Genomic DNA, 44,099 nt, shown 5'->3' with positions numbered 1-44,099 from the left:
AAGGTCCGGCGCGGCGTCGTCTGGCCGTACAGCTTCCTGGAGTCCTGGCGCAAGGGCGGCGAGAAGAGTCCGGTGGCCACGGTCACCTCGTGGGAGAAGACCCACGACTGCAAGGCCTGATCAAGGTCGCCAGGGCTTCATCCAGTCGGTCTCCGGCCAGCCCTCGGCGGCGGCCATCAACGGGTACGCTGTCGCGCCGTCGAGCTGTTCGCGAATGATGTCGGCGTGCCCGGTGTGGCGGGCCGTCTCCTGGATCAGGTGCAGCAGCACCCAGCGCACCGACCAGGCGTCGAGGTCCTTCGGGTTCCACGGCACCGAGTGGTCGATCGGGACCTCCTGGCCCAGGTCGGCGATCTCGGCGACGGTCTTCTCCGTGTACGCCGCCACCCGCTCGTACTCGGCGAGAATCTCCTCGATCGTCTCGCCGTCCGCGAGGCGGAAGTTGTCCACGTACGCCTGATAGTCCACCGGTTGCGGCCGGCGCCGGACCGTGTCGATCCAGCCCCGCTCGGTGGACGCGCAGTGCTTGATGAGCCCGCCGACCGAGAGCGTGCTGGCGGCCGGCGTGGCGCGCAGCTGCTCGGGCGTGAGCCCGTACGCGGTGAGCCGCAACACGTATCGCATCTGGGCGAGGTAGGCGAGCAGTCCGTCTCGTTCGTTGCTGATGGCGCCGACTTGTCCGGGCATGGTCCCTCTCCTGTCTGTCCGGACCAGGCTAGGAACCGATGCGGTCAGCTTCTGGCCGCTTTCCGACAAGGACCGCGCCGATTTCGGTGAGCCAGCCGCCGGCCCGCCCCAGCTCCAGCAACGCGGCCGGATCACGAGCGACCTCCACCGGCGAGTACGCCGCCGGCGGCCACTGGCGGCGCAGCTGCCCGGGACGGTCGAGGAGCGGCGTGAGCGCGGCGATCGGGTCGTCGGCAGTCAACGCGTCACGGTAGGCCGAGAGCGACGCGATGACCGTGGACAGGTTCTCCGCCGTGGGGCCCGCGTTGCCCCCGCACATGGCGGCGATGAGTGCCGCGCGGGTGGCCGCGACGCGCGTACCGTCACGGAAGGAGCCGGCGGCGAGGGTCGCAGCCTGCGCCTGACCGTCGAGCAGGCCGCTCAGGGCCGTGGCGAGCAGATGCGGCACGTGGCTGATCCGCGCGACCGCCTGATCGTGTTCGGCCGCGGTGGCGGGCACCACGCGCGCACCCAGCGACGTGATCAGCGCCGCGAGCGTCAGCCAGTCGCCGAGATCGGTCTCGGGCTCCAGGCACAGCACCCAGGCGCACCCGTCGAACAGGTGCGGGTCGGAGGCGAGGAAGCCCGACGACTCCTTGCCGGCCATCGGGTGGCCGCCCACGAACCGGCGCCCGGCAAGCGCCGTCCGGACCGGCACCTTCACGGACGTGACATCGGTGACCAGGCCCGAGAAGGCGGCGAGCTCGGCTCCCACGCCGGCCAGCGCGGGCAACGGTACGGCCAGGATCGCCAGCGATGCGCCGGCGAGCGCGGAAGGGATGTCGTCGGTCACCGTGAGGCCGGCGGCGGAGACGGCGGCCCGCGTCCCGGCGTCGCTGTCGTAGCCGGTCACGTGGTGTCCGCGGGCGGCGAGGGCCCGCAGCAGAGAGCCGCCGATGAGACCGAGACCGAGCACGGAGACGTTCACTTCGGCACTGTCGCACACGGACGGGCGGCCTCCGTACGAGGGCTGTACCTGCCTAAATACCGCATATACGGTCGAGATGTGACGTACAGGAGCAAGATCCTGGCGCTCGTCGTCGTGCTCACCGGCACGCTGGCGACGCCGGCCGAGGCAGCGCCCGCCGAGTCCTCGGACTCCGTGCCGGGCTTCAACGGAACTGTGCTGACCGTGGCGTACTCGGGCGGCACCATCTTTGTCGGCGGGGACTTCACGGCGGCGATCGTGCAAGGGCGGTCGATCCGGCGGACCCGGCTGGCGGCTGTCAACGCGTACACGGGGGAGCTGCTGCCCTGGGCGCCCGCGGCCGACGGGCGGGTGAAGGCACTCGCGGTGAGCGGGTCGGCGGTCTATCTCGGCGGTGACTTCGGCTCCGTCAACGGGCAGCGGCGGGACAGCCTCGCCCGGGTCGACGCCGGCAGCGGCGCGCTGTCCGGGACGTTCCGGCACAGCGTCGACGGCCGCCCGTACGCGTTGGTCGCAGCGCACGGACGCCTCTATGCCGGCGGCTCCTTCACGGCGATCGACGGGCGCGCGCGGAGCCGGCTCGCCGCCTTCGACCTCGACAGCGGGGAGCTCGACGGCAACTGGCGCCCCCGCGCCGACGACCAGGTCGAGACGCTGGCGGCGGCGGGCGGGCGCATCTACGCCGGGGGGACATTCCATCGGATCAACGGCTCGACCGGGTACGACCGCCTGGTCGCGTTGCATCCGGCGGCCGCCACGATCGTGTCCGGCTTCCGGCCGAGAGCCTCGGTGGTCGTGTTCGGGATCGCGGCCACCCCGGACGGCGTGTTCACGGCGGGCGGCGGCCGGGGCGGGACCGCCAGTGCGTACTCCCCGAGCGGAAGCCGGCGCTGGACGGCGACCTTCGACGGGGACGCCCAGGCGATCGCCACGCTCGGCGGCAGCGTCTACGTCGGCGGGCACTTCGACAACGCGTGCCGGACCGCCCGTACCGGTGATCGCGGGGTCTGCCTCGACGGCTCGGACCGGCGCGTCAAGATCGCATCCCTGTCGGCGGCCGACGGCCACCTGCACGACTGGCGGGCGGACGCCAACGGGATCGAGGGCGTGCTGACCATGGCGGCGTCGGCCGGGGTGGGCGCCTTCGCGGCCGGCGGCACGTTCACCGCGGTCGACGGGCGGTCGCAGCAGCGGCTCGCCCAGTTCAGCTGAGCCGGCCGGGGCCGCCCTCGCGGGGCGGCCCCGGCCCGAGGATCAGAGGCGGGCGAGGGCCTTGCGCAGCGGGTCCAGGCCGAGGGCGCCGAGGTTGAGCGCGTCCCGGTGGAAGGCCTTCAGGTCGAAGTCCGCGCCCTTGCGGGCCTTCACCTCGTCGCGGGCCTGCAGCCAGATGCGCTCGCCCACCTTGTAAGAGGGCGCCTGACCGGCCCAGCCGAGGTAGCGCTTCCACTCGAAACGCAGGACGTCGTCGTGCATCCGGCAGTGCTGGCGCAGAAACTCGAGGCCGAGCTCCGGCGTCCAGCGCTCGCCCGGGTGGAAGCCGAACGGGTTGTCCCGCGGGATCTCCAGCTCGAGGTGCATGCCGATGTCGACGATGACCCGGGTGGCGCGCAGGGCCTGGCCGTCGAGCATGCCGAGCCGGTCGCCCGGGTCGGCGAGATAACCCAGGTCGTCCATGAGCCGCTCGGCGTAGAGCGCCCAGCCCTCGCCGTGCCCCGAGCACCAGCAGAGCAGGCGCTGCCAGCGGTTGAGCAGCGCGGACTCGTAGACCGCCTGGCCGACCTGGAGGTGGTGACCGGGAACGCCCTCGTGATAGACGGTCGACGCCTCGCGCCAGGTGGAGAACGTGGTCTGCGTCTCGGGCACCGCCCACCACATGCGGCCCGGGCGGCTGAAGTCCTCGCTCGGCCCGGTGTAGTAGATGCCGCCGTCGCTGGTCGGCGCCAGGCACGCCTCGACCGTGCGGATCGCCGGCGGGATGTCGAAGTGGGTGCCGTTCAGCTCGGCGATCGCCTTGTCGGCGGTCGCCTGCATCCACTCCCGGAAGGCCTCCTTGCCGGCGACCGTGCGGGCGGGGTCGGCGTCGAGCACCTCGACGGCCCGGTCCACAGTGGCGCCCGGCCCGGCGATCTCGGCGGCGACCGTGCGCATCTCCGCCTCGAGCCGGGCGAGCTCCTCGAAGCCCCACGCGTACGTCTCGTCGAGGTCGACCCGCGCACCGAGGAAGTACTGCGACGCGCGCTCGTAGCGCTCCCGGCCCGCCGCCTCCTTCTCGCGGCCGAGCGGCGCCAGCTCCGTACGCAGGAAGCCGGCGAACCCCCGCGTCGCGGCGGCCGCGGCCTCGGCGTTGCGGGTCAGCTCCGTCCGCAGCGCGCCGGTGGCGGTCAGCCGCGACGCCAGCCCGCCGAAGAAGTTGTCCCGGGCCGGATCGGTCCAGATCGTGCACTGCTCGGCGACCTCGAGCATCTGGGCGCGCGCACTGACGTTGCCCCGGGCGGCCTCGGCCAGCAGCGACTGCTGGTACTGCTCGATGGCCTTGGGGAAGCCGCCGAGCCGGGCCGAGATGTTGGCGACCGCCTCCTCGCCCTCGGTCGGCATGAGGTCGAAGATCATGCGCAGCCCGTGCACCGCGCTCGCGATGACGTTGATGTCGCTCGCCACGTCGCCGGAGTCGTAGCGCTCGAGGTCGAGCCCGAGCCGCTCCTGCATCGCCTCCTTGGCGACCCGCTCGCGCTCGGTCTCCGGTTCCAGCGGGTCCAGCTCGACCAGCGTCCGCCGGATCAGCTCCGCCTGGCCGGCGAACCCCTCCGGCGACAGGTCGTCGAGCTGATCGTCGTAGCCGGGCACGCCGATGGACGTGGCGCCGGTCGGGTTGAGCGGCGCCCACTCGTCGACGTAACGGTTCGCGAGGTCATCAATCTGTCCCACCCCGCGACCTTACCTATCGCGACCCCGTCCATTCGAGTAGCTTTTGCGCCGTCCAGGTGTTGACGACCCGCTCGGCGGGGACGCCGCAGAGGGCGGCGCGCTCGCATCCGTACCGTTGCCAGTCGAGCTGCCCCGGCGCGTGCGCGTCGGTGTCGATGCTGAAGAGGCAGCCGGCCTCGACCGCGACCGTCAGCATCCGCTTGGGCGGGTCCAGCCGGTCCGGCCGGGAGTTGATCTCGACCGCCGTGCCGTGCTCCACGCACGCCTCGAGCACCTTCTCCAGATCAAAATCGGACGGCGGCCGCGTACGCCCCCCGCGGTGCGCCCTGTCGCCATCCCCCTTCGCGGCGACCTTCCGTCCGGTCATGTGCCCGAGAATGTCCAGATGCGGATTGCCGACGGCCCGCACCATCCGCCGCGTCATCTTCGCCGCGTCGTCCCGCAACCCGCTGTGCACCGATCCGACCACCACATCGAGCCGTTCCAGCAGCTCATCCTCCTGATCCAGCGACCCGTCGGCCAGGATGTCGACCTCGATGCCGGTGAGAATCCGGAAGCCCTCGGGCAGCGCATCGTTGACCTTCTGCACATGGTCCAGCTGCTTGCGGAGCCGGGCAGGCGTGAGCCCGTTCGCCACGGTCAGCCGGGGCGAGTGATCGGTCAGCACCAGGTACTCGTGCCCGAGCTCGACCGCCGCCAGCGCCATCTCCTCGATCGGCGAGCCTCCGTCGGACCAGTCGGAGTGCGAGTGACAGTCCCCCCGCAAGGCAGCCCGCAGCGCCGCGGCGGCCCCGGCAAGATCGGTGCCCTCGGTCGACTCCAGCCGCCGCAGATAGGCCGGCACCTCACCCCCGAGCGACTCCGTGACGCACCGCGCAGTCACGTCGCCGACGCCGCTGAGCTTGGCCAAGGTCCCCTCGGCCACCCGCTGCAGCAACTCCTCCCGCGGCAGCCCCGCCACCGTCGCCGCGGCCGAACGGAACGCCTTGACCCGGTAGGTCGCCTCGTTGGCCCGTTCCAGCAGGAAGGCGATGCGCCGCAGGTCGGCAACCGGATCTCTGGAGGTCACCCGGCCAGCGTACGGGCGATCGGCCCGCCGGGCAGCCAACCGCGGTCAGGCCGGGATCGAGATCAGCGCTTCGTGTGCGGTCCGCCGCGCGGCCGGCCTCGTGTCGGCGAACCGGACGTGTTGCGCCCGCGGCAGCAGACGCCCCGGGCATGCGCCGCGTGGTCTCGAAGGTGGCGTACGGCTTGCTCGGCGGCATGGCGACATCGGCCGGCGGTGCGCTGATGACTGCTGCCATCTGGTGGGTCGGCCACCGATGACGCAGGGCGGACTTCCGTGCCTGTCATCGCAACGAGAAACGCCCGGCGGCTCGCTGGGAGCTGCCGGGCGTTGCCCTGCTGCATGGCGGTGGTGAAGGGATTTGAACCCTTGGAGGGCGTAAACCCTCACACGCTTTCGAGGCGTGCTCCTTAGGCCGCTCGGACACACCACCGGGAAGTACGTTACCCGACGCCCCCGGCGGCCCGCGCGCGGGTTACCCCTCTCGATCGGCGGGGGCGTTTTGGCAGGTACGCGCCGGGCGTGTCGACGTACCTGGCAGGATCAACTGTCATGAGTGTGCACATCGGCGCGCAGCCGGGGGAGATTGCCGAGCGGGTCCTGCTTCCCGGGGATCCGATGCGGGCGAAGTGGATCGCGGAGACGTTCCTGGAGGATGCGGTCTGCTACACGCAGGTCCGGGGGATGCTGGGGTTCACCGGCAAGTGGCAGGGCCAGACCGTCTCCGTGCAGGGGTCGGGCATGGGGATGCCGTCGGCCTCGATCTACACGCATGAGCTGATCAACGAGTACGGCGTGAAGTCCGTCATCCGGATCGGCTCCTGCGGCGCCCTGTCGGAGGAGCTCGGGCTCGGCGACGTGATCGCCGCGAACGGGTCGGCCACCGACTCGAACATGAACAGGGTGCGCTTCGACGGGCTGGTCGACTACGCGCCCGTGGCGGACTTCGGGCTGCTGCGCACCGCCGTGGACGTGGCCGAGCGCCGGGGCGTACCGATGCGGGTGGGTCCGGTGTTCGCGGCGGACGCGTTCTACACCGATCGGCCGGATCTGAACGACACGCTCGCCGACTACGGGGTGCTGGCCGTGGAGATGGAGTCGGCGGCCATCTACACGATCGCCGCCCGGTACCGGGCGAAGGCGCTGACGATTTTGACCGTCAGCGACCACATCAAGACCGGCGAGAAGATGGACTCGGCGCAGCGGGAGCAGGGCTTCTCCGCCATGGTGCAGATCGGGCTCGACACCGCGATCTCATAACCGCCGGAAGAACGACCGCATCAGCGTGGCGCACTCGTCCTCGAGCACGCCGGCGTAGACCTCGGGGCGGTGGTTCAGGCGTCTGTCCCGGACCACGTCCCAGAGGGAGCCGGCGGCCCCGGTCTTGGGCTCCCACGCGCCGAAGACCAGCGTTTCGATGCGGGCGAGCACCAGGGCCCCCGCGCACATCGTGCAGGGTTCCAGCGTGACGACCAGCGTGCAGCCGTCGAGGCGCCGGCTGCCCGTGACCTCGGCTGCCCGGCGCAGGGCCAGGATCTCGGCGTGCGCGGTCGGGTCCTCGTACAGCTCGCGCTCGTTGCCGGCGACGGCCAGCTCGATGCCGGTCGGGCTGTAGACCACAGCCCCGACCGGCACGTCCTCCGCCGAGGGGCGCGTGGACGCGACGGACAGCGCCCGCCGCATCCACGCCTCGTGCAGAGGACGGCTCCTCACGCGTCGCGCAGCTCTTCCAGCTCGTCGCCGGCGCCGAGCTTCTGGCAGATCTCCGCGGTCACGTCGGAGGGCAGCATCCCCTCCAGGCCGCAGAGGGTGAGCAGCCGGTTGGCGCTGATCCCCAGGTCGGCGAGGATCTCGACGTCCCCGACCGGGTCGGCGTCCGGGTCCGCCGCGGGCCGCTCGTCCTCGTCCTCGTCGTCGGCGTCGGCGTCAAAGTCCGACGCGGCGTCGTCATCGTCGTCCGCCGACCGGCTCCCGGCCAGCTCGTCGATCCCGACCGGCGGCGTCTCCACGTCGGCCAGCAGCAGCGTGCCGAGACGGCTCTCGTCCGCGAACGCCGAGTCCGACCCGAACACGCGCAGGTCCTCGCCGTCGTCCAGGCGCAGGATCACCAGGTACTGATCGTCGGCCTCGACGAAGAGCAGCGACACCTCGGCGTCCGGCTCGGCATCCCGCAGCCGGTCGACCACCTCGTCGATGTCGCCAGCCCCGGAGAGCTCCAGCTCGGACGCCGTCCAGCCGTTCTTGCCCCGCGCAACCGCGGCAGCGAAAGTCGACACGAATCCCCCCACGAACATGTGTTTCTCAGCGGATGACGGTAGCCCCTGCGCCGCCACAGGCGCAGCGCCACGCCCCGAAGGAGACAAAGACACCGTCTGGAAGGAGACAATTGCCGGGCCGCGGTGCCCGTCCGTGGCCGGACAGGGCCGTGCGCGTGACGATTACGCCGGCGGCGTCAGGCCGGGAAAGGTGCCGTACGGGCCCAGCTCGCCGAACGCCAGAGTGACCGGGATCTCGCCGAGCGGGAACTCGGTGAGCGGCGGCAGCTGGGGCGACCGGGTCATGCCGAGCGTGATGTGCGGCCGGAAGTCCGGGCCGACCGCGCCGAGCGGGGTGGCGCCCGCCTCCGCGATCCAGCCGAGCACCTCGGTGTGCAGGGCGTTCAGGTCGGGGCGGCGGACCATCTCGACGCCGAAGTAGACGCCGCCCTCGGGCACGTAGTAGTCGCCCTCGGGCACGACGGTGTAGAGCAGGCCGATCACCTTGACCGTCAGCGAGCGGTGGGGATGGGCGGCGGTCCGCTCCCGGACGGCGTCGGCGGGCCCGTCGAAGTGGGCTACGGAGACGTGGGCTGGGGCGCGGTCGCCCAGCGCGCTGATCCGGCTCGGGCCGGCGACGGTGGCGGCCAGGGCGGCCAGGCGGGCGTGGGTGGCGCGGCTGGGCAGGAGGACGACCCCGTACGGCATGTCAGATTCCGATCGTCGTGCGCAGGTGGCGCGGGTTCGGGTTGACGAAGGCGCCGCTGACGGTGATGACGGTGGGGACGGTCTCGTTGCCGCCGGCCACCGCGCGTACGTCGGCCGCGCCCTCCGGGTCCTGCCAGATGTCGACCCAGTGGGCCCGGCGCGAGCGAAGGCCAAGGGTGGTGCGCAACCGCAGGCAGAACGGGCAGCCCGGGCGCCAGTAGACGATCGGGCGGCCGTCTGTGGCCTGGCGGCGCTTGGCCTCGGCGGCGGCGAGCGAGCGCGGGAAGACGAGCGGCGACGCCACGACGGCCAGGAGCACGAAGAGGATCAGCGGCACCGGGCCCGACACGAGGAACAGGACGATCCCGGCAGCCAGCAGAGCGGCGGCTTGCGCCCAGCGGCGGAGCATGGTTTCGACCGTAGGGCACCGGGGCACATCGCGCTGCTGGTGATCACTGTCTTTTCTCTCGTGCTGCTTGCCGGCGTACTCGGCTTCGCCGTGGCCCGGCCCCGCGGACTGCCCGAGGCTGTGGCGGCTGTGCCGGCGGCCGTCGTCGCGGTCGTCGCGGGCCTCGTGTCGTGGCGGGACGCGCTGCACGAGCTGGGCGAGCTGGGGCCCACGGTCGGGTTCCTCGCTGCGGTGCTGCTGCTCGCGTACCTCGCGGACGAGGCCGGCGTCTTCCGCTACGCCGGGGCGACGGCCGCGCGCTGGAGCCGGGGCTCACCGCGGCGGCTGCTCGGCATCGTGTTCGTCATCGCGTCGGCGGTGACGGCGGCGCTCAGCCTGGACGCGACGGTCGTCCTGCTCACCCCGGTGGTCTTCGCCACGGCTTCCACCCTGGGCGTACGTCCGAAGCCGCACGTCTACGCCTGCAACCACCTGGCCAACTCGGCCTCGCTCCTGCTGCCCGTCTCCAACCTCACGAACCTGCTGGCGATGTCCGCGGCGGGGCTGTCGTTCCTGGCGTTCGCGGGGCTCATGGCGTTGCCGTGGCTGGCCGTGATCGCGGTCGAGTACCTGGTGCTGCGCCGGTTCTTCGCCGACGACCTGGACACGCCGGCGCACACCGTGGACGTGCCGCGGGAGCCGGCGCCACGGTTCGCGCTCGTGGTGCTGGGTGTGACGCTGGCCGGGTTCGCGGCGGCCGGGCCGGTGGGCGTGCACCCCGCGTGGGTGGCGCTCGCGGGGGCGGTCGTGCTGGCCGTGCGGGAGCGGCAGCCCGTACGTACGCTCGTCCGGCAGGCCAACCCGGGCTTCTGTCTCTTCGTGCTCGCGCTCGGCGTCGTGGTGCTGGCGGTGAGCCGCAGCGGCTTCGGTGACGTGGTGGACCGGGTGGCCCCGCACCACGCCGATCTGCTCGGGCTGCTGCTGATGGCGGGGCTGGCGGCCGTACTCGCGAATGTGCTGAACAATCTCCCCGCGACGCTGATGCTGCTCCCGCTCGCCGCGCACTCGCCGGGGCTGGTGCTGGCGGTGCTGCTGGGGGCGAACATCGGACCCAATCTGACGTACGTGGGCTCGCTGGCGACCCTCCTCTGGCGGCGCATCCTGCACGGCCGCGGGCAGCCGCCGGTGACCGGGGAGTTCCTGCGGCTCGGGGCCCTCACGGTGCCCGCTTGTCTGCTGGCGGGGGTGGTGTCGCTGTGGCTGAGTCTGCGAGTGTCGGGATTATGAGGATTCTGGTGTGGCTCACCGAGGGCACGTGGGAGGCGTGCGTGGACGCTGCCCGCGACTTCCCGGCGGCAGACATCACGCTGATGCACGTGGTCGACGTCGGCACCGAGGCGGCGCTGAGCGGATCGGCGGGACTGCTGGGCCGGCTCGCCGGGGCGGATCCGGCGGAGTTGCTCGCCGGTGCCGAGGTCCGGCTGTTCGAGGCGGCGCGGGCGCGGCTCGCCCGGGATGCCGACACTCTCACTCTGCGTGGGCGACCCGATCACGAAGTGGTGACAGCCTGCGCAGGAGCCGACCTCCTTGTCCTGGCCCGGGACGGTGAGCAGAGTCGGCTGGGTCCGCGAAGTTTGGGGAAATCGGCCCGATTTGTCGTTGACCACGCACCGTGCCGGGTGATGTTGGTCTGGCCGGCCGCTCCGCCGCGCCTGGACTCGCTCCCATGACGGCCGGTCAGATGACAGTGACGTGTCGGCGTCGTTTCGCGGCACGATGATCACGTTCGCTACCTGCGACAACTACTCACAGTGTCATTTCGAGCGCCGCCCTAATATGACGGCGTGACGCAAGTCATGGCTCCCAAAACCACCGGATCGGACATCACCGTTCGGCTGACCGGTGAGGAACATTCACAGATTTGCCCCGAGCGCCAGCTTCGATGTCTGTCATAAAGTCGACGTGTGAGAGTTGAGCAGCACTGGTGGAATGGTGACGTCAGGCTCGCACGCCGTGACGTCTACGTCCGCACCGACGGCGAGGTCTGGGAAGTCGAAGCCCAGATGGGCGGTCCCGCGGGCAAGTCGAAGGTGCAGCAGTGTCCGGGAAAGGCCTCCGCGCTGATCCTGGCCGACGCGTGGCGCGGACCACGCTGGCGGTGGCGTCAGATCTGAGGACGCCAGGAGCCGGGCTGCGCCGCATGCTTCCTCTCTCGGCCAGCCGACCATGACACCGAGCCGGGTCCCCTGTGGATCCGGCTCGGTCGTCTTTTCAGCCTCCGTCGCCCGCCTGTGCGCCACCTGAGCGAGGGCTCTGTTTTCGCTGGGGCACTGTGCCCACGGCGTTGCTCGCGCCGGCCGGGCGTCCTTGCGGTCGACTTCTTTACAGCTGGGCGGCTGCGATCGCGTCGTCCACCTCGGCGAAGATCGCGAAGTAGCGGTTCAGGCCGACGGTGTCGAGCAGGTCGACCACGAAGCGGCTGGCGCCGGCGAAGCTCATCCAGCCGCCGCGGGCGGTGATCACCTGCTTCGCCGTGATGAAGGCGCTGAGCCCCACGGAGTCGCAGAACTTCAGGCCCGACAGGTCGACGACGATTCGCGGCACGGGTCTCTCGAGCAGCTCCGCGAGGAGGAGGTGCAGCTTGGGGGCGGTGTCCGAGTCGAGCTCGCCGGTCAGACGCAAGACGGCGACATCGGAACGGTGATCATTCACTGTGGCCAGCATGGCATCGCTTTCGTCCTGGTTGGGAGGGTTCAGCCTAGATCCGGATGGGCGATCGGCGGCGCACACGGCGTCCGTCCAGATCGCGCAAGGTAAGCCGGATTACGCGCCGTGGGGGTCCCTCTCAGGGGCCGTACTCGCCTTTGCTGGATTTTCCCGGGCGTTCTGCGCATCGCTTCCCGGCCTCGCGCGCCTTGCGGCCGTCCTTCGCTGTGGGCGGCTTTCGCTGTGGGCGGCTTTCGGCCTTGCGGGTGCTGCGGGCGGGCCGGAAAATGCCGAAGGCCGGGTCCCGCGGTTGCGGTCCCGGCCTTCCGGATGCCTCCGGGGCTGCCGTGGTGGCACCCCGGGGAGCTGGCGGAGGATACGAGATTCGAACTCGTGAGGGTGTGAACCCAACACGCTTTCCAAGCGTGCGCCCTAGGCCTCTAGGCGAATCCTCCGTCGGACAGCTTACAGAACCCGTCCAGCCGCTTTCGCCGGGACCGCCCTCCGGGGTGCCGGAGGGGTTGGGTAGGCTGTCGGCAGCCCCTCGTGCGGCGTGTATCCCGTGAACCTCCCCAGGGCCGGAAGGCAGCAAGGATAAGCGGGCTCTGGCGGGTGCACGGGGGGTCCTCATTTGGGCCCCGCTTGTTTGTCGATGTCACACCCTCGACGGAGAATGGCGCGGTCGTCCAGAGGAGGCAGGAGTGGCACTGGCCCTCTACCGCAAGTATCGGCCCCGCACGTTCGCCGAGGTCATCGGGCAGGAGCACGTCACCGAGCCGCTGTCGCAGGCGTTGCGCAGCGGGCGGCTCAACCATGCCTACCTGTTCTCCGGGCCGCGTGGCTGCGGCAAGACCTCAAGCGCCCGGATCCTGGCCCGCTCGCTGAACTGTGAGCAGGGTCCCACCCCGGAGCCGTGCGGGGTGTGCGCCTCGTGCAAGTCGCTGGCCAACGACGGCGCCGGCTCGATCGACGTCATCGAGATCGACGCGGCCAGCCACGGCGGTGTGGACGACGCGCGCGACCTCCGGGAGAAGGCGTTCTTCGCCCCGGCGAGCAGCCGCTACAAGATCTACGTGATCGACGAGGCGCACATGGTCTCGTCGGCCGGCTTCAACGCGCTGCTCAAGCTCGTCGAGGAGCCGCCGGAGTACGTCAAGTTCATCTTCGCCACGACCGAGCCCGACAAGGTGCTCGGCACGATCAAGTCGCGGACGCACCACTATCCGTTCCGGCTGATCCCGCCCGCGACGCTCCGGCCGTACCTGCAGCAGCTGACCGAGGCCGAGGGCATCCACGTCGACCCGGCGGTGTTCCCGCTGGTGGTCCGCGCGGGTGGCGGCAGCGCCCGAGACACCCTCTCGGTGCTCGACCAGCTCATCGCCGGAGCCGGGCCCGAGGGCGTCAGCTACGCCCGGGCGGTCGCCCTGCTCGGCGTCACCGACGTCACCCTCATCGACGAGATGTGCGACGCCCTCGCCGCGGGCGACGGCGCCGCCGCCTACCAGACGATCGACCGCGTCGCCGAGGCCGGCCACGACCCCCGGCGCTTCGCCTCCGATCTGCTCGAGCGCTTCCGCGACCTGATCGTGCTCCAGCAGGTCCCCGACGCCGTCACCAAGGGCCTCATCGACGGCCCGGCCGACCAGCTCGAGCAGATGGGCGCCCAGGCCACCCGCCTCGGCCCGGCCACCCTCTCCCGCTGCGCCGACATCGTGCACAACGGCCTGGTCGAGATGCGCGGCACGACGGCGCCCCGGCTGCTGCTGGAGCTGGTCACCGCCCGGATGTTGCTGCCCGGGGCGGAGGATTCGACCGGGGCCCTGCTGCAGCGCCTCGAGCGGATGGAGCGGCGGCTCACCCTTTCCGGTGACGCCGACCTCACGCCTCCGGCCGCTGCCCCGATGCCCGCCGCGCCGTCCGCCGGTGTGCCTGCCGCTCCGGTGAGCGAGGCACCGGGGGCGCCGGCCGCTTCCGGGGGCGGCATCTCCGCGGCCCGGGCGGCGGCCAAGGCTGCGGCGTCGAGGCGATCGGGCCCCGCGGGCAGTGCGGCCCCGGCGGCTCCTGGGGCGCCAGCGGCTTCCGCGGCCTCAGCTCCTGTGACGGCTGCGCCAGTGTCGTCTGCTCCGATGGCCGCTGCGCCAGTGTCTTCTGCTCCTACGGCTGCACCGGCGGCGTCTGCCCCATCGGCAGCATCGGCTGCGCCGGTTGCGGCTGGCGCTGCGGGGGTTGCGCCGGGATCCGTGCCGCCGGTGCCGGGCGGGTCGGTGAGTCCGGTGAGTGGCGCACCTGTGGTGGCGCCGGTCTCGGGTGCGCCGGACTTCGACGGGCTCGACGACCTGGTGCCGCCGGACGAGGACATGGCCCCGCCGTGGGACGACGACGATCCGGCGTTCGCCGCGGCCGTGTCGGCTCCCGCCGCGGTGTCGACACCTCCGGCCGCGCCCGCCGCCCCCGCGCCCGCCGCCCCCGCGTCCGCCGCCCCCGCGTCCGCCGCCCCCGCGTCCGCCGCCCCCGCGTCCGCCGTGCCTGCCGCGCCCGCGCCCGCCTCGGCCGTGCCTGCTTCGGCTGCGCCCGCGTCGGCGTCCGGCCAGCCCGTTTCGGGGGCGCCTGCTGCTGTGCCGACTTCGGCCGCTGCTGTTTCCGGCGGGCTCGCTGCCGGAGCGCGTGCGTCCGCGGCGCCGGCGTCCGCGGCGCCGACTGGTGTGTCGGGGGCGCCGGCGGGAGTGATGCCGGATGCGCCGGAGGACGCCTGGGAGACCGAGGCGGCTCCGCCTGCTGTGCCGGGGCAGTTGACCGCCGCCTCGATCCGGGAGGTGTGGCCGGAGATCATCTCGACGGTGGGGCGGAAGAGCAAGAAGATCGCCGCGCTCGCGCAGGGGGCGACGGTGCGGGAGCTGGAGGGGCAGACCGTCGTTCTGACGTTCCGCTTCCCGGCGCACGCCCGGATGGTGGCCGCGGATCCCGGGCTGATCTCGGACGCGCTCTACGAGGCGCTCGGCGGCCGTTGGCAGATCCGGTGCGACGTCGCGGGCGAGGGGGGCGGCGGTGGCTCGGCACCTCGCCGGCCGCAGGGTCCTCCGCCGGGCGGCCCGCAGAGTGGTGCCGCTCGGGAGGCCCAGGGCGAGAGCGTCCCCGACCGCAGTGCGGCCCCGCGTGCCCGGACCGCCGAGAGTGCGCCGGCCCGCAGCCGCGAGGCCGTCTCGCAGGCCGCTCCCGCCCGCGGCCGGGAGGGTGCACGCCCGGCAGCGCCTGCGGGAGCCGCCGCGGGCGGGACGACTGCCGCCGATGATGACGACGGCGGGTGGCCGGAGCCGGTTCGCCCGGGCGGGCTCGCCGTGTCCACGCCGGCGCCGGGCGGGAGCGCCGAGCCGGAGCCCGAGGACGACGACGAGTGGCCCGAGCCCGTCCGCCCCGGCTCTCAGGCGCCCGCTTCGCCCGCCATCTCTTCTCTCGATTCGCCGGGGAGCTCCGCAGCCCCGCAGAGCGCCCCGCCCGCGGTTGCGCAGAGCGGTCCGTCCCCGGTGAGCCCGGCTCCCGGATACGCCGCAGCCCCGACGAGCCCGGTCCCGGCGGCAGCCGCCCCGGCGAGCGCCGCTCCGGTGAGCACGGCCCCGGCGAGCGCGGCTCCGGTGAGCACGGCCCCGGCGAGCGTCACTCCGATGAGCTCGGCTCCGACAAAACCGGCGGGTGCGGCCCCCACGGCATCGGCTCCGGCGAGCGCGGCCAGCAGCGCGATAGCGGCGGCACGGGCAGCGGCCGCGCGGGCAGCGGGCGCCGCAACCGCCCCGGGAGCCGCGCGGGCAGCGGGCGCCGGGTCGACCCAGGCAGCCGCGCCCACGGCGAGCGCCGGAGCCAAGGCGACCGCCCCGGCATCCGACAAGGCGCCCAGCCGGGCGGCGGCGGCCGTGGCGGCGGCCCGGGCCCAGAGCGCCGGCCGAGCCGCGGCGGGGGCGGGCGCCACGGGCACCTGGTCGGACGGGTCGCCGACGGAGGAGGCTCCTTACGATCCCGAGTACGACGGGCCGGCGCGCGCCGACGGGGCGTACGAGGGGTTCGACCCGGGCGACGAGCCGCTGGACGACGTCATCGACGAGAAGACCGCGCGCAAGAGCAGTGAGGCGCAGGCGGTGCAGTTGCTGCGGGACGCCTTCGGGGCCGAGCTGATCAGCGAGTCCTGACCCGGCTCCGTGCGCCCGGCGCGAAGACCGGGACAATGGAGCTGACCATCCCCTTTATCGAGGAGTTACGTGATGCGCCCCGGTGGACAGCCGAACATGCAGCAGATCATGAAGCAGGCGCAGAAGATGCAGCAGCAGGTCGCCCAGGCCCAGGCCGAGCTGGCCGAGACCGAGCTGACCGGCACCGCCGGCGGCGGGCTGGTGACGGTCGTGGTGACCGGGCTGGGCGAGTTCAAGTCGGTGAAGATCGACCCCAAGGCGGTCGACGCCGACGACGTCGAGACGCTGGAGGACCTGGTGCTGGCCGCCATCCACAACGCGGCCGAGGCGCAGCGGGAGCTGACCGAGCAGAAGATGGGCTCGGCGACCGGCGGTCTCGGCGGCCTGAGCCTGCCGGGGTTCTGAGCCCGTGTACGAAGGTGCCATCCAGGATCTGATCGACGAGCTGGGGCGGCTGCCGGGCGTCGGCCCGAAGAGCGCCCAGCGGATCGCCTTCCACATCCTCTCGGCGGACCCGGCGGACGTGAACAGGCTCGCCACGAGCCTGCGCAAGGTGAAGGAGCTGGTCCGCTTCTGCACGACCTGCTTCAACGTGGCCGAGTCGGAGCAGTGCCGGGTCTGCCGCGATCCGCGGCGGACCAACGAGGTGCTCTGCGTGGTCGAGGAGCCCAAGGACATCGTGGCGATCGAGCGGACCGGCGAGTTCCGCGGCCGCTATCACGTCCTGGGTGGCGCCATCAATCCGCTCGAGGGCATCGGCCCGGACAACCTCCGGATCCGTGAGCTGCTGCTGCGCGTGGGCACGGGCGAGGTCAAGGAGCTGATCCTCGCCACCGATCCGAATACTGAGGGTGAGGCCACGGCGACCTACCTCGCCCTTATGATCAAGCCCATGGGTCTCGCCGTGACCCGGCTCGCCAGTGGTCTTCCGGTCGGCGGTGACCTGGAGTATGCCGACGAGATCACCCTCGGCCGAGCTTTCGAAGGCCGTCGAGCCGTTTGAGTTCAAGATCGAAGGCCGCGAGCCGTCGCGGCCCAAGATCACTCCTCTGTGTCATCTGCAAGTCACCGCCTGGTTAAATTTTCCCTGAGGTCACACCTTCGTCACGGAGCGGCGTGAAGTTGGTTACGAGCTATTCGGCCTCTTGACCGGCAGGCGGAATTACGTGAGCGTTCCTCTGACACGCGAGCGACCCACCGCCTCGCGGGTCGAGCGCGCCAGCCTCGAAGTCACCAGCTTCGGGTCCGGCCGTCGAAGTCCACGTACGCGACAACCGATCGGTTGCCCGCGCTGCGGGGCCGGGCCGACCCGGCGGTGCCAGACGCCGCGGGCCGGTGAGGCGTCGCACCGCGGACGCCGGGGAGAGGACCGGGCGCTCCATGGTCGTAGGACCAGGCACAGCGGTTCCTGAGCAGGTTCCGGCAGTACCGGACCCCGCGCAGGGCGCCGCACCCGGCAAGAAGATCGAGGGCCGTTCGCTCGGCCGCATCGCCTGGAACCGCCTCAAGCGCGACAAGGTCGCCATGGCCGGCGGTTACACGATCGTCTTCCTGATCCTGGTGGCGCTGCTCGCCCCCGTGATCGTGAAGCTCCTCGGTGGGCCGCCGAACGAGTTCCATCAGGACCTCATCGACGTCAATACGCTCGCCCCCAAGGGCGGCACCGGCATCAGCGGTGACCACCTGTTCGGTGTGGAGCCGCAGAACGGCCGCGACATCTTCAGCCGCGTCGTCTACGGCGCGCGCATCTCGCTGCTGATCGCGTTCCTGGCCACGCTGCTCTCGGTGGTCATCGGCGCGACGCTGGGCGTGGTGGCCGGCTTCTTCGGCGGCTGGGTGGACTCGCTGATCAGCCGGGCGATGGACGTCTTCCTGGCGTTCCCGCTGCTGGTCTTCTCGATCGCGCTGGCCGGCGTCATCCCCGACACGGCATTCGGGCTGTCCGGTGACACGCTGCGCATCGCGTTGCTGATCTTCATCATCGGCTTCTTCAGCTGGCCCTACATCGGCCGCATCGTGCGCGGGCAGACGCTGTCACTGCGGGAGCGCGAGTTCGTGGACGCCGCTCGCAGCCTCGGTGCGCGGGGCCCGTACATCATCTTCAAGGAACTGCTGCCCAATCTGGTGGCGCCGATCCTCATCTACGCGACGCTGCTCATTCCCACGAACATCCTGTTCGAGGCGGCGCTGTCGTTCCTGGGCGTCGGCATCCGGCCGCCGACGGCGAGCTGGGGCGGCATGCTCTCGGACGCCGCCCGCTTCTACACCCTGTGGCACTTCATGTTCTTCCCGGGCATGGCCATCTTCATCACCGTGCTCGCGTTCAACCTGTTCGGCGACGGTCTGCGCGACGCGCTCGACCCGAAGAGCAGGCGCTGATGAAGACAGGGACGACTTCCGCTCCAGCCAGGCGGTCCACTTCCGGGCCGTTCCACCAGGGAGGTTGCTAGTAGTGTTCCGCAAGAAGAGGGTGCTGGTGGCCAGTACGGCCGTCCTGGCACTCGCCTTGACCGCCGCCTGTAGCGGCAACAGCGATTCCGACTCCGACAGCGGCTCGGCCAAGGCCGAATTCAATACCGCGCTCACCAAGGTGTTCAACCCTTCCGACAAGAAGGGCGGCACCATCAAGCTCGCCAACGTCGGCGACTGGGACTCGCTCGACCCGGGCGAGACCTACTACGGCTACTCGTGGAACTTCCTTCGGCTCTACGGCCGTAGCCTGCTCACGTTCAAGACCGAGCCCGGCGAGGCCGGCAACCAGCTGGTCCCGGACCTCGCCGAGGACCTGGGCGTGGCGAGCGACGGCGGCAAGACCTGGACGTACAAGATCCGCAAGGGCGTCAAGTACGAGGACGGCACCGAGGTCAAGGCCGCGGACGTCAAGTACGCCGTGCTGCGCTCCACGGACAAGGAGACGTTCCCGAACGGCCCGGCGTACTTCGAGGCGTTCCTGAACCTCCCCGAGGGCTACAAAGGCCCGTACAAGTCCAAGGGCGTCAACACCGACCAGGCCATCTCGACGCCGGACGACTACACGATCGTCTTCCACCTGAAGCAGGCGTTCGGCGGCTTCGACTACTTCGCGATGCTGTCGCAGACGGTGCCGGTGCCGGAGGCCAAGGACACGGGCGCCAACTACAAGCAGCACGTGGTCTCCACCGGCCCGTACATGTTCGACACGAACAACCTGGGCAAGGACTTCTCGCTCAAGCGGAACCCGAACTGGGACCAGGCGACCGACCCGATCCGCAAGGCGCTGCCGGACCGCTACGAGGTTCAGCTCAACGTCAACGCGGACGACATCGACAACCGGCTGCTCTCGGGCGACCTGGACCTCGATGTGGTCGGGACGGGCGTGCAGCCCGCCGCGCTGGGCCGCGTCGTCGGTGACCCGACGATCAAGGCCGGCACCGACAACCCGTCGATCGCGCGCCTGAACTACACGTCGATCAACGGCAACGTCGCGCCGCTGGACAAGCTCGACTGCCGCAAGGCCATCGAGTACGCGTGGGACCGCACCGGCTACCAGACCGCGTACGGCGGCCCCCTCGCCGGTGGTGACCCCGCCACGTCGGTCCTGCCGCCGTTCATCCCGGGCTACCAGAAGATCGACCCCTACCCGGTGAGCGCGCCGACCGGTGACGAGGCCAAGGCCAAGGAGGCCCTCGCCGCCTGTGGTCAGCCGAACGGCTTCGAGACCAACATCGCGTACCGGGCGGAGCGTCCGAAGGAGAAGGCCGCCGCCGAGTCGCTGCAGCAGGCGCTGGGCAAGGTCGGCATCAAGCTGACCCTCAAGCCGTTCCCGCAGGGCGACTACTTCTCGCAGTACGCCGGCAACCCGGGCTACGCCAAGACCAACAAGCTCGGCCTGGTCATCAACAGCTGGGGCGCCGACTGGAACGACGGCTTCGGCTTCCTCTCGCAGATCGTCGACAGCCGGGTCATCCGGGAGACCGGTGGCTCGTCGAACGTCTCCGTGCGTGACCCCGAGGTCGACAAGCTGCTCGACCAGGCGGTCGCGGAGACCGACAACGCCAAGCGCGAGGCCTACTGGTCGCAGATCGACCAGAAGGTCATGGACGGCGCCTACATCGTGCCGGGCATCGTCTCGAAGTCGCTGCTGATCCGCCCGAAGAACCTGACGAACGTGTTCGTCAGCCAGGCGTACAACATGTACGACTACCTCTCGCTGGGCGTCAAGTAACAACCACCACCACCTCTCCGTACTAGATCCGATTGGGCGGGTGAAGGCAGCAGGCGGCCGGTCCGGGGCGACCCGGGCCGGCCGCCGGAGCCGGGCTTAGTGATCACCTACATCATCAGGCGGCTGTTCGCAGCCCTGCTGCTGCTCTTCATCGTCAGCGCCGCAGTCTTCTCCATCTTCTATCTGGTGCCGCGCCTGGTCGGTGCGACCCCGGAGACGCTCGCGACCCGGTACGTCGGCCGCGCGGCGACCCCGGAGACGGTCCACCTGATCGCCGAGCGCCTCGGCTTCTACGACCCGGTGTGGCTGCAGTACGGCCGCTGGGTCAAGGCGATCTTCGTGGGCGCGGACTACAACATCGGCAGCAGCATCGAGCACTGCCCGGCGCCCTGTTTCGGGTACTCGTTCGTCACCCACCAGCCGGTCTGGCCCGACCTGCTCGACCGCCTGCCGGTCACGCTGTCGCTGGCCATCGGCGCGGCGCTGCTGTGGGTCGCGTTCGGCGTCTCGACCGGTGTCCTCTCGGCGCTGCGCCGGGGCACCTTCCTCGACCGCGCCGCCATGGGCATCTCGCTCGCCGGCGTCTCGCTGCCGATCTTCTTCACCGGCCTGCTGGGCCTGCTGCTCTTCAGCTACACGCTGGGGTGGACGGCGTCCGGCGGCTCGTACACCCCGTTCTTCGAGAATCCCGGCGAATGGTTCTACAGCCTGCTGCTGCCGTGGATCGTGCTCGCCTTCCAGTTCTCCGCGCAGTACGCCCGGCTCACCCGCGCGGGCATGCTGGAGACGATGAGCGAGGACTACATCCGTACGGCGCGCGCCAAGGGCCTGCGCGAACGGGACGTCACCACGCGGCACGGCCTGCGCGCCGCGCTGACCCCGCTGCTCACGATCTTCGGCCTCGACTTCGGGCTGCTGCTCGGCGGCGCGGTCCTCACCGAGCAGGTCTTCTCCCTGCCCGGCCTCGGCAAGTTCGCCGTGGACGCGATCACGAACAACGACCTGCCCAAGGTCCTCGGGGTGACCATGATGGCGGCGTTCTTCGTCGTCGTGGCGAACCTGATCGTGGACCTGCTCTACGCGGTGGTCGACCCGCGGGTGAGGATCAGCTGATGGCCGAGAACTTCCTCGAGGTCAAGAACCTCAAGATCTCCTTCCCGACCGACGACGGCCTGGTCAAGAGCGTCAACGACCTGTCGTTCTCGCTCGAGCGCGGCAAGACGCTCGGCATCGTCGGCGAGTCCGGCTCCGGCAAGTCGGTGACCAGCCTCGGCATCCTGGGCATCTACAACAAGAGGAACGCACAGGTCGAGGGCGAGATCTGGCTCGACGGCAAGGAGCTGGTCAGCGCCTCCGACGAGGAGCGGCGCAAGCTGCGCGGCAGCAAGATGTCGATGATCTTCCAGGACCCGCTCTCCTCGATGCACCCGTACTACTCGGTCGGGCGCCAGATCATGGAGGCCTACCAGGTCCACCACCGGGTGTCGAAGCAGGTCGCCCGCAAGCACGCGATCGACATGCTGGGCCGGGTCGGCATCCCGCAGCCGTCCCGCCGCGTGGACGACTACCCGCACCAGTTCTCCGGCGGCATGCGCCAGCGCGCGATGATCGCCATGGCACTGGTCAACGACCCCGAGCTGCTGATCGCCGACGAGCCGACCACGGCCCTCGACGTGACCGTGCAGGCGCAGATCCTCGACCTGATGCTCGACCTGCAGGAGGAGTTCAACTCCGCGCTGATCGTCATCACCCACGACCTCGGCGTCGTGGCGGAACTCGCCGACGACGTGCTGGTCATGTACGGCGGCAAGTGCATCGAGTACGCGAGCGCCGCCACGATCTTCGAGCAGCCCGAGCACCCGTACACCTGGGGTCTGCTCGGCTCGATGCCGCGGATCGACCGGCCGCAGATGGAGCGGCTCGTGCCGATCCCGGGCCTGCCCCCGTCCCTGATCAACCTGCCCACCGGGTGCGCCTTCAGCCCCCGGTGCGCCTATGAGCCGCGGACCGGCGGTCTCGGCACGACGGTCCCGCCCGAGCTGGCCCCGGCCGGCGGCAGCAAGCACCTGGTGCGCTGCCACCTGCCCACCGAGGAACGGCAGCGGATCTGGGCAGAAGAAGTGAAGCCGAAGCTGGAGGCACAGTGAGCGAACACCTCGACGACCCGGTGCCGGAGGAGATCCACCGGCAGGAGCGGGCGGAGAAGGGCGAGCCGCTGCTGTCCGTACGCGGCCTGGAGAAGCACTTCCCGATCACCAAGGGGCTGCTGCGCCGGCAGGTCGGTGCGGTGCGCGCGGTGGACGGCGTGTCGTTCGACGTCTACAAGGGTGAGACGCTCGGCCTGGTCGGCGAGTCCGGCTGTGGCAAGACGACCACCGGCCGGCTGCTGACCCGGCTGGTCGAGCCCACCGGCGGGCAGATCGACTTCGAGGGCCAGGACATCGCCCACTGGAAGCAGGGCAAGCTGCGCCCGCTCCGGCGGGACATGCAGATGATCTTCCAGGACCCGTTCTCGTCGCTGAACCCGCGGCACACGGTCGGCACGATCGTCGGCGCGCCGTTCCGCATCCAGAACGTCAAGACCGAGCACGGCATCAAGCGGGCCGTGCAGGACCTGCTGCAGCTGGTCGGCCTGAGCCCCGAGCACTACAACCGCTACCCGCACGAGTTCTCCGGCGGTCAGCGGCAGCGCATCGGCATCGCCCGCACCCTGGCACTGCGGCCGAAGCTGATCGTGGCCGACGAGCCGGTGTCGGCGCTCGACGTGTCGATCCAGGCGCAGGTCGTGAACCTGCTGGACGACCTGCAGACCCAGCTCGGCATCACGTACGTCTTCATCGCGCACGACCTGTCGGTGGTCAAGCACATCTCCGACCGCGTCGCCGTCATGTACCTGGGCAAGGTCGTGGAGATCGCCGATCGCGACGACCTCTACGCGAACCCGCGGCACCCCTACACGGTGGCGCTGCTGTCCGCCGTGCCGGTGCCTGACACCAGCCGCCGCGACCGCACGAAGCGCGACCGCGTGCTGCTGCAGGGCGACGTGCCGAGCCCGATCGATCCGCCGTCCGGCTGCCGCTTCCGCACCCGCTGCTGGAAGGCGCAGGACATCTGCGCGACGGAGGAGCCGCAGCTCACCGTGCGGCTCGAGGACCCGGTCTCGCACCAGACGGCGTGCCATTTCCCGATCACGGACGACGAAGTGGTCGCGGGACGCGCGCCTGCTGCGGTCTAAGATCAAGATCCACAAGCAGATGTCGTAGCGGGGTGGGTGGTACAGACCGTCGCTCCCGCCGAGGTGCCCGGAGGAGCTCTGCTGGCCGCTGACGCGTCCAGATCGCAAAGCCCCTCCGGGCGACGTGCGTGAGTGGTCGCGCCCGAAGATCAAGACCTGAAGGCGTCGGCGTGCCGTGTCGCCCAGTCGGCGAACCGCTGGGGCTCCCGGCCCAGAAGATCGCGGACATCGGGGCTGATCCGCAGCTCCCCGAGCCGGGGCGAGCCGAGGATGTCCAGCGTGCCGGTGACCACGTCCGGTGGCATGAAGCGGGACATCTCCGCGCGCGCCTCCGCGGGCGACTGCTCGACGAAGTTCACCGGGCGGCCGATCGCCGCGCCGATGTCCCGTACCCGTTGGCGAGGTGTGCTCAAGGCCGGGCCGGTCAGCTCGTAGACCCGTCCGGCGTGACCCTCGCCGCGCAGCACCACGGCGGCCACCTCAGCGATGTCCGCGGGGTCGATGACCGGCAGGCCGACGTCGCCGAACGGTGCCGCCACCGGCCGGCCGGAGCGGACCGCCCCGGCCCAGGCCATAGCGTTCGACGCGAATCCCCCGGGCCGGAGGATCGTTCCCCCGTCGCCGACGGCCTCCTCGATCCGCCGGAGCGGGGCGTGCGACACCGACTCGGGCCGGGTGCCCGCGGCCTGCGACGACAGCAGGACGACCCGGCCGACCCCGTTGGCCTTGACGGCGTCGAGGATGTCGTCGATGTCCACGTCCGCCCCGGCGCCCGGGACCAGCAGGAACAACGCCGACGCACCGGACAGCACCGAGCGCAGCGAGCCGGGCTCGGTGAGGTCGGCGCTCCGGTGGCGTACTCCGGGAACCGCGTGCCGGGAAACGGCCGTGACCTGCTCTCCCGCCCGGACCAGCGCCTGGATCAGCGGCCGGCCCACGTTACCGGACGCCCCCGTCACCACGATCATGATCGCTCCGTCTCCCCGCGTCCCGTGTGGACGCGCGGGGCGAAGCTAGCATCGCGGGGATAGTAGGTACCTAGGAGAAAGTGACTATCCCGTGCCTGACGACCCGACCCTGGCCTGTCCCGTCTCCCCGGTGGTGGACATGGTCTTCAGCCGGTGGACGACGCCGATCCTGTGGAGCCTGAACTACCAGGGCAGACAGCGCTTCGTGGAGCTGGCGCGGCGGATCCCGGCCATCAGTCCCAAGGTGCTGACGCAGCGGCTCCGGCAGCTCGAGCGGGACGGGCTCGTGCGGCGGACGTACCACCCGGAGGTGCCGCCCCGGGTGGAGTACGAGATCACCGAGCTCGGGCAGAGCCTGGCCCCGATCTTCGCGCACCTCGCGGAGTGGGCGTCCACCCATCTCGACGAGGTGCGCGAAGCTCAGCGGGAGTACGACGTGCCGCTCACTCCCAGGTGATCTGCGGGGAGCGGTAGAAGTCGACGCCGCGGAGGGTCCAGCGGGGGCCGTAGGCGCCGAGGCGGGCGGAGAACGACGTCCAGTCGTGCGTGGCGGCCGGGGACCAGCCGAGCTCGGCGATGGCCGGCAGCCGCGGGAACGCCAGGAACTCGATGTCGTCCAGGTCGCGGAGGGTTTCCGACCACAGGGGCGCCTCGACACCGATGACCGCCGGGTCCGTGACGCCGGCGAGGTGGGTGGCGGGATCCCAGCCGTACGCGTCCCGCACCTCGATGTAGCCCGCCCACGACAGCCCGATCGGGGTCGACGGGTCGTACTTCTGATCGATGTAGGCCTTGTTCGCCGGGGACATGACGACCTTGGTGCCCTTCGTCACGGCGGCGGCGAGCGTGGGGTTGGTGGTGGTCGTGCCCCAGTACTGCGCGACGGCCGTGGCGGCCGCCGGGGACTTGGCGATCTCGTTCCAGCCGTACGCCGTCTTGCCGTACTTCGCGACCAGCGGCAGCACCCGGTTCTGGAACGTCACGTAGTCGGCCTCCGTGGTGGCGTGCGCCTCGTCACCGCCGATATGCAGGTAGGGGCCCGGCGTGAGCGCGGCCAGCTCGCGGAGCACGTCGTCGACGAACCGGTACGTCGTCTCCGACCCGATGCACAGCGAGCTGTAGCCGACCTCGGTGTCCGTGCGCGGCGGCGGCGCCACCCCGTCACAGGTGAGCTCGGGGTAGGCCACCTGCGCCGCGTTGACGTGCCCGGGCATGTCCACCTCGGGGATGATCGTCACGTACCGGGCGGCGGCGTAGCGGACGATGTCGGCGTACTCGGCCTGGGTCAGGAAGCCCGGACCCTCCCCGTCGACCCCGGGACCGCCGTTGTCCTGCGTGAGGCGGGGCCAGCTCTTGATCTGGATGCGCCAGCCCTGGTCGTCGGTCAGGTGCAGGTGCAGGTGGTTCACCTTGAACCGGCTGATCTCGTCGATGTACGCCTTGACCTCGGCGGGAGTGTGGAAATGGCGGGCCAGGTCGAGCATGGCGCCGCGGTAGGCGTACCGGGGGAAGTCTTTGATCGTGCCGCCGTTGATCGTCCACGCCGTGCGCACGACGGTGCGGGAGTCGATCTCCGCCGGCAGGAGTTGCAGCAGCGTACGGGTGCCGTTGAAGAGCCCGGCGAGCGCCGCGGCCCGGATGGTCACGTGCTTCGGGGTGACCGTGAGCGTGTAGCCCTCCCGCGCCCCGGTTCCGCCCAGCTGCAGCGAGATCGACGGCAGCCCGGGCAGCGTGGCCGGCAGCACCGGAAGGGCATAGCCGGTCGCCGGGCGCAGCTCCCGGGCCAGCTGGTCGGCGATCTTCCGGGCCGCCGGCGGCGCTGTGACGGCGGTCAGGGCGGTCAGACGGAACGTGGCGCCGGGCGCCGGCGTGACCTCGGCCGGTGCGGGAATCACGCGGGACAGGGCGGGGGCCTGCGGGGGAGCGGCTGTTGCCGGGCTCGCCACCAGGGGCAGAGCCAGCGCCGCGGCGGCAAGCGCACGGGAGATGACGTGAGTGGCCATGCCCGACGTTACATAGCCACGCGTCTATCAGTAAAGAATCCTTAGCCTTCGGGCCGGTGGAGGATCCCGACCGCGACGGCATGGACCGCGTCGAGATCGGCGGGATCCTTGAGCGTCGCCTTGGCGCCCGTGACCGCGTACCACTCCTCCGCGTCCTTGTATTGGACGCGGACCGTGACCTCGCCCGCCGCCAGCTCGGACCGCAGCGTGAGGTCGCCCGTGATGACGCCCACCTCGTCGGTCATCACCCCGCCCTGGCCCGCGGTTATGTCCGTGGTGCGCGCATTGTCACCCTCCGGCGCCGGGGCGGCGGTCTCCGGAGTTGCGGCGGGCTCGGTCATCGGTCCATCTCCTCAGGTCAGCACGTGGCCAGCATGTCGTCGAGAGCCGCCTTCTCCTTTGCCGTGACGGTCAGCTTCCACACGCTCTTCACGGTGATCCAGTCCTCGGCGTACTCGCACCACGAGCTTTCCTGCTCCGGCTTCCACGTGGACGGGTCCTGGTCGCCCTTCGACCGATTGGAGGACGCCGACACCGCGATGAGCTGCGGATCGTCCAGGTCGTTGGCGAAGTCCTCGCGCTTGTCCGTCGTCCACTTGTTCGCCCCGGACCGCCACGCGTTGGCCAGCGGCACCATGTGGTCGATGTCCACCTTCGCCGGATCCGTGATCTTGTCACCGTCGTAGAAACTGACCCACGTCCCGGCGACGACGTTGCACCCGGAGAACTTGACGTTCGTCCCGTCCCGCTTGAGGACCGAGTCGCGAACATCGCAGTTGGACCCGGTGTCGCGCCAGTGCGGGAACTTTTCCCGGCTGTAACCGCTCATCGACCCGGCCTTCGCGACCACGGTCAGCTCGCCGAGCTTGGCCTTGGCATCGGCGCCGGTGCCACCGCCGTTGCCGCCGTTGGACGAGCTCCCCGTCCCGGAGCCATCGGTGACTTGCACATCACAGCCGGCGGCGGTCACCGCCACGAGAGCGGCAGCAGCGACACGGAGCGAGAGAACCATACGAGGGGCCACGGACAAAGCGTATGCATACTTCGGACCTTTCGCGCGGCTCGTCACCCCTGCCGGGTTCCTCCCGCCCGGCGCGAGCGCCGTCCCGGAACGTGTCCGCTGTTCGGACGGACAGGTCAGCGACACGGCCAAGATCAACTCTGCCGTCCTGACACGATCGTGCCGCGATCAGCCGAATACCACTGGTGACGGTCCCCTGTGGCGGGGTCATGCCGCAGAGTGATCGAGCACTTTCTTTCTCCGGTTCGCTTTCGCAAGGAGCACTTCGATGTCGTACCCGCCGTCCGGCCAGCCCCCGATCCCGGCTCCCCAGCCCGGCTACGGCCCGCCGCCCGCGGCTCCCGCCAAGAAGAAGAGGACCGGGCTCGTCCTGGGCATCGTGGGCGGTGTTCTCGGGCTGTGCTGCGTGGGCGGCGTCGCAGCCGTGGCCTTCGGCGGCGGAGACGACAAGGACGTCACGGCCGCCCCCGCACCTTCGGATGCGGCGGAGGCGCCGGCGGCGGCGAAGCCGGTGCAGACCAAGGAGGCCGCCGAGCCCGCGAAGAAGCCGGACACGCCCGGGCTCGGCGACGCGGTGCGCGACGGCAAGTTCGAGTTCAAGGTCAGCAAGCTGGACTGCTCGAAGACGAAGGTCGGCAGCGACCTGCTCGGCGCGAAGGCGCAGGGCAAGTTCTGCCAGATCTCCCTCACCATCAAGAACATCGGCAAGGAGGCCCAGTACTTCGACGGCTCCTCGCAGAAGGCGCTCGACAGCAAGGGCACCGAATACTCCAACGACACCGAGGCGGAGATCTACGCCAACGAGGACAGCTCCACCTTCCTCAACGAGATCAACCCCGGCAACAGCGTCAAGGGCAAGCTCATCTTCGACGTGCCGAAGTCGGTCGAGCTGACGAAGATCGAGCTGCACGACAGCATGTTCTCCGGCGGGGTCGAGGTCGCCCTGTCCTGAGGCCACGCGGGTCGCGGAGCTTCTTCCTGCCCGGCGACGAGATCGTGGTGGTCTTCTCGCCGGACGTGCTCCGCGCCATGGGTCTCGAGGCCGCGATCTGAGCCGCCGCCCGGGTCGGAGCGCGGGGTCGCGCGGGGTCGCCGCAACCCGATCTGAGCCGGCGGCCCGCGTCGGAGCTCGGCGACGCGCGAAGTCGCCTCGACACGATCTGAGCCGCCGACGTCGGAGCTCGGTGACGCGCGGGGTGGCCTGGAGGATCAGCGCTTGGCGAGCTCGGCCGCGATGAGCTCGGCGAGCTGCACCGAGTTGAGGGCCGCGCCCTTGCGCATGTTGTCGCCGGTGATGAAGAGGTCCAGGGCCCGGGGGTCGTCCATCGCGCGGCGGATGCGGCCGATCCAGGACGGGTCCGTGCCGACCGCGTCGATGGGCATCGGGAACTCGCCCGCCTCGGGGTCGTCGACCAGGATGACGGCGGGGGCGTTGCGGAGGATGGCGCGGGCCTCGTCGGCGTCGACCTCGGAGCCGAAGACGGCGTGGACGGCGACGGAGTGCCCCGTGACGACCGGGACGCGGACGCAGGTGGCCGAGACCTTGAGGTCGGGGAGGCCGAGGATCTTGCGGGGCTCGTTGCGGAGCTTGAGCTCGTCGCTGGACCAGCCGAGGGGCTCGAGCTCACCGGACCAGGGGACCACGTTGAGCGCCAGCGGGGCGGGGAACGGGCCGAGGTCGTCGCCGACGGCCTGGCGGACGTTGCCCGGGCGGGAGCCGAGCGTGCGGTCGCCGGCGACCTTGGTGATCTGGTCGTGCAGGGCGTCGACGCCGACCTGGCCCATGCCGGAGACCGACTGGTAGGAGGCGACGACGAGCTCCCGGAGACCGTACTCGAGGTGGAGCGGGGCGAGCGCCATCACCATCGCGGTGACCGTGCCGTTGGGGCTGGCGGTCAGGCCGAGCGGGCGGTAGCGCAGGTGGTCCTTGTTGACCTCGGGGATCACCAGCGGGACGTCGCGGTGGAGCCGGAAGACCGCCGAGTTGTCGACGACCGTGGCGCCCCGGGCGGCCGCGATCGGGGCCCACTCGGCCGCGACCTGCTCGGGCACGTCGAACATGGCCACGTCGACGCCGTCGAAGACCTCCGGGGTGAGCTCCCGGACGGTCAGCTCCTCGCCGCGGCAGGGCAGCTGCCGGCCCGCCGAGCGGGCCGACGCGACCAGGCGGATCTCACCCCAGACGTTGCGGCGGGAGGACAGCAGCTCGCGCATCACCGTGCCGACGGATCCCGTCGCTCCGACCACGGCGAGGGTGGGCTGCGCGCCCATCGCCGGCTACCGGCCGGTGCCCGCGTAGACGACGGCCGTCTCGGTCCCGCCCAGCTCGAAGGTGTCGTGGACGGCGCGCACGGCCGTGTCGAGGTCGCTGTCGCGGCAGACCACGGAGACCCGGATCTCGGAGGTGGAGATCATCTCGATGTTGACGCCGGCCTCGCCGATGCAGGCGAAGAACTGGGCCGCGACGCCCGGGTGCGAGCGCATGCCGGCGCCGATCAGCGACACCTTGCCCACGTGGTCGTCGAAGAGCAGGCTCTTGAACTTGATCTGGTCCTTGATCTTGTCCAGCGCGGCCATGGCGGTGGGGCCGTCGGCCTTGGGCAGCGTGAACGAGATGTCGGTGCGCCCGGTGCCCTCGGTCGACACGTTCTGCACGATCATGTCGATGTTGATCTCGGCCTGGGCGACCGTCTCGAAGATGCGGCCGGCCGAGCCGGGCTCGTCGGGCACGCCGACGATCGTGATCTTGCCCTCGCTCCGGTCGTGGGCGACCCCGGTGATCAGTGCCTGTTCCACGTTCGGGTCCTCCATCGATCCGGTGACGACAGTGCCGGGCTTCTTCGAGTACGACGAGCGTACGTGGATCGGCACCTGGAACCGGCGCGCGTACTCCACGCATCGCAACATCAGCACCTTCGCACCGCCCGCGGCGAGCTCGAGCATCTCCTCGTAGGTGATCTTCTCGATGTGCCGGGCGTTCGGGACGATGCGCGGGTCGGCCGTGAAGACGCCGTCCACGTCCGTGTAGATCTCGCACACGTCGGCGTGCAGGGCGGCGGCCAGTGCCACCGCCGTGGTGTCCGAGCCGCCGCGGCCGAGCGTCGTGATGTCCTTGGTGTCCTGGCTCACGCCCTGGAAGCCGGCGACGATCGCGATCGCGCCCTCGTCCAGCGCGGTGCGCAGGCGGCCGGGCGTGACGTCGATGATCCGCGCCTTGCCGTGCACCGAGGTGGTCAGCACGCCGGCCTGCGAGCCGGTGTAGGACCGGGCCTCGTAGCCCAGGTTGTGGATCGCCATCGCCAGCAGCGCCATGGAGATGCGCTCACCCGAGGTGAGCAGCATGTCCAGCTCGCGGCCGGGCGGGAGCGGGCTCACCTGGTTGGCCAGGTCGAGCAGGTTGTCCGTGGTGTCGCCCATCGCGGACACCACGACGACCACGTCGTTCCCCGCCTTGCGGGCGTCGACGATGCGCTCCGCCACACGCTTGATGCGCTCGGCGTCCGCCACGGACGATCCGCCGTACTTCTGCACCACCAGGGCCACGGCAGCCGGCTCCTTCCCAGAGTCAATCGCTGACCAGACTAGCGGCGCGGGTCGCGTACCCCGGCATGCGATCCCAGATTCCGGCCCGGCGCCGCCGCGTGCCGTACGCCCCAGCCGCCCCCGCAGAGGCGAGAATGCTTCGATGCGAACCTCCGCCACGTTGCTCGCCGCCCTGCTCCTCGCCGGCATCGCGGGGTGCGGCGACGACGGTGGCGCGGAGCCCGTGCCGCCCCCGGCGAGTTCCGCCTCCCCGGCGGCCCAGCCGGACCCGGACGCCCGGCTGGCGCTCGCGGGGCGCGCGGCGCTGGCGGCGGACCGCAGCTACACCGCGGTCTACACCTTCAAGGCTTCCGACCAGGGCGAACGCTCCGTCATGGCGACGGTCGCGGCGGACGGCAGCTGGCGGGTCGACATCCCGGGCGGGGCGCTGGGCGGGGCCGTCGACGTCGCCATCGCCGAGACCGCGGCGGGGCTGTTCCAGTGCGCGCTTTCCTCCGCCTCGTACGCGATCACCCCCTCCTGCGTCCGGCTGGGCGACAAGGGCGAGCGCGTCCCCAAGAAGTACGACCCCAAGGTCGAGCGCGTCTTCCGCCAGTGGCTGCCCGTCTTCACCGACCGGCAGGCCGCGTTGTCGGTGGGCACGGCCCTGCCGCTGGACGGCTCGGCGGGTCAGTGCTACTCGGTGGACTCGATCTCGGCCTCCCTGTCGGCGCCCGTGGACGTCGGCATCTACTGCTACGCCGACGACGGGCTGCTCACCGCGGCGCGCGTGACCTTCGGCACGATCACCCTCGCGGGGACCCCGGCGGCGGGCCCGGCGACCATCGATCTGCCCGGGCCGGTCACGGGCGGCGAGCCGCTGAGCCTGGACGCCCCGCCGGTCGTACCCGTCGTCCCGTCGGCCTCGGTCGCCGTCCCCTCCCCGTCCGCGTGACGTTCCTGTTGATCTCACGATGCGGGCGTAGAGTTAGCCACGGCCGATGAGCTGACGTAGGGTCACGATTGACATGCTGCACGCGCTCCTTCTCCTTCGCTGCCGCGACGAGGCCCCATCCGAGGCCGGCACCTCGTCGCGGAGTTGACGCGCGCCGGTCGTTCCTCGCGAACCGACCAACTCTTCCAGGAGCCCGCATGTCCAGCGACGTAAGCGCCGATCCCATCGCCCGGCAGGCCCCCAGCCGGATGCCGTTCCAGCGCTACACCGCCTACCAGCAGCAGTTCGCCGTCGACCTCCCCGACCGCCAGTGGCCCGCCCGCCGCATCGAGACCGCCCCCCGCTGGTGCGCGGTCGACCTGCGCGACGGCAACCAGGCGCTGATCGACCCGATGTCGCCCGACCGCAAGCGGCGCATGTTCACGCTGCTGGTCGCGATGGGCTACAAGGAGATCGAGGTCGGCTTCCCGGCCGCCAGCCAGACCGACTTCGACTTCGTCCGCCAGCTGATCGAGCAGGACCTGATCCCGGACGACGTCACCATCCAGGTGCTGGTGCAGTGCCGCGAGCACCTCATCGACCGTACGTTCGAGTCGATCCGCGGCGCCAAGCGCGCGATCGTGCACTTCTACAACTCGACCTCCACGCTGCAGCGCAAGGTCGTCTTCGGCCTCGACAAGGCCGGCATCACCGACATCGCCACCACCGGCGCCCGGCTCTGCCAGAAGTACGCGGAGATCCACACGCCGGACACCGAGATCTTCTACGAGTACTCGCCGGAGTCCTACACGGGCACCGAGCTCGACTACGCGCTGGAGATCTGCTCGGCGGTCATCGACGTGATCGACCCCACGCCCGACCGCCCGCTGATCATCAACCTGCCGGCCACCGTCGAGATGGCCACCCCCAACGTGTACGCCGACAGCATCGAGTGGATGCACCGCCACCTGCCCCGGCGCGACAGCGTGATCCTCAGCCTGCACCCGCACAACGACCGCGGCACCGCCGTCGCCGCCGCCGAGCTGGGCGTGCTGGCCGGCGCCGACCGGGTCGAGGGCTGCCTCTTCGGCAACGGCGAGCGCACCGGCAACGTCGACCTGGTCACCCTGGGGCTGAACCTCTTCTCCCAGGGCGTCGACCCGCAGATCGACTTCTCCGACATCGACGAGATCAAGCGCGCCGTCGAATACTGCAACCAGCTGCCGGTGCACGAGCGCCACCCGTACGCGGGGGATCTGGTCTACACCGCCTTCAGCGGCTCGCACCAGGACGCGATCAAGAAGGGCCTGACCGCCCTGCAGCAGGAGGCCTCCGACGCCGGCGTCGACGTGGACGGCTTCGAGTGGGGCGTGCCCTACCTGCCGATCGACCCCAAGGACGTCGGCCGCACCTACGAGGCCGTGATCCGGGTCAACTCGCAGTCCGGCAAGGGCGGCGTGGCGTACATCATGAAGGAGGAGCACAAGCTCGACCTGCCGCGGCGCCTGCAGATCGAGTTCTCCGGAGTGGTCCAGCACGTCACCGACGCCGAGGGCGGCGAGGTCGGCCCGCAGGCGATGTGGGACATCTTCGCCGGTGAGTACCTGGTCGACCACCAGCAGTTCGGCATCATCGAGCTGGAGCGCTACACGACCGCCACGGTCGACGGCAAGCTGGAGATCGACGCCGAGATCCGCCACCGCAACACCCGCCGCCCGGTCACGGCGCTCGGCAACGGCCCGATCGACGCCTACTGCCAGGCCCTGGAGCCGCTGGGCATCTCGGTCCGAGTCCTCGACTATGCCGAGCACGCGCTGACCTCCGGCGAGGACGCGCAGGCCGCGGCCTATGTCGAGTGCGAGATCGGCGACCGCACGGTCTGGGGCGTCGGCCTCGACGCCAACATCGTCACCGCGTCGATCAAGGCCGTGACCAGCGCCGTCAACCGGGTCCGCTGACGTCCTGACCCAGGTGCGCCGCCGGTCACGAGCCGGCGGCCCCTCGCACGCCGTCCTCCACGAGAGAAGCGCGAGCCACGCCGCCCGGTCACCCCGGGCGGCGTTCTTCATGCCGACGTACGGTCGGAGCTGCGCGGATCCTCCACCCGCCGGCTGCGGTAGATCTCCCCCACCGCCGCCTCCGCACGCCACGGGCGGGCCAGATCGAGCGCGATGTGGAACTCGGGCGCCCCGCGATCCAGCGTGACCACGGCAAGATCGTCCCCGGGCCCGACCGTGGCCAGGACGCTGCCGTCGGGCCCGAAGACGGCCGAGGGCATCAGACCGGCACTCTGCCGCGGCACGGACAGCCCGAGCCAGTAGTTGTGGATCGCCGCGTGCGCCTGCGCCTTCCGGAAGAAGATCTCGTCGACGGGCCAGGCGGAAAGCAGCAGACAGTTGACGCCCAGCTGCTCGTACTCCGCGAAGAGGGTGGGAAAGTTGACCTCGATGCAGATGGCCAGCCCGAACCGGTAGCCGTCGACATCGAACACCACCGGCTCGAACCCCGGGCTGTAGAAGCGGGTGATCTCGGTGTTCGAGCAGTAGCGCTTGTCGTAGCGGGTGACGATCCGCCCCGCGTCCGAGATCACGTAGAGGCTGTTGTGCGGCCGGTGCGGCGGCGTCAGCGGGTGCGCCGACCCCATGACCACCCACAGCCCCAGCTCGGCGGCCAGCTCCGCGACCGACTCGAGCTCCTCGCGGACCGCCGGCCAGTCGACGTCCGCCCAGCCGGCGATCTGCTCCTTGGCGTACCCGGAAAGAAAGCCCTCGGGAAACTGCACCAGGCGCGCGCCGGAGGCAGCGGCCTCCCGCATGATCCGGCGCGCGAGACGCCCGTTGTGCCGGGCATCGGCGCTCCCAGCCGGCTGGGTGACGGCGATCCGCATGCGGACACCCTTGCACATAGGATCCGGTACCCATGGAACAGTGGGGCGCCGCCCTCTACGGCGATCCGTGCCGGGAGTGCGGCTTCGATTGGGCACTGACGCCGCGCGAAGCCGTCGAGTGGGTCGCCGGTTGGGGGCCGCGCGTCGAGGCTGCCACCCGGGACGTCGAGGGTGGCAGGCGCCGGCCCGAGGGTGGCTGGTCTGTCGCCGAGTACGTCTCGCACGTCGGCGACAATCTGCGCCAGTGGACCGAGCGGGTGCAGAGTGCCCGGCTCGCCGGAGAGCGTGACGTCGCGGGCTACGACCCGGACGCCCTCGCCGCCGCCCGTGGATACGCGACCCTGCCCCTCGCCGTCGCCGTCTGGTCCAGCACGCTGGCCGCAGTGACGTGGGCCGATGTGGTCGGCCGGGCGCTGGACGAAGGGGTGGAGTTGCGGCACGCCACGCGGGGGATTCAACGGGCGGCGGACGTGGCCCGGAACAACTGCCACGACGCCCATCATCACCTGTGGGACATCCGTCGGATCCGGCGGTCTTGAATCAATCTTTGAAGTTTCCTAAGAGAAGTTGACGGCGGCACCCTTTGTCTAGTTGAGTCGGGGGTATCCCATTGACGCCGCTGCGCCTCCCCCAGGGCGTGGCCGGCGTTTCCCCCGGTGCGGAAGACGGTGCTGCATGCCCAGAAAACGGCTCCTGGCAATTCTCTCGACGGTCGGTGTGGCGCTTGCGGGCGCCGCGGCGGCGGTGGTGCCCATGACCGCTTCGAATGCGGCCGAGGCCTGTGTCGCCGCGTACAGCAGCTCGGCGGTCTACACCGGCGGGCAGAAGGCGTCGTACAGCGGTCACAACTGGACCGCGAAATGGTGGACCCAGGGCGAGGCGCCCAGCACCGGCGGGTCCGGGGTGTGGGCCGACAACGGCGCCTGCGGTGGCGGCACGTCCACTCCGCCGCCGACCGGCACCTGCAATTATCCGAACTGGGTCGCGGGTCAGTTCTACGCGGCCGGGTCGATCGTGAAGTACACGAACGGCAACTACTACCGGGCGAAGAACGAGAACCCGGGCTACGACCCGGTGATCAGCACCTGGTACTGGGAGCCGTTCTCGTGCAGCGGGAGCACCACGCCGCCGCCCACCAATGGCACGAGCAGCTTCCCGGTGACCGAGGCGCAGTTCAATCAGATGTTCCCGAACCGGATCGGCTTCTACTCGTACGCCGGTCTGATCGATGCCGTGAAGAAGTATCCCGCGTTCACGACGACCGGCAGTGACACGGTGAAGAAGCAGGAGGCCGCGGCCTTCCTGGCGAACATCAACCACGAGTCGGGCGGGCTGGTCTACACCGAGGAGCTGAACCAGGCGAACTGGCCGCTCTACTGCGACGCGAGCCAGCCGTACGGGTGCCCGGCCGGCCAGTCGGCGTACCACGGGCGCGGCCCGATCCAGCTGAGCTGGAACTTCAACTACAAGGCGGCCGGCGACGCGCTCGGCATCGACCTGCTGAACAACCCGGACCGGGTCAAGAACGAGGCGTCCGTGGCCTACCAGACCGCCGTCTGGTACTGGATGACGCAGCGGGGCCCGGGCACGATGACGCCGCACGACGCGATGGTGAACAGCCGCGGCTTCGGCGAGACGATTCGCAGCATCAACGGCTCGCTGGAATGCAACGGGGGCAACCCGGCGCAGGTGCAGAGTCGCGTGGACGCGTACAACCGGTTCACGTCGATCCTGGGTGTCAGCCCGGGGGCGAACCTGTACTGCTGATTGCGCCTACAAAGACAGCGCCGGCCTGGTGGGAACGCCCGCCACGGTCGGCGCTGCCGGTCGCGGGGGCAGCTGGTGCGGAACGGGGTTCGGCACCATCATCGACTCGATGGCCGGGGCGACCGAGCGATTCTCGGTGAGCTGGATCAGGCGTGCGGCGCGGGCCAGGGAGCCCGTCTCGCCGTCGCGGAAGCCCTCCCGGTAGCCCTTTTCGTACCGTTCGCCGCGGCCCATGGCGCGGCCGATGGCGAAACACGAAGAGCCGGCGAGAGCGATCAGGAAGAGCAGCGCGAAGGGGGTCACGGCAGGCCTTTCGAGATTCGGATATACCGAAAATTAGTCGAAACCAGACAAACTCCTACCCCGTGCCGTGATCAATTACGCGTACGGGTGACCCGAGGATCTGCGGGAACTCCGCCGGATCCTTCGGGCGGCACAGGTGGTAACCCTGTCCGTAGGAGCAGCCGAGCCGCCGCAGCGCCTCCAATTGCGCCGCATTCTCGATGCCCTCGGCCACCACGCGCAGCCCCAGAATGTGACCGAGCTCGACGATCGTGCGCACGAGGGCGAGATCCTCTCCGGTGAGCTCGGCGCGGGCGATGAAGGCGCGATCGATCTTGAGCTCGTCGACCGGGAGCTCCCGCAGGTACGCGAGCGACGAGTAGCCCGTACCGAAATCGTCGATGGACAATTGCACGCCCAGCTCGCGCAGGCTGGAGAGCGAGGCCACCGCGGCGTCGGGATCGCTCATCAGCACCGACTCGGTCAGCTCCAGCGTGACGGCGCTCGACGGCAGCCCCGCCACGGCCAGCGCGCGCGTGACGTTGGCCGCGAAGCGCGGGTGGACCAGCTGGTGCCCGGAGACGTTGACGTTGAGGGTCAGGTCCGGATAGGTACGCCGCCACGACGCCACCTGCGCCGCGCTCGTCTCCAGCACCCACTGCCCGATGTCGACGATGAGCCCGGACTCCTCCGCGATCGGGATGAAGTCGACCGGCGACACCAGCCCGCGCGTGCCGCTGTGCCAGCGGATCAGCGCCTCCGCGCCGGCGATCTCCCCGGAGTCGAGGCGGACCAGCGGCTGGTACTGCAGGCGGAACTCCCCCTCGAGCAGCGCCTGTTGCAGCTCGCCGCGCAGGCTCAGATAGTTGAGCGCCTCGGTGTGCATGTGCGGCTCGTAGACGACGACGCGGGTCTGGCCCTCCTTCTTGGCCCGGTACATCGCGATGTCCGCCTGGTTGAGCAGCTCGTCGGAGCGGGCGTGCTCGGCCCGGGTGATGGCCACGCCGACGCTGGCGCCGATGAAGATGTCCCGCCCGGAGATGCGGAACGGCTCCTTGACCGCGACGATGATCCGCTCGCCGACCGAGATCGCCGACTCGATCGGGGAGTTGTGCAGCAGCACCGCGAACTCGTCGCCGCCGAGCCGGGCGGTGGTGTCGCTGGCCCGGACGCAGCCGCGGATCCGGCCGGCCACCGCGTGCAGCAACTGGTCGCCCGCCTCGTGGCCGAGGCTGTCGTTGACGCCCTTGAACCGGTCGAGGTCGATGAAGAGCACGCTGGTCGGCTCGGTGGCGGCCGCGCGCGCCGCCAGGACGCGGTTGAAGATCTTGAGGAACAGGCCGCGGTTGGGGAGCCCGGTGACCGGGTCGTGGTGGGCCTCGCGGACCGCTTCGACCGTACGGGCATCCGTGAGCGCCAGGCTCACCTGCTGAGCGAAGGCGGTCAGCTGGTCCCGGTGCTCGGTGAACCGGTCGGCCGGCCCGGGCAGGCGGGCGACCAGGCTGCCCGCCATCTCGCCGGTAACCCGGACGGGGGCGGCGATGACCGTCCCGGCCTCCGGATCGGTCAGGCTCACCGGCCGCATCAGGACGGTGTCCTTGGCCATCGCGTCCCGCGCCTCGGCGTGCGGGCCGTCCGGGTCGGCGAAGTCGTAGCCCTCGGCCCCGGCCGTCGACGCGACGCTGAGCCGGCGGGTGCGGCCGGCCTCGGCCAGGATCAGAGCCACCGGGGCGCCGCCGAGCAGGGCCGCCGTGCCGCTGGTCACCGCGTCCAGGATCTCGGGCAGCGGCTTGCGGTTGGAGATCGCGCGCTGGATCGTCAGCAGCGTCTCGACGAGCTGCTGGCGGGTTCGCGTCTGCTCCAGCAGGACCAGCCGCTCGGCCGCCTCCCGCTCCCGCTCGGCCCGCAGCGTGCGCTCGGCCGACAGCACCCGGATGCTGCGCAGGGCCAGGCCGAGCACCTGGGCCATGCCCTGCAGCATCTGGCGCTCCTCCGGCTGGAACGGCTCGTCCAGCCGGGCGACCACCAGAGCGCCGTCGACGCCGTCACCCAGGTTGCTCGGGACTGCGTACAGGTCGCCCAGCTCCGGCACGGACAATGTTCCCTGCGCCGACGCGACCGCCAGCAGCCCCTTGGTGGGGACATTGACACCGAAGCCCCACGCGCCGTGCACGGTGTCGCCGAGCACCACGGCGCCGGCCTCGGCCTCCACCATCTCGGTGGCGCGCTCCACGGCGACGGCGATGGCGGCGGCCTCGCTCGCGGACGCGTTGACGGCCGTGAAGTACTCCGTCAGCTGGTGAGTGGACCAGGTGAACATCAGGCGAGCGCCATCGTGACGAGGGTCAGGGCGTGCGTGCCGAGCGAGCCGCGTACCCGGGCGATCTCGCCGAGCGTGTAGGCGCCGCCGAAGGGCACGTCACCCAGGGCGGTGCGCAGGGCCTCGACTTCCTCGCGTACGCCGTCCGCGCCCAGCTCCGCCAGCCGGCCCCCGCAGTTGAAGGCGAGGACGCCCAGCGGCTCCTGACCGCCCAGCGCGTCCAGGGCCTCGCGGCACGAGGCCTCCGCCCCGGCGACCATCGAGTCGCGATCGCCCTCCATCAGCCAGCAGATGCTGCCCTGCGGCATGGTGGCCAGGCCCGTCACCGACCTGTCGTCCTGGTTCGCCTCGGTGATCACCCGGATGTCCTCGCCGCTGCGGCGCGACAACCCCACCGCCTCGATCCGGCGTCCCGGAGTGATCAGGTCCGCCGAGGGATCGAGCCCGCGGTGCCGCAGGAGGACGTCGAGCGCGTGCTCGCCGTCCAGCTCCAGGATCCGGCGCTGATCGCTGCGGGTGATGACCATGGGCGGCTCGACCCGGTGCCAGCCGTGCCCGATGCCGATGCCGATCGGGGCGTCCGAGCCGATCCCCACGCCGATCACCGCCCCGGTGACCACGCGGTCCTCGCAGAACTGGTACGACCGCGCGCCGCCCGTGTCGTGCGCGGTCAGCCCGCCGACCAGGGGCACAGCGGCGCCGAGCACGGAGTAGGCGCCCCGGACGATCTCGTGCGGGTTCCCCGACATGCCCTCGCACAGCAGCACGAGGGCCGTGTACGGGCGGTTGATGCCGGTCATGGCCGCGGCGACCTCCGCCCCGGCTTCGCGGTGACCGTTGCCGCCGACGTACGCGAGGAGCGTACCCACCTGGAAGCCGTCCCCACCCAGGGCCGTGACCGCCACGCCGCCCCTCGTCGCCCCGCCGGTCGAGGAAAGCTCGCCCAGGGCTGTCCCGCCCACGATCGCGGCCTCCGGTCCGGCCTCCGCGCGCACGGCGTCCAGCAGCGCGGGCAGGTCGTACGACGTCGAGGCGAAGACGAAGACCGCTTTCGGCGTACGCCCGGCGAGCGCGCCGGTCGTCGCCTCGGCACCGGCCTTCGCGGAGTCGGGGGCGGCACTGTGGCCCGCACCGAACCACCGACCCGGGGTGCTCTGCATGACCTCCCTATCGGCAGGTGGCGCGCATCACTGAGCTAGCTTGTTCGCGTGACTGACTCTGACCTCGCGCGGCAGGTCCGCGACGTAGCCCGGCTGACCGGCGAGTTCACCCTCCGCTCCGGCCGGATCGCCAACGAATACTTCGACAAGTACCAGTTCGAGGCCGACCCGGTCCTGCTCGACCAGCTCGCCGAGCGGATGGCCGTGCTGATCCCCGAGGGCACCGAGGTGCTGGCCGGCCTGGAGATGGGCGGCATCGCGGTGGTCACCGCCGTCGCCCGGCACGCCAAGCTGCCCACGGCCTTCGTACGCAAGCAGGCCAAGCAGTACGGCACCGCGCGGCTGGCCGAGGGCGCCGAGGTCGCGGGCCGCCGGGTGCTCGTCGTGGAGGACGTGGTCACCTCCGGCGGCCAGGTCGTCCTCTCCACGGCCGACCTGCGCAAGCTCGGCGCGCACGTGGACCACGCGCTGTGCGTCATCGACCGGCAGGAGGGCGGCTCCGAGGCACTCGCCGCCGAGGGCATCACGCTGCGGGCGCTGCTGACCCGCCAGGACCTGGCCTAGTCTCCTCCCGGACCCATTCGAGGTACGCGGGGTTGCCGCCGAGGACGGGCAGGGCGAAGACGCACGGTACGTCGTAAGGGTGCTCGGCATCGGCCCGCGCGACGATCTCGGGCACCAGCGAGGCGCGGGTGTGCAGGGCGACCCGCGCCTCGGGCTCGTCGTGGACGGCGCCCTCCCAGCGGTAGATCGACCGGATGCTGGTGACCTGCTGTCCGCAGGCCGCCAGCCTGTCCTCGACCAGCCGCCTGGTGAACGCGGCGAGCCACTCGGCGCCGGCGGCGGTGACAATGACCTCGCAGACGTCCTCGCTCACGCGTGAGTCACCACACAACCGTTGTCCGGATGCGTGGTGGAGGCGATGACGGCGTCGAGCCTGTCACGCGTACGGACCAGATTGGTGATCTGAGCGTCGATGCGCTCACGCTCGGCAGCCAGGATGGCCCGCGACTCGGGGGTGCTCTCGTTGGCGTCGACACAGGGCAGGAGACTGGCGATCGTGCTGCTGGACAGCCCGGCGCTGTAGAGCATCTGGATCAGCTGCACCCGCTCGACGGCCGGGTCCGGATAGTGCCGTTGCCCGCTGGGACTGCGCTCCGACCACAGCAGCCGCTGCTCCTCGTAGTAGCGCAGCGCCCGCACGCTCACGCCTGCCTTCGTCGCCAGCTCACCGATCCGCACCGTGACTCCTTGCCTCTGACGTCAACGTCAGGGTTGAGCGTAGCTCGCGCGCCGCAATGGCCCTCGCGGTGGGCGCCTCCCACCCAGGTCCGCCGCGCCCTTCGCCGCGCCCTTCGCCGCGCCCTTCGCCGCGCCCTTCGCTGGCCATTCGCCGGCCCTTCGCCGCGACCCGGTAAAGCCGTTCTGAGCTGGGCTTTCGTGCGCTGGGGGATACCGATTTCGCGGCTGACGGAGAGTCGGATAGTATTGACCAGCACGCAGCGGGGTGTGGCGCAGCTTGGTAGCGCGCTACGTTCGGGACGTAGAGGCCGCAGGTTCAAATCCTGTCACCCCGACCATGTGCGACGTCAGGGCCGGCTCCTTCGGGGGCTGGCCCTGACTGCTTTTCCGGGGTTGGCTTTCCGGGTGCGGCGCACCCGAGGCGGAGCGCGACTGTCCCCAGCCGAAGTCGCGACGGACCCGAGCCGAGCCGGGCCGAGTCGTGACGGAGCCGAGTCGCGACCGAGCCGAGCCGAGCCGTTACCGAGCCGAGTCGTGACGCGACCGAGCCGAGCTGAGCCGTGACCGAGCCGAGTCGTGACGGGGCCGAGCCGTGACCGAGCCGAGCCGAGTCGAGTCGTGACGGGGGCCGAGCCGAGGTCGATGTGCCGGCGGTGGGAGCGCGGCGCGGGGGAGGCCTCGCTGCCATTCTTGCCCGGGTGACTGGGACCGATCGCGTGCTTCGTCACATCGCCTGTCACCGCCGAGTCTCCGCCACTGCGACGCCCGCCTGTTGCCGCGCCGCGATGCCCTGGCCGACGGCGGGTCTCCGAGGCCGGATGCCCACGATGCGTTGCGCAGCGGCTGGGACGCTGATCAGCGCGTCGCGGCGGACCGAGGGCATCTGCCCCTACGCCGCCGGGCAGCCGGTGAGATGTGGCGGCGTCGGCGCCTGGCGAGCGCCCTGGACTGAGCACGGGCGCTCAGCAGGCCTCGCGGATGTGCGAGGCGCCCGCGTCCGGCATGCGTCCTGGCCTGCGACGACTGGTCATTTGCTCCAAGTTGTTGGAGAAAGTTGGAGCAAAGTTGGAGCTGGCGCTGGGCTCGGTGGTGGGCAGCGTGGCGGCGGTGGGACGGCCCGCGCGCCGGGTGGGCGGCGCGCGGGGTGGGTTGGTCAGCGGGGGATCAGGGTGAGGATCGAGGCTTCCGGGCGGCAGGCGAAGCGGACCGGGGCCGTCGGGTGGGTGCCCAGGCCGGCGGAGACGTGGAGCCAGGAGTCGGAGCCCGGCCAGCGGTGGAGGCCCTTGGCCATGGAGCGGGGGAGGTCGCAGTTGGTGGTCAGGGCGCCGTAGGTGGGGACGCAGACCTGGCCGCCGTGGGTGTGGCCGGCGAGGAGGAGGGCGAAGCCGTCGGCGGCCATGGCGTCGAGGACGCGCTTGGCGGGGGTGTGGGTGACGCCGAGGTGGAGGTCGGTGCCGGGGGTGGCGGGTCCGGCGACGGCGGAGTAGTCGTCGCGGTCGATGTGGGGGTCGTCGACGCCGACGAGTTCGATGGTGCGGCCGCCGGCCTTGAGGGTGGTGCGGGCGTTGTTGAGGTCGGCCCAGCCCGACTCGGTGAGGGCGGTGCGCAGCGTCTCGGTGGGCAGGTCGACGCCCTGGACGTATTCGCCGGAGCCGAAGACGTAGCTCAGCGGGTTCTTCCAGACCGGGCCGCGGTAGTCGTTGGAGCCGAAGACGAAGGCGCCGGGGAGGGCGAGGAGGGGGCCGAGGGCGCGCAGGACGCCGGGGACCGCGTCGGGGGAGGACATGTTGTCGCCCGTGACGATGACCAGGTCGGGGTCGGTGCCGGCGAGCGCGGCGATCCAGGACTGCTTGCGATGCTGGTCAGGCATCATGTGCAGGTCCGACAGGTGGAGGATGCGCAGCGGTTCGGCGTCGGGTTCGAGCACCGGGACGTCGACCCGCCGGAGCGTGAAGAGGTTGCGCTCGACCAGGGAGGCGTACGCGAAAGTGGCCGCGCCGGTGGCGGCCAGCGTGGCGGCGGCGGTGATAAAGGGGCGCTTGCGCATGGGAGCCAGAGTAGTTTGGGCGTCCATGGGAACGCTGAAAGACCGCCTGACCGATGATCTGCACACCGCGATGAAGAGCCGGGACGAGCTCGGCACCTCCACGCTGCGCATGGCGCTCGCCGCCGTCCGCACCGCCGAGGTGTCCGGGGATGCCGCCCGGGAGCTGTCGGACGACGAGGTGCTCGCCGTGCTGACCAAGGAGGCGAAGAAGCGGCGGGAGGCCGCGTCCGCCTTCTCCGGGGCCGGCCGGGCGGAGCAGGCCGCGAAGGAGAGCGCCGAGGGCGAGATCCTCGACCGCTACCTGCCGAAGCAGCTGTCCGACGAGGAGATCGCGACGCTGGTCAAGGGCGCGCTCGAGGCGGGCGGCTTCGCGAGCAAGGCGCAGATGGGCCCCGCGATGAAGGCCGCCCAGGCCGCCGTCGCCGGCCGCGCCGAGGGCGGCCGCGTCGCCGCCGAGGTCCGCAAGCAGCTCGGCTGACCCCATCGCCGAGGTGCGCGACCAGCTCTGCTGACCAGGCACAGAGAACGGGCGGCCACCCCGAGAGGGGTGACCGCCCGTTGTGGCGAGTAGGGGCTACCGCCCCGGCGGGTTGATGGTGATGGCGGACGGCATCGGCGTCACGCATC

General features: G+C 70.9%; 42 protein-coding genes, 3 tRNA genes, 1 other RNA gene and 2 pseudogenes. 23 read left to right on the top strand and 25 right to left on the bottom strand.

Going from position 1 to position 44,099, the window contains the following annotated elements:
- Window positions 1–120 precede the first annotated feature (120 nt).
- Together RBH18_RS22060 and RBH18_RS22055 are read right to left on the bottom strand one after the other, a co-directional pair.
- Complete coding sequence (locus tag RBH18_RS22060; protein WP_306210742.1) at window positions 121–687, bottom strand: DinB family protein; 567 nt, start codon at window positions 685–687, stop codon at window positions 121–123.
- A gap of 28 nt (window positions 688–715) precedes the next feature.
- Window positions 716–1,654 (bottom strand): prephenate dehydrogenase, encoded by a 939-nt coding sequence (locus RBH18_RS22055; RefSeq protein WP_306210740.1) that lies wholly within the window; start codon window positions 1,652–1,654, stop codon window positions 716–718.
- Between the two features lie 78 nt (window positions 1,655–1,732).
- Here RBH18_RS22055 and RBH18_RS22050 point away from each other — a divergent pair, with 78 nt between their 5' ends.
- Window positions 1,733–2,866 carry an NHL repeat-containing protein gene (locus RBH18_RS22050; RefSeq protein ID WP_306210738.1) on the top strand — a complete coding sequence of 378 codons (1,134 nt, stop codon included), beginning with the start codon at window positions 1,733–1,735 and terminating at the stop codon, window positions 2,864–2,866.
- A 42-nt stretch (window positions 2,867–2,908) separates the two neighbouring features.
- Here the strand turns inward: RBH18_RS22050 and RBH18_RS22045 are convergent, their stop codons facing one another.
- The 3 genes from RBH18_RS22045 to RBH18_RS22035 form a co-directional block, all read right to left on the bottom strand.
- Window positions 2,909–4,579, bottom strand: a complete 1,671-nt coding sequence (locus RBH18_RS22045; RefSeq protein WP_306210736.1) for a DUF885 domain-containing protein — start codon at window positions 4,577–4,579, stop codon at window positions 2,909–2,911.
- Between the two features lie 13 nt (window positions 4,580–4,592).
- Window positions 4,593–5,648, bottom strand: coding sequence for a PHP domain-containing protein (locus tag RBH18_RS22040; RefSeq protein ID WP_306210735.1), 1,056 nt, complete (start codon window positions 5,646–5,648; stop codon window positions 4,593–4,595).
- Between the two features lie 340 nt (window positions 5,649–5,988).
- Window positions 5,989–6,078 (bottom strand) — tRNA-Ser (locus RBH18_RS22035).
- Between the two features lie 119 nt (window positions 6,079–6,197).
- Between RBH18_RS22035 and deoD the strand changes: the two genes are divergently transcribed.
- Window positions 6,198–6,905 carry a purine-nucleoside phosphorylase gene (deoD, locus tag RBH18_RS22030; RefSeq protein WP_306210733.1) on the top strand — a complete coding sequence of 236 codons (708 nt, stop codon included), beginning with the start codon at window positions 6,198–6,200 and terminating at the stop codon, window positions 6,903–6,905.
- On the opposite strand, the gene RBH18_RS22025 is transcribed toward deoD, so the two are convergent.
- The 4 genes from RBH18_RS22025 to RBH18_RS22010 all read right to left on the bottom strand — a co-directional run bounded on the left by RBH18_RS22025 (window position 6,900) and on the right by RBH18_RS22010 (window position 9,017).
- Entirely contained in the window at window positions 6,900–7,328 is a 429-nt protein-coding gene (locus RBH18_RS22025; RefSeq protein WP_306210749.1) for a nucleoside deaminase, read from the bottom strand. The genes deoD and RBH18_RS22025 overlap by 6 nt on opposite strands.
- A gap of 26 nt (window positions 7,329–7,354) precedes the next feature.
- On the bottom strand, window positions 7,355–7,921 hold the full coding sequence (locus RBH18_RS22020; protein ID WP_306210731.1) for a tRNA adenosine deaminase-associated protein: 567 nt from the start codon (window positions 7,919–7,921) through the stop codon (window positions 7,355–7,357).
- Window positions 7,922–8,083: 162 nt separating this feature from the next.
- Entirely contained in the window at window positions 8,084–8,608 is a 525-nt protein-coding gene (locus RBH18_RS22015) for a hypothetical protein (protein ID WP_306210729.1), read from the bottom strand.
- Between the two features lies 1 nt (window position 8,609).
- Entirely contained in the window at window positions 8,610–9,017 is a 408-nt protein-coding gene (locus tag RBH18_RS22010) for a glutaredoxin domain-containing protein (RefSeq protein WP_306210726.1), read from the bottom strand.
- A gap of 39 nt (window positions 9,018–9,056) precedes the next feature.
- Between RBH18_RS22010 and RBH18_RS22005 the strand changes: the two genes are divergently transcribed.
- The 3 genes from RBH18_RS22005 (at window position 9,057) to RBH18_RS21995 (ending at window position 11,170) form a co-directional block, all read left to right on the top strand.
- The gene (locus RBH18_RS22005; RefSeq protein ID WP_306210724.1) at window positions 9,057–10,283 is read left to right on the top strand and encodes an SLC13 family permease; all 1,227 of its coding nucleotides are present in this window, start codon (window positions 9,057–9,059) and stop codon (window positions 10,281–10,283) included.
- 41 nt (window positions 10,284–10,324) lie between these two features.
- A complete protein-coding gene (locus tag RBH18_RS22000; protein WP_306210722.1) occupies window positions 10,325–10,726 on the top strand; it encodes a universal stress protein in 402 nt (133 codons plus the stop codon).
- A 234-nt stretch (window positions 10,727–10,960) separates the two neighbouring features.
- A complete protein-coding gene (locus tag RBH18_RS21995; RefSeq protein ID WP_305787413.1) occupies window positions 10,961–11,170 on the top strand; it encodes a hypothetical protein in 210 nt (69 codons plus the stop codon).
- A 208-nt stretch (window positions 11,171–11,378) separates the two neighbouring features.
- Here RBH18_RS21995 and RBH18_RS21990 read toward each other — a convergent pair whose 3' ends face one another.
- Together RBH18_RS21990 and RBH18_RS21985 are read right to left on the bottom strand one after the other, a co-directional pair.
- Window positions 11,379–11,708, bottom strand: coding sequence for an STAS domain-containing protein (locus RBH18_RS21990; RefSeq protein WP_306210717.1), 330 nt, complete (start codon window positions 11,706–11,708; stop codon window positions 11,379–11,381).
- 361 nt (window positions 11,709–12,069) lie between these two features.
- Window positions 12,070–12,157, bottom strand: a tRNA-Ser gene (locus RBH18_RS21985).
- 80 nt (window positions 12,158–12,237) lie between these two features.
- On the opposite strand from RBH18_RS21985, the gene ffs reads away from it, so the two are divergent.
- Window positions 12,238–12,334: signal recognition particle sRNA small type (gene ffs, locus RBH18_RS21980), an RNA gene on the top strand.
- 69 nt (window positions 12,335–12,403) lie between these two features.
- A pseudogene (locus RBH18_RS44160) lies at window positions 12,404–13,960 on the top strand (DNA polymerase III subunit gamma and tau); the annotation flags it as partial.
- A 1,160-nt stretch (window positions 13,961–15,120) separates the two neighbouring features.
- Here the strand turns inward: RBH18_RS44160 and RBH18_RS44155 are convergent.
- Window positions 15,121–15,339, bottom strand: coding sequence for a hypothetical protein (locus RBH18_RS44155; protein ID WP_372338961.1), 219 nt, complete (start codon window positions 15,337–15,339; stop codon window positions 15,121–15,123).
- A 637-nt stretch (window positions 15,340–15,976) separates the two neighbouring features.
- On the opposite strand from RBH18_RS44155, the gene RBH18_RS21970 reads away from it, so the two are divergent.
- From RBH18_RS21970 to RBH18_RS21940, 7 genes are all read left to right on the top strand, one after another.
- Window positions 15,977–16,285 carry a YbaB/EbfC family nucleoid-associated protein gene (locus RBH18_RS21970; RefSeq protein ID WP_306210748.1) on the top strand — a complete coding sequence of 103 codons (309 nt, stop codon included), beginning with the start codon at window positions 15,977–15,979 and terminating at the stop codon, window positions 16,283–16,285.
- 4 nt (window positions 16,286–16,289) lie between these two features.
- Window positions 16,290–16,883 carry a recombination mediator RecR gene (gene recR, locus RBH18_RS21965; protein WP_306210713.1) on the top strand — a complete coding sequence of 198 codons (594 nt, stop codon included), beginning with the start codon at window positions 16,290–16,292 and terminating at the stop codon, window positions 16,881–16,883.
- Window positions 16,884–17,260: 377 nt separating this feature from the next.
- A complete protein-coding gene (locus tag RBH18_RS21960; protein ID WP_306210710.1) occupies window positions 17,261–18,259 on the top strand; it encodes an ABC transporter permease in 999 nt (332 codons plus the stop codon).
- A 73-nt stretch (window positions 18,260–18,332) separates the two neighbouring features.
- A complete protein-coding gene (locus RBH18_RS21955; RefSeq protein WP_306210709.1) occupies window positions 18,333–20,084 on the top strand; it encodes an ABC transporter substrate-binding protein in 1,752 nt (583 codons plus the stop codon).
- 99 nt (window positions 20,085–20,183) lie between these two features.
- Entirely contained in the window at window positions 20,184–21,197 is a 1,014-nt protein-coding gene (locus tag RBH18_RS21950) for an ABC transporter permease (RefSeq protein ID WP_306210707.1), read from the top strand.
- On the top strand, window positions 21,197–22,231 hold the full coding sequence (locus RBH18_RS21945) for an ABC transporter ATP-binding protein (protein WP_306210705.1): 1,035 nt from the start codon (window positions 21,197–21,199) through the stop codon (window positions 22,229–22,231). The genes RBH18_RS21950 and RBH18_RS21945 overlap by 1 nt, the downstream gene beginning before the upstream one ends.
- A 20-nt stretch (window positions 22,232–22,251) precedes the next feature.
- Complete coding sequence (locus tag RBH18_RS21940) at window positions 22,252–23,319, top strand: ABC transporter ATP-binding protein (protein WP_372338960.1); 1,068 nt, start codon at window positions 22,252–22,254, stop codon at window positions 23,317–23,319.
- A gap of 149 nt (window positions 23,320–23,468) precedes the next feature.
- On the opposite strand, the gene RBH18_RS21935 is transcribed toward RBH18_RS21940, so the two are convergent.
- Complete coding sequence (locus tag RBH18_RS21935) at window positions 23,469–24,287, bottom strand: SDR family oxidoreductase (RefSeq protein WP_306210703.1); 819 nt, start codon at window positions 24,285–24,287, stop codon at window positions 23,469–23,471.
- Window positions 24,288–24,378: 91 nt separating this feature from the next.
- Between RBH18_RS21935 and RBH18_RS21930 the strand changes: the two genes are divergently transcribed.
- Window positions 24,379–24,744 carry a winged helix-turn-helix transcriptional regulator gene (locus tag RBH18_RS21930; RefSeq protein ID WP_306210701.1) on the top strand — a complete coding sequence of 122 codons (366 nt, stop codon included), beginning with the start codon at window positions 24,379–24,381 and terminating at the stop codon, window positions 24,742–24,744.
- Here RBH18_RS21930 and RBH18_RS21925 read toward each other — a convergent pair.
- From RBH18_RS21925 to RBH18_RS21915, 3 genes and pseudogenes are all read right to left on the bottom strand, one after another.
- Complete coding sequence (locus tag RBH18_RS21925; protein WP_306210699.1) at window positions 24,731–26,290, bottom strand: beta-N-acetylhexosaminidase; 1,560 nt, start codon at window positions 26,288–26,290, stop codon at window positions 24,731–24,733. The genes RBH18_RS21930 and RBH18_RS21925 overlap by 14 nt on opposite strands.
- A gap of 41 nt (window positions 26,291–26,331) precedes the next feature.
- Window positions 26,332–26,553: pseudogene (locus RBH18_RS21920) on the bottom strand (hypothetical protein); the annotation flags it as partial.
- Window positions 26,554–26,648: 95 nt separating this feature from the next.
- Window positions 26,649–27,302, bottom strand: coding sequence for an HNH endonuclease family protein (locus tag RBH18_RS21915; RefSeq protein WP_306210744.1), 654 nt, complete (start codon window positions 27,300–27,302; stop codon window positions 26,649–26,651).
- Window positions 27,303–27,579: 277 nt separating this feature from the next.
- On the opposite strand from RBH18_RS21915, the gene RBH18_RS21910 reads away from it, so the two are divergent.
- A complete protein-coding gene (locus RBH18_RS21910; protein ID WP_306210697.1) occupies window positions 27,580–28,263 on the top strand; it encodes a DUF4352 domain-containing protein in 684 nt (227 codons plus the stop codon).
- A 257-nt stretch (window positions 28,264–28,520) separates the two neighbouring features.
- Here RBH18_RS21910 and RBH18_RS21905 read toward each other — a convergent pair whose 3' ends face one another.
- Both RBH18_RS21905 and RBH18_RS21900 read right to left on the bottom strand, forming a co-directional pair.
- A complete protein-coding gene (locus RBH18_RS21905; RefSeq protein WP_306210695.1) occupies window positions 28,521–29,582 on the bottom strand; it encodes an aspartate-semialdehyde dehydrogenase in 1,062 nt (353 codons plus the stop codon).
- Window positions 29,583–29,588: 6 nt separating this feature from the next.
- Window positions 29,589–30,854: an aspartate kinase gene (locus tag RBH18_RS21900; protein ID WP_306210693.1), complete on the bottom strand. Its 1,266-nt coding sequence runs from the start codon at window positions 30,852–30,854 to the stop codon at window positions 29,589–29,591.
- 142 nt (window positions 30,855–30,996) lie between these two features.
- Here RBH18_RS21900 and RBH18_RS21895 point away from each other — a divergent pair, with 142 nt between their 5' ends.
- The gene (locus tag RBH18_RS21895) at window positions 30,997–31,788 is read left to right on the top strand and encodes a hypothetical protein (protein ID WP_306210691.1); all 792 of its coding nucleotides are present in this window, start codon (window positions 30,997–30,999) and stop codon (window positions 31,786–31,788) included.
- A 197-nt stretch (window positions 31,789–31,985) separates the two neighbouring features.
- Window positions 31,986–33,725, top strand: a complete 1,740-nt coding sequence (gene leuA / locus RBH18_RS21890) for a 2-isopropylmalate synthase (protein ID WP_306210689.1) — start codon at window positions 31,986–31,988, stop codon at window positions 33,723–33,725.
- A gap of 107 nt (window positions 33,726–33,832) precedes the next feature.
- Here the strand turns inward: leuA and RBH18_RS21885 are convergent, their stop codons facing one another.
- Entirely contained in the window at window positions 33,833–34,654 is an 822-nt protein-coding gene (locus tag RBH18_RS21885) for a carbon-nitrogen hydrolase family protein (RefSeq protein ID WP_306210687.1), read from the bottom strand.
- Window positions 34,655–34,686: 32 nt separating this feature from the next.
- On the opposite strand from RBH18_RS21885, the gene RBH18_RS21880 reads away from it, so the two are divergent.
- On the top strand, window positions 34,687–35,193 hold the full coding sequence (locus RBH18_RS21880; RefSeq protein WP_306210685.1) for a hypothetical protein: 507 nt from the start codon (window positions 34,687–34,689) through the stop codon (window positions 35,191–35,193).
- Window positions 35,194–35,329: 136 nt separating this feature from the next.
- Window positions 35,330–36,421, top strand: coding sequence for a glycoside hydrolase family 19 protein (locus RBH18_RS21875; protein WP_306210683.1), 1,092 nt, complete (start codon window positions 35,330–35,332; stop codon window positions 36,419–36,421).
- A gap of 6 nt (window positions 36,422–36,427) precedes the next feature.
- Here the strand turns inward: RBH18_RS21875 and RBH18_RS21870 are convergent, their stop codons facing one another.
- From RBH18_RS21870 to RBH18_RS21860, 3 genes are read right to left on the bottom strand one after another with little or no spacing between them, the layout of a single operon-like run.
- Complete coding sequence (locus tag RBH18_RS21870) at window positions 36,428–36,724, bottom strand: hypothetical protein (RefSeq protein ID WP_306210681.1); 297 nt, start codon at window positions 36,722–36,724, stop codon at window positions 36,428–36,430.
- 55 nt (window positions 36,725–36,779) lie between these two features.
- Complete coding sequence (locus tag RBH18_RS21865; RefSeq protein WP_306210679.1) at window positions 36,780–39,023, bottom strand: putative bifunctional diguanylate cyclase/phosphodiesterase; 2,244 nt, start codon at window positions 39,021–39,023, stop codon at window positions 36,780–36,782.
- Window positions 39,023–40,183, bottom strand: coding sequence for an FIST signal transduction protein (locus tag RBH18_RS21860; RefSeq protein ID WP_306210677.1), 1,161 nt, complete (start codon window positions 40,181–40,183; stop codon window positions 39,023–39,025). The genes RBH18_RS21865 and RBH18_RS21860 overlap by 1 nt, the downstream gene beginning before the upstream one ends.
- Before the next feature lie 48 nt (window positions 40,184–40,231).
- Between RBH18_RS21860 and pyrE the strand changes: the two genes are divergently transcribed.
- Window positions 40,232–40,747: an orotate phosphoribosyltransferase gene (pyrE, locus tag RBH18_RS21855; protein ID WP_306210675.1), complete on the top strand. Its 516-nt coding sequence runs from the start codon at window positions 40,232–40,234 to the stop codon at window positions 40,745–40,747.
- Here pyrE and cutA read toward each other — a convergent pair.
- The gene (cutA, locus tag RBH18_RS21850; RefSeq protein ID WP_306210673.1) at window positions 40,707–41,060 is read right to left on the bottom strand and encodes a divalent-cation tolerance protein CutA; all 354 of its coding nucleotides are present in this window, start codon (window positions 41,058–41,060) and stop codon (window positions 40,707–40,709) included. The two genes, pyrE and cutA, sit on opposite strands and share 41 nt — an antisense overlap.
- Window positions 41,057–41,425 (bottom strand): MerR family transcriptional regulator, encoded by a 369-nt coding sequence (locus RBH18_RS21845; protein ID WP_306210670.1) that lies wholly within the window; start codon window positions 41,423–41,425, stop codon window positions 41,057–41,059. The genes cutA and RBH18_RS21845 overlap by 4 nt, the downstream gene beginning before the upstream one ends.
- 261 nt (window positions 41,426–41,686) lie before the next feature.
- On the opposite strand from RBH18_RS21845, the gene RBH18_RS21840 reads away from it, so the two are divergent.
- Window positions 41,687–41,763: transfer RNA gene (locus RBH18_RS21840), tRNA-Pro, on the top strand.
- An 815-nt stretch (window positions 41,764–42,578) separates the two neighbouring features.
- On the opposite strand, the gene RBH18_RS21835 is transcribed toward RBH18_RS21840, so the two are convergent.
- The gene (locus tag RBH18_RS21835) at window positions 42,579–43,472 is read right to left on the bottom strand and encodes a metallophosphoesterase (protein WP_306210668.1); all 894 of its coding nucleotides are present in this window, start codon (window positions 43,470–43,472) and stop codon (window positions 42,579–42,581) included.
- A gap of 25 nt (window positions 43,473–43,497) precedes the next feature.
- On the opposite strand from RBH18_RS21835, the gene RBH18_RS21830 reads away from it, so the two are divergent.
- Entirely contained in the window at window positions 43,498–43,950 is a 453-nt protein-coding gene (locus RBH18_RS21830) for a GatB/YqeY domain-containing protein (RefSeq protein ID WP_306210666.1), read from the top strand.
- Window positions 43,951–44,099 lie beyond the last annotated feature (149 nt).

Origin of the sequence: Actinoplanes oryzae, from assembly GCF_030757795.1 — a bacterium.
Taxonomy (GTDB): domain Bacteria; phylum Actinomycetota; class Actinomycetes; order Mycobacteriales; family Micromonosporaceae; genus Actinoplanes.
Note: the sequence above shows the minus strand (reverse complement) of the source record. Positions and strands in the feature narration are given on the sequence as shown.

Excerpts from the sequence above, each read along its gene's own strand:
- RBH18_RS22060 (WP_306210742.1), bottom strand. The coding sequence starts at position 687 with ATGCCCGGACAAGTCGGCGCCATCAGCAACGAACGAGACGGACTGCTC.
- deoD (WP_306210733.1), top strand. The coding sequence starts at position 6,198 with ATGAGTGTGCACATCGGCGCGCAGCCGGGGGAGATTGCCGAGCGGGTC.
- RBH18_RS22025 (WP_306210749.1), bottom strand. The coding sequence starts at position 7,328 with ATGCGGCGGGCGCTGTCCGTCGCGTCCACGCGCCCCTCGGCGGAGGAC.
- RBH18_RS22015 (WP_306210729.1), bottom strand. The coding sequence starts at position 8,608 with ATGCCGTACGGGGTCGTCCTCCTGCCCAGCCGCGCCACCCACGCCCGC.
- RBH18_RS22010 (WP_306210726.1), bottom strand. The coding sequence starts at position 9,017 with ATGCTCCGCCGCTGGGCGCAAGCCGCCGCTCTGCTGGCTGCCGGGATC.
- RBH18_RS21970 (WP_306210748.1), top strand. The coding sequence starts at position 15,977 with ATGCAGCAGATCATGAAGCAGGCGCAGAAGATGCAGCAGCAGGTCGCC.
- RBH18_RS21960 (WP_306210710.1), top strand. The coding sequence starts at position 17,261 with ATGGTCGTAGGACCAGGCACAGCGGTTCCTGAGCAGGTTCCGGCAGTA.
- RBH18_RS21945 (WP_306210705.1), top strand. The coding sequence starts at position 21,197 with ATGGCCGAGAACTTCCTCGAGGTCAAGAACCTCAAGATCTCCTTCCCG.
- RBH18_RS21935 (WP_306210703.1), bottom strand. The coding sequence starts at position 24,287 with ATGATCGTGGTGACGGGGGCGTCCGGTAACGTGGGCCGGCCGCTGATC.
- RBH18_RS21925 (WP_306210699.1), bottom strand. The coding sequence starts at position 26,290 with ATGGCCACTCACGTCATCTCCCGTGCGCTTGCCGCCGCGGCGCTGGCT.
- RBH18_RS21915 (WP_306210744.1), bottom strand. The coding sequence starts at position 27,302 with ATGGTTCTCTCGCTCCGTGTCGCTGCTGCCGCTCTCGTGGCGGTGACC.
- RBH18_RS21910 (WP_306210697.1), top strand. The coding sequence starts at position 27,580 with ATGTCGTACCCGCCGTCCGGCCAGCCCCCGATCCCGGCTCCCCAGCCC.
- RBH18_RS21905 (WP_306210695.1), bottom strand. The coding sequence starts at position 29,582 with ATGGGCGCGCAGCCCACCCTCGCCGTGGTCGGAGCGACGGGATCCGTC.
- RBH18_RS21895 (WP_306210691.1), top strand. The coding sequence starts at position 30,997 with ATGCGAACCTCCGCCACGTTGCTCGCCGCCCTGCTCCTCGCCGGCATC.
- leuA (WP_306210689.1), top strand. The coding sequence starts at position 31,986 with ATGTCCAGCGACGTAAGCGCCGATCCCATCGCCCGGCAGGCCCCCAGC.
- RBH18_RS21885 (WP_306210687.1), bottom strand. The coding sequence starts at position 34,654 with ATGCGGATCGCCGTCACCCAGCCGGCTGGGAGCGCCGATGCCCGGCAC.
- RBH18_RS21880 (WP_306210685.1), top strand. The coding sequence starts at position 34,687 with ATGGAACAGTGGGGCGCCGCCCTCTACGGCGATCCGTGCCGGGAGTGC.
- RBH18_RS21875 (WP_306210683.1), top strand. The coding sequence starts at position 35,330 with ATGCCCAGAAAACGGCTCCTGGCAATTCTCTCGACGGTCGGTGTGGCG.
- RBH18_RS21865 (WP_306210679.1), bottom strand. The coding sequence starts at position 39,023 with ATGTTCACCTGGTCCACTCACCAGCTGACGGAGTACTTCACGGCCGTC.
- RBH18_RS21860 (WP_306210677.1), bottom strand. The coding sequence starts at position 40,183 with ATGCAGAGCACCCCGGGTCGGTGGTTCGGTGCGGGCCACAGTGCCGCC.
- RBH18_RS21835 (WP_306210668.1), bottom strand. The coding sequence starts at position 43,472 with ATGCGCAAGCGCCCCTTTATCACCGCCGCCGCCACGCTGGCCGCCACC.
- RBH18_RS21830 (WP_306210666.1), top strand. The coding sequence starts at position 43,498 with ATGGGAACGCTGAAAGACCGCCTGACCGATGATCTGCACACCGCGATG.